Below are 55,955 nucleotides of genomic sequence, written 5' to 3'. Positions count from 1 at the left end.
CCGACGATGCCGAAGCCGAGCGCCTCGAGATCGTCGAGCAGGCCTGAGCGTCGCAAATAGCGCTCCGCGGTCGGCGATCCCGGCGCGAGCGAGGTCTTCACCCAGGCGGGAGGCATGAGCCCGAGCCGCCGCGCCTTGCGCGCGAGCAGACCGGCGGCGATCAGGAGCCTTGGGTCCGAGGTGTTGGTGCAGCTCGTGATCGCGGCGATCGCGATCGCGCCATTGACCGGCGGATCGGCCCGCTCCACGTCGGTGGTTGCAGCGGAACGTGCTAGCGACAGCGCCGCGGCGGTCTTGCCGGCTGCGATACGGTCCTGCGGGCGGCGAGGGCCGGCGAGGCTGACCTCGATCTCGTCGAGATCGATGCTGATCGTCTCGGTGTAGCGCGGCGAGGCTTCGGGATCGAACCAGAGTTTTTGGCGCCGCGCATAGGTTTCCACCAGCGTGACCTGCTCGCGCGACCGTCCGGTCTGTTCGAGATAGTCGAGCGTCCGGGCGTCGATCGGGAAGTAGCCGGAATTGGCGCCGAACTCCGGCGTCATGTTGGCGACGACAGCCCGATCGCCGGCGGAGAGCGCGGAGACACCTGGCCCAAAGAACTCGACGAACCGGTCCGCAAGGTCGATCTGTCGCAGGCGCTCGGTGACGGTTAGTGCAAGGTCGGTCGCGAGCACGCCTTCGCGCAGCCGCCCGGTCAGGCGGACGCCGACGACATCAGGCACACGCATCGTCACGGGCATGCCGAACATCACGCTTTCGGCTTCCAACCCACCGACGCCCCAGGCGAGCACGCCGATCCCGTTGATCATGGGCGTGTGGCTGTCCGTGCCGATCAGCGTATCGGGCGCGGCCCACGTTGCGCCGTCGCGGTGCAGCGTCGTCACGACGCTGGCGAGCCGCTCCAGGTTCAGCGTGTGCATGATTCCGGTGCCAGGCGGATGCACGCGCACGCCGTCGAGCGCCTGGCTGGCCCATTTCATGAAGCGGTAGCGCTCGCCGTTGCGCGTGAGCTCTTGCGCCATGTTCCGCGCCATCGCATCCGGCCGTGCGAACACATCGACGCCGAGCGAGTGGTCGGTCGAAACGTCGATCGGGAGGACCGGATTGAGGCGCTTTGGATCGCCACCTGCCTCCGCCAGCGAGGCGCGCAGCCCCGCAATGTCGACCAGCGCCGGACCGCAGGTCGTGTCGTGCATGAGAACGCGCGAGGGCTGGAACGCGATCTCGCTCTCGCTGCGTCCATCGGCGAGCCAATCGAGAATGGCGGCAACTGACGCATCTTGATCCGTACCGCCGATGCGCAGCACGTTTTCAAGCAGGATGCGGTGGATCACGGGCAGGCGAGGGAGGTCCTCACCTGCCACGGCCGCGATGTCGGCGATGCGATAGGCCTGCGATCCGCAGCGAAGCGTTCCGAAATCAGTCATCTCTCGATCCTGCCTATGCGATCAGGCGTGTTGCTCGGCAGCCTGCGTCTGCGCTTCGTCCGTGTTCTCCATTCGGGCGAACCAGGTCATCAGGAACGACACGAACAATAATCCGCTGAGGAACAGGAGCCCGCCATAGGTACTGCCGGTGGCGTCCTTGATGGTGCCGATCGCATAGGGTCCGGCGAAGCCGCCGAGATTGCCGATGGAGTTGATCGCCGCGATCGACACGGCTGCGGTCGAGCGCGTCAGGAACAGGCCGGGCAGCGACCAGAACGGCGACTTGAAGGCGTAGATGCCGGCAAGCGACAGCGAGATCAGCGTCATCGCGACGGCGGGTTGTGCGACGAGCCCGGTGAGCGCCAGCGCGACGGCGCCCCACAACAACGGAATGGCCGAATGCTTTTGCCGCTCGCCGGTGCGGTCGGAGTTGCGCGACCACAGCACCATCACGATCGTCGCAAAGGCATAGGGCAGCATGGCGACGAGGCCGATCTCGAAATTCGTCAGCGACGACGAGAGGCCCTTGATGATCTGCGGCATCCAGAGACCGATGCCGAGATTGCCGACCTGGTAGATGAAATAGATCACCGACAGGAATAGTACTTTTGGGTTGGTGATCGCGGCGACGATGCCGAGGTGCTGAACATTACGGCGGCCGGCTTGGTCCTTGCGCAGCTCCTCGGTGAGCCAGTCGCGTTCCTGCGGCGTGAGCCATTTGGCCTGCTCGGGGCGATCGGTCATGATGAAGTAGTTGACGATGCCGGCGACGATGGCGGGGCCGCCTTCGAGCAGCAGCATCCAGCGCCAGCCGCTGAGGCCGAAGCCTCCGACGTGGTCCATGATCCAGGTGCTTAGGGGTGCGCCGATCAGATAGGACACCGGAATCGCCGCGGTGAACAGCGCGATCGTGGTCGCCTGCTCCTTGGCGCGGAACCAGTAGGTCAGATAGATGATGATGCCAGGAAAGAAACCGGCCTCGGCGACGCCGAGCAGGAAGCGCAGGGTGTAGAGCTGCATCGCGCTCTGCACGAAGGCGCTCGCGGTCGCGACGATGCCCCAGCTGATGAGGATGCGCGAGATCCAGATCCGCGCGCCGTATTTGTTGAGCGCGATGTTGCTCGGCACCTCGAACAGGAAATAGCCGATGAAGAAGATGCCGGCGGCAAAGCCGAAGGCCTCGCTCGACAGCGCGAGCTCCTTGTTCATCTGAAGCGCCGCATAACCGATATTGGCGCGGTCGAGATAGGAGATGACGTAGAGGCCGAAGCAATAGGGCACGATGCGCCAGGACACCTTGCGCATGGTGGATTGCTCGATGGTCGCTGTGGCGGCGGACATTGATGGCGTTCCTTGCTGCGTTTCGTCGGGGGCTTGTCGGCAACGCCACAACCTTCCCCGCAGGCGGGCGCCTTGCGGACATGTATGCATTTTATAATATAAAATGCAATACGGTCGAAGTCAGACCTTCGGGACCTTAATCAGGCCGGCGCCCTCGATGTGCACACGAAGGAAGTCCGACGCCTCCTGACGCAGGCCTTTTTCGAGCAATGTCAGGATGTTGATGTGCTCACGGCACTGGATGGGAAGGCGGCTGCGGTCCACCGTGATGCGGTATTCCACCAGCCGGCGCAGCCGGTTCACGCGCTTCACCGCATCGAGAAAGAACGGATTGCCCGCGCAACCGACCAGCATCTCGTGGAACTCGGCGTTGGCGGCAAAGATCTCCGAACGCGAGGCGCGCTTGTAACCGCCGTCGAGCAGCCATTGCTGCTGCTCGCGTGCGGCCGCAAACGCCGCGCGATCGATCTCGAAGCTCGGCAGCAGCAGGGCCTGTGGCTCCAGCGCGACGCGCAGTTGATAGCCCTGCTGATAGCTCTCGCGCGAGGTGAGGAGCAGGCCGAACGCCCAGCCATTACCGGGCAGGCGCTCGATCCAGCCTTCATCGGCGATCTTGGTAAGGATTTTCAGGAGGCGCGTGCGGGAGAGACCATAGCGGCGCATCAGCTCGTTCTCGCTGACTTTGTCCGGAAGCTTTCCCGCCAGCCGGTCCTCGGCGATGGCGAAGTACCACTCGTCTTCGCGTTCCGGCTCGGCGTCCTCCACATCCGGCAGGTCGGGAAGCTCGGCGGCACTTTTGACCAGGAAGAAGCCGCGATTGGGCTCGGACCGGACCACCTTCATGTCTTCGAGGATTTGCAGTGCTGCGTTGATCGGCGCGCGCGACACCCGCAGTGCATCCGCCAGCGTCTGGCTCGGCAGATGCTGTTCGGCCTGCAAGCCGTTGGCGCGGATGTAGTCGAGGATCCGCGCGGTCATCTGGGTCGCGAGATTGGGGCGTGGCATGGGGCGACTCGGTTGATCCTCTCTCAAGAAGATGTCGCTTACCTGCGCGGACTGCACAAGCGGGACGCCAGAGCAGTTCTTGCGTCTCATAAAGAATTGTGTTTTAAAAAATAAAAAACAATATGGGAAAACGTGACGTCCAAGAATTCTGTCCCTGCTCCGCTCCGCGCTGACGGCGCCCCGCTGTCGCGGCGCTTGTTCGCGAGCCTCGTCGCCGCCGGTGCGGTGACCGCTGCATGGCCCGGTGCATCCGCGTTATCTCAGACACAGTCCCATCCGGAGGACAACATGCTCGAAGGCTCTCGCTCATTCGTTTATGTCGGTGCGCGCACCACCAAGGAACGCAACGCCCGCGGCGACGGCCTCAACGTCTATGCAATGGACAACGCGACCGGTGCCTGGCGCCATGTCCAGCTCCTCGGCGATCTCGTCAATCCGTCGTTTCTCGCCTTCGATCGCACGCGACGCTTCCTCTACACGGTGCATGGCGATCTCAGCGACATCACGGCGATGGCGATCGATCCTGCGAGCGGCAGGCTTGCCGTGATCAACCGGCAGAGCACGGAAGGAAAGAACCCCGTCCATCTCGCGATAGATCCCACCAACCGCTTCGTGGTGGTGGCCAACCACATCACGTCCACGCTGGCGCTGCTGCCACGGCAGGACGACGGTTCGCTCGGTGCTGTCATCGATCTCGTCAAGCTGGAGGGCAAGATCGGCCCGCATCGCGTCGAGCAGCCCTTCGCCAAGCCGCATCAGGTCGAGTTCGATCCGTCAGGCGCGTTCATCGTGGTGCCGGACAAGGGCCTCGACCTCGTCTTCACCTACAGGATCGATGCCGAGAGGGCAAAGCTCGTGCTGGCCGGCAAGCCCGTGCAGGCGCGTGAAGGTGCCGGCCCGCGCCACGTCGCGTTTCACCCCCAAGGACGGCTCGCCTACGTCGTCAACGAGCTTGACTCGACCGTCACGGCCTACCGCTTCGATCCCGCAACCGGTGCGCTCAACCCGTTCCAGATCGCCTCCGCGGTGCCCGATGCCTACACAGGCAACAGCCGCGCGGCCGAGATCGCGGTATCGTCCGATGGACGCTTCGTCTACGCCTCCAATCGCGGGGATGACAGCATCGCGACGTTTGCAATCGATCAGGTGACCGGCCGCCTCTCGTCCGTCGGCTGGACGCCGAGCGGCGGCAAGACACCGCGATTCTTCGCGCTGGCGTCGTCGGACACTTTGCTGTTCGCGGCGAATGAGGACACCGACACGGTCAAGCTTTTCAAGCGCGATACCACTAGCGGCCGCCTCATTGCGACCGACCAGGTGGTTCACATCGGCAGCCCGGTTTGCATCCTCTTCAAGACACTTTGATGCGCCAGGCGTGCGCTCGGGTTGGTGAGAAGGCTTGAGCACTGGGCGGCTGTAGTAGAACGGCGCCCATTGCTGCGGCGCGGCTTGCCGCAAATCTCGGCTTGCCTGCCAAATCGCCAAATGTCAGACTTATGACATGAATACAGCCAAACGACGCGAATCGAACCTTCGCGACGAATACGCCGAGATGACGCGGCAGCGCATCGTGGCAGCCTTTGTCGAGACTTTAGAGGACGAGGCGGCCGACGACATCTCGATGGCAGCGGTGGCCAAGCGCGCCAAAGTTGCCGAGCGGACCATCTATCGCCACTTCAAGACCCGCGCGGAGCTCTTTGCGGCTGCCGGAGAGTGGATCGAGAACAACGTCTTCAGTTACATTCCCTTCGCCTCGCCTGATGAGCTGCCCGATATTTTCCGCAAGCTCTGCAAGCGCTTCGATCGTCATCCGCATCTGGCGCGGGCCATTGCGATGACGCGGGCAGGTCGCCGAGTGCGCGCGGGCTTCCGGCGCCACCTGATCGAGCAGCATCGCAAGGCAATGGCGCCGCTGGTGCGGCATCTTCCTGCGAAGGAGGTCCGCCAGGCAGAGGCGCTCGCGTCCTATCTCAACAACGTGCTGGCCTGGAACGCGATGCGCGAAGACTTCGGCATGTCCAGCACTGATGTCGCCGATGCGATCGAGTGGGCGCTCACGACTCTTTTGAAAGATGTCCGTCAGCGCGATGCCGCCGCGGCGCGCAACGGCAAAGCCGGCAAATCGCCGCGAAAGCGAACCACGGCCGCGAAAGAGCCGGCGTAGAACGAGGCATGCCATGAATGCGATACCCGACGATCTCCTGATCAACGCGCCCGACGAGGTCCGCATTCGCCAGGACCTCGTGCTGACGGCGCTCGGCCGTCGCCCGGCTGATCGCAGTCTGCGGGTCGGAAGATTGCTCGACGTCCATAGCCGTACCTGGAGCGAGGATCAGGAGATCGTCTTTAGGGGACGGCGCATCGCGTGGGTGGGGCCGGCGGGAAGCTATCCAGGCGAGGTCCGCGAGCGGGTGCACCGGCCTGATCTCGCCGCCGTGCCCGGCTTCGGCGAGGTGCACAAGCATATCGAAAGTTCGCATCTGACGCCGGAATGGGAGGCCGCGTTGGTGCTGCCGCATGGCAATACCTGGACCTGCGAGGCGAGCCACGAATTCTCCAACGTCAACGGCGCGAAGAATCTCGAATTCTGGTTCGAGGCACGCCGCCGCGGCTCGCCGCTCAAAATCTTTCCGCAGCCCGGTTCGGCCGTGCCACCGACGGCTTACGAATGGGGTGGCGGCTGGTATGGGCGCGAGGAGCAAGCGCGCTTCATGGGCGAGAGCCTGATGGTCACCGGGCTTGACGAAGTCATGGACTGGCCGGCGGTGTGGAACCCTGACAACCCTTCCTACAAGAGGCTCTGGGGTATGATCGAGGCAACGTTCGCGGCGCGCGGCGTCGTCGAAGGCCATGCCTCGGGCCTGCGCGATCTGCCCTCCATCAATGCCTTTGCCGCGGCGGGGCTCGCCTCCGATCACGAGGTGCAGACGCCGGAAGAGACCTGGGACAAGCTCACGCGCGGCCTGTTCGTCGAGCTGCGTGTCTACGCGATGGACGAGATCGTCAAATGGCTGCTTGCCAAGGGCTTGCAGGATTGGTCGCAGATCGCGTTCACTACCGATGACCGCAGCGCCAGCCACACGCTCGAGCTGGGCGCCAGCGATCACAACGCGCGGGTCGCGATCGAAGCCGGCCTCCCACCGGAGATCGCAATCCAATGTCTCACCATCAACCCGGCGCGGCACATGCGCCTCACGCCGTTCGTCGGCAGCCTCGCCCCGGGGCGCTTCGGCGATGTCGTGTTGCTCTCGGACGTATCCAAGCTCACCATCGCTGAGGTGTGGGCCGATGGCGTGCAGGTCTCCAATGGCAAGCGCTACCTCGGTGATGTCCCCAGGATCGAATGGCCGAAATGGGCGACCAGGACGATCAATATCAAGCGCACGATCAAGCCGGAAGATTTCGCGCTGCCGGCCGACCCAGGCCGCACCACGATGAAGGCGGCCGTGATCCGCCCCTTCCACTGGCATCCCGAGTTCTACACGCTCGAATTGCCAGTGCGGGACGGCGCCGTGCAGCGCGACGAAAGCGAGGCCATCACCAAGTTCGCCATCGTCGACCGTTTCTCTGGCGAGGGACGGGTTGCAAAGATGTTCTGGCGCGGCTGCGGACCTCGGACGCCGGAGACGGCGCTGGCCTGCTCGGTCGCGCATGACAAGCATAACATCTGGGTGGTCGGCTCGTCTGACGCAGCGATGGCCAAGGCGGTGAACGCGCTGATCGAGCTTCAGGGCGGATGGGCACTGGTGCGCGAGGGCGAGCTCGTTGCGACCGTGCGCTTCGAGGTCGGTGGGCTGATGAGCTGCCGCTCGGCACAGGCGCTCGATGCCGAGATGCAGGCGCTCTACGCCGAGGGCCGCAAGGTCGACTGGATGTATGAGCCGACCTTCCGGCCGCGCTGGTATCCAGGATTCCCTGAACGACTGATGTTCGCAACGCTGACCTGCGCGCCCTGGAGCTGGGTGCTGGTAGCGCCGTGTGAGCAGGCGCCGCTCGGGTTCATCAATGTGCAGACCGGTGAAGCGCACCCGGTAGTTTGGTAGGGGAGTGACGGGGATGAACGAGATGACGCCACCGCAAGCCGCTTCCGCAGAACCGGCGCCGCGCGCCGCCGTGGGCCCGCTCGATCGCATCTTTGGCCTCACCGAGCGCGGCACCAGCGTCGGCCGCGAGGTGATGGCCGGCGCGACCACCTTCGCGGCGATGGCCTATATCGTCGCGGTGAATCCGGCAATCATGTCAAACGCCGGAATGGACCGCGCCGATCTCGTCAGCGCCACGGCACTCGCCGCGATCTTCGGCTCGGTGCTGATGGGCCTTTGGGCCAACCTGCCGCTCGCCGTTGCGCCGGCGATGGGCTCGAATGTCATCTTCACCTATGTCATCGTCAAGCAGATGGGCATGCCGTGGCAGGGCGCGCTTGCCATGGTCGCCTTCACGGGCGTGCTGTTCTTGATCCTCAGCCTGTCGAAGCTGCGCGAGAAGGTTGCGAAGGATGTGCCGGAAGCGCTGAAGATCGGCATCCAGGCTGCCGTCGGCACGCTCATCGTCTTTATCGCACTACGCGGCGCTGGCTTCGTTGTGCAGAACCCCTCGACCTACATCGCGATGGGATCGCTGCGCAGCCCGCCCGTGCTGCTGACGCTGTTCGGTCTCCTGCTGACGCCGGTGCTGGTGGCGCGCCGGGTGCCCGCGGCGCTGATCCTGTCGATCGCGGTGCTGACCCTGATCGGCTTTTTCGTTCCAGGTGGGAACGGCAAGATGGTGACGTCGGTGCCATCAGCGATCATGTCGTGGCCGCGCTGGCCGACCAGCACCTTCATGGCGCTCGACGTCGGCTATCTCTTCAGCCATTTCGTCGTGGCGCTGCCGCTGCTGTTCTACTTCCTGTGCGCCGAATTCTTCTCGACGCTGGGCACGCTGATCGGCGTCACGGGTGCTGCCAATCTACGCAGGGCAGACGGTTCGATCCCGAATGCTACTGCGGCGTTTGCAACCGACGCGACGGCATCCATCGTCGGCCCGCTGCTCGGTACCTCCGTTGTCACGGCCTACATCGAGTCCATCACGGGCGTGCAGGCCGGCGGGCGCACCGGCCTGACCTCGCTGACTGTTGCGGGGTTCTTCTTCCTCGCGTTGTTCTTCTGGCCGATCTTCGTCATCATCCCGCCGCAAGCCACAGCGCCCGCGTTGGTGCTCGTCGGCGTCTTGATGATGCAGGGTCTCGCGCGCATCGACATGACCGATCTCGTCAATGCGGTGCCAATTGTGCTCACCCTGCTGGTGACCGTGCTGACCAACAACCTCATCAACGGCATGGCGCTGGGGACGCTGAGCTACATTGCGCTGGAGGTGACCATGGGGCGCCGCGGGCAGATTCCCGCAATGGTCTGGGGGCTGGGTGTCGTGTTCATCGCCTACGCGATCGTGACCGCGCAGATATTCTGAAGACAGGGCTACGCCGCCAGATCCAGCAGCCGGCACGATCCGCGCACCAGCACCTTGCGGCCGGATGAAGTCATGACGGGCACGCCGTCGCTGATCGCGACGAGGCCGAGTTTGACGAGGTCTTCGACCGCATGGGCCTTCGAAAAACGATGGAGCGCCGGGCAGCGCAATGCTTTCAGCATTTCCCACTGGTCCGGAGAAAGATTGAAGTCGAAATCGTCGTTCATGTTGCCTCGAAATACCTGACCGTTCGTGCACCGATTAGCGGTGCAGCATGAAAACCATGCGACGACATTGAGTCGGGAATTCGATTGGCTGTTTAGAACATCCCTTCACAAATTGCCGCAGGTTATTGCGCCACAATAGTTAAGATCGCGAGCACGCGAGTATCGTCCCGATCTTCGATCACCTCTTGATGATCGATAGTTGATGCTGCATCGCCAACTACCGCAGTGCACGGGAATAAGAGCTGTCCCATTTCGCGTTGCGATGTGCACAGGAAAATGAGACAAGCCGTTCAAGACTCTGTTACGGTGATTCCTGGGGAATGGCTTCACGCAGCAGGAGTGGAGTGCATGAACAGGCTGGTGGAAATTCGCAGTCAGGAATCCTTTTGCCGGGAACGTGCGGCGCTGGATTCGAGACGCCGGGTTTTCTGGCTCGCACAGGCCGAAGAGTGGGAGCAGCGCGCGCTCGACGAGATCGCTTATCACTTTCGCGAGTGCAATCTGGCTCACGGGGATTTGCACGCACTCGCCAGCTAGCGGATTATCACCGGTTTACTGATAGCTCGCCACGATATCGGACACGGCGCGCTCGAGCTGTTGCGCGGTAGCGCATTGTCGCACCACGCTGCAAAATGTCGCGTAGCGCGGCATCTCGGAATCACCAAAGCCCCAGACCATGCGGCCCTCCGGATTGAGCCAGACCAGCCGCTTCGACCGCTCCGAGATGCGCCGCAGGATGTCGGCGCGCGGATCGAGATTGTTGCTGCGGGCGTCGCCCAGCACGATGACAGTGGTCTGCGGCGTTAGCGTGCTCATGAACTCATGCTCGAAGTCGTCGAGCGACGAGCCATAGTCGGATGAGCCGAAACCCACTTTGGACATGATCTCGGCCATTGCCGCCTCGGGCGAGTTCGATTCCAGAATGTCACTGACCTCGATCAGATGCGAGGAAAAGGCGAAGGAGCGGACGTCGTCGACCACCTCGTGCAGCGAGTGGATCAGCAGCAGGAAGAAATCGGAGACGCGGGCAACCGAACCTGAGACGTCGCACAATGCCACGATCTTCGGCCGATCGCGGTGCTTGCGCTTCCAGGCCGTAAGGAACGGCACGCTGCCCCAGGCGGCGTTGCGGCGCAGCGTGCGGCGGACGTCGAGATGGCCGCGCCGCTGGCGCTTGCGCGGCTTGGAGTAGCGCTCGCGCAGGCGGCGCGCGATCTTGCGGATCAGCGCGCGCATCTCCTCGACTTGGCGCGGCTCGATTCGGGCCAGCGGCGCATTGCGCAGGATGTCGTTGCGCAGGTTTTCGGCCTCCTCGCGCGCATAGAGCGCGAGCCCCTGCGAGACCGTATCGCGGACGGCTTCGCGCAAGCCATCGAGCGCCGCGCGCAGACGCTCGGCAAGCGACGGATTGGTCGCGGTCAGTTCGTCGAGATCGTCGCGCAGCCGCTGAAGGCCCATCGCGTCGAGGATGCGGCTGGAAAAGATCCCGCGCTGGGTGGAGTAGCGGATGTTGGACAGCGACGCCGCGCTGGCGGCGCCGGCGATCGCGGCGGCGATCGCGTTGCGGTCCTGCGACAAGAGCATTTGCGCCAGCGAGCCCAGGCCTTCGGTAGGTTGACCGCCTCCCGCGTCATTGGCCGCGTCGGGGGAGGGCGGCTGACTGCCCTCCGGAGGCGTATCGTTGTCGTTGGTCTCGGGTTGCTCCTGGCGCGGCTCCGGTTGGCTAAAAAACAGATCAAAGCAGTCGCCGAGCGCAAGCTTCTCGTCCTGCGACTTTGCCAGCGTCAGCAGCAGCGCGTCGCGCAAGATGTTGCGGTCGGAAAAGCCGACCTGCGCGACCGCGCGCATGGCGTCGATGCTTTCGGCGGGCGAGACGTGGACGCCGGCACCACGTGCCGCACGAAAGAAGCGATGGAGGTTCTCCCGCATCGGTATCAACCGAAGACGTTCGACCGCGCCGCCTTGGCAATGAACGTCGTGACGTGGGGCGCCGCCGCCTCGATGTCGGCCTCGTATTTCAGGAGCACGTTGAGCGTGTCCCTGACGGTCTCTGTATCGAGCTCGCCGGCCTGCAACAGCACCAGCACGCGCGCCCAGTCGATAGTCTCGCTGACCGAGGGCAGCTTTTTCAGGTCCAGCGTGCGGATCTCGTGGATGAAGCCGACCATCTGCCGGCGCAGCGTCTGCGAGATGCCGGGCACGCGGCTCTCGACGATGCGCTCCTCCAGCCGCTGCTCGGGGAAGCCGATGTGCAGATGCAGGCAGCGCCGCTTCAAGGCGTCGCCGAGATCGCGCTCGCTGTTGGAGGTGAGGATCACCGTCGGCGGCGTGATCGCCGAAACGGTGCCGAGCTCGGGAATGGTGACCTGGAAATCGGACAGGATCTCCAGCAGCAGCGATTCAAACTCGGCGTCGGACTTGTCGATTTCGTCGATCAGCAGCACGCAGCCGCCGGGCTGCTCGAGAGCCTGGAGCAGCGGGCGCGGTTCGACGAATTCCTTGGAGAAGAACACGTCGCCGAAATCATGCAACTGGTCGAGCGCGGCGTGCAGAGTCTGCGCTCCGCCGAGGACTTCGCCGAGCTTGTCCTTCAGGATCTGGGTGTAGAGAAGCTGCTTGGCGTATTTCCACTCATAGAGTGCCTTGGCCTCGTCGAGGCCTTCGTAGCATTGCAGGCGGATCATCTTCATGCCGCGCCAGGCGGCGATCGCCTTGGCAAGCTCGGTCTTGCCGACGCCGGCGGGACCCTCGACCAGGATCGGCTTCTCGATCTGTTGCGACAGATAGACTGCGGTCGCGATCTGCCGGCTCGCGATATAGCCTTGCGCGGCGAGGCCGCTCTCCACTGCCTCGATCGAGGTCGAGGGCTTCTGATCAGCCACGAATGGGCGCTCCCGATAGTCTACTTGAGGCTTGTTCTGCCCCCCTTCCGGACAAAGGACAAGCCTCGATTATCGGGGAACACGTTGCACTGACGGCATTTTTCCGCTCAGCGCAAATACCCGAGCGCAGGGCTCGGCGTCTTTATCAGTGACGCAGCAGCTCAGGTTTTTGAATGGTCTGCCGCAGTTCGCCGCCGCAATCGGCGCATTCGTAGACGAAGTCGATCTTGGCAAGGCTCCAATGCGGCTCAACCTCCCGCACATACATTGGCAGGAACCCCATGCAGCACGGGCAAATCACAGGCGCGATCTCGATGTCCTGATGATGCTGTACATAGGCTGGCATCTCGGCTCTCCTTCGCAGGCGACCATCAAACCCCGCGCAGAATCTACTGCCGGCGGCGTAAGCGCCGTCATCAACTCTTTCGAACAGAGGCGGAACGGCCGGCATTTGTCCACCGCTGTGACATTCTTGTAACGTCTCTGTACTGTAACGGGCGGACTAAATGCCTATTTCAGAGACCGATCAGCTTTCTTCCGACGAGCACTCCAACAATAAGGGAGCAAACACCCATGACCCATGCCATTCGTTTTCACAGAACCGGAGGTCCGGAAGTCCTGGTTTGGGAGCAGGTTGAGGTCGGCAAACCCGGTCCGGGCGAGGCGCGCATCCGTCACACCGCGGTCGGTCTCAATTTCGTCGACATCTATAACCGCTCGGGTCTCTATCCCGCGCAACTGCCGAGCGGGCTCGGCAGCGAGGCGGCCGGCGTGGTCGAGGAGGTCGGACCCGGTGTGACGGATTTGAAGCCGGGTGATCGCGTTGCCTACGGCGCCTCGCCGCTCGGCGCCTATTCCGAGGCGCGGCTGATCCCGGCCGACCGGTTGTTGAAGCTGCCCGATGGCGTCGACGACAAGACCGCGGCGGCGATGATGCTGAAAGGGCTCACGACGCAGTACCTGATCCGGCAGACCTATCGCGTGAAGGCGGGCGACACCATCCTGCTGCATGCGGCAGCGGGCGGGGTCGGCTTGATCCTGAGCCAGTGGGCGAAGCATCTCGGCGCAACAGTGATCGGCACGGTGAGCAACGACGAGAAGGCCAAGCTCGCGAAAGCTCATGGCTGCGACCACGTCATCATCTATACACGTGAGGATTTCGTGAAGCGCGTCGACGAGATCACCGGCGGCAAGAGGGTTCCGGTCGTCTATGATTCCGTCGGCAAGGATACTTTCCTGAAGTCACTGGACTGCCTGGCGCCGCTCGGTGTCGTCGCACTGTTCGGCCAATCCTCCGGCGCGGTCGAGCCGCTCAATCTCGGTCTGCTCGCACAGAAGGGCTCGCTCTTCGTTACCCGTCCGACGCTCTTCACTTACGCGGCGAAGCGCGAGAACCTGGTGGCGATGGCAGGCGAGCTGTTCGACGTCGTGAAGTCCGGTGCGGTGAAGATCGAAGTCCACCAGACCTATCCGCTAAAGGACGCGGCGAAGGCGCATGCCGATCTCGCGGCCCGCAAGACCACGGGATCGACCGTGCTGCTGGTGTGATACCGGGTCAGATGGTGATGCGGGCCGCTCGCGGCCTGCATCACGACCGTTCGTGCTTGCGCAGGTCCCGGGCGTGATCGAAGCGGGTCACCTGGAGGTCGACCTCGCCAGGCGCAATCTCAGGCGGCGCGGCCTGCGTGAGGATGTCCTCGGTCACGTCCTCGACCGCGGACCCGCTGATTTCGTGGATGAAGCAGATGTTTCCGTATTCACCGGAGGCGACGCGCGAAACGACCTCGCGCCGGGTGACTTCGGGATCGACAACCGCTTCGCGGCCGCGGCGACCATAATCGATCATCACGACGAAATACTGCATCAAAAATCCTTGCCCGCCTCGAGGCCACCTGCAGTATTTCTGAAAATAAGAACATAGTCAAGCCTCGATTTCCAAAAATCGGAAATCGAGGCTTTGCGGTCTCCGGCAGGCCACGTGTTACTTGCTCTTGCCCTTGCGCGCGCGGGCGGACTTGGCGCGCAGACGCTCGAGCTGGCCCTTGGGCATCGTGAGGCAGATCTCGCCGACCCACTCCAGCTTCACGCCGACGATCGGCTTGACGTTGAAGCTGGCGAGATTGACGACGGAGGGGGTCTTGCCGCGTTCGATGGTTTTCAAATAGCGCTCCCCCGTTTTCAGCCGGACCACGGCCTCCTCGCCATAGAAGCTCGATAGCGGGAAGCGCTGCTCCTTGTAGACCACGATCACGTCGCCGTTCTCGTACTTGGGCAGCATCGAATCGCCCATGACCTCGAACGCCACGGTCTCCTCCATGATCGGGAAGGGCAGCACGATGTCGCCAAGTCCTTCCGGCGGGACCTGCTCATACTCCGGCTCGATGACGGCGCCGGCGCCGACCCGGCCCATGATCGGCGAGAGATTGAGCTCAAGGTATTCCATGATCGGCAGGATTTCCGAGGCCTTGACCAGGCGCTCGCCGCCGAGGATTTCGGAGACAGCGCCGGGGCGGACGCCCATGGCCTGGGCCAGCCCGCCCTTGCTCTTGCCTGACCGCTTCAGGCCCCGTTCGATCATTGTCGCGTCCATCATGGTGATTTCCTCGCTTGTCGAGCTTTCGTGACTATCTTAACCCGAAATTCGGAATTATCTATTACGAATATCAGAATTCTGGCTTGACTTTGTTCTTCGGAATATCGGAATGTGTGGCTCGCCTCCGGAGTGTCGTTCGGACCAGATGAGGCGCATCACAGGGCAAGACACCGGGCAACTGGGCGTCGGAGCATTCCGACGGGCTGCGCGACTATTTTCTCAAGGGAATGTCTTTCGCGGAGATCGGGAAGGAGATTAACGCAAGATTTGGAACGAATTACAGCCGCAACGCGGTGATCGGGCGGGCCAAGCGGATGGGGCTTGCCGCGCCCAAGCAGATGCAGGCTCCGCCGATCGCGCCGCATCTGCCGAATGGACTGCAGTGCTGGCCGACCCCTGCGGGGAGAGGCGAGACGTCCAAGCCGCCCCTGGTGCCGGCCGAACCGGTCAAGCTGCGCTGCGTCGGGATACGGCCGCGGCTGGTCTCGCTGCTCGCGCTCGAACCCGGCGACTGCCGCTATCCGTATGACGGGGACAAGGACGGGGAGTCGATCGCCTTCTGCGGTCATCCCCGGCGCCCGGGCTCCAGTTATTGCACGCCGCATTTTCACCTGACCTCCGGTCCCGAGACGGCGCGAACGACCGGCCCGGTCGTCCTGCGGCTCGTCGCGGCTGCCTGAACCTGGCCGCCCCGTGCTGGGAATCCGATTTCCATCGTTTTGTGTCAAGGAGTATCCAAGTGGCACGTGCCAAACGCAGCAAAACCTTTAGCCTCGGAGGGATCTACGACCGCAGGTCACGCGACTTGGCGCTCCACGCCGAAGTGGCGGAAATCGAGGTCGACGATCCCTTGGGCCTTGATCCCGGCGAGAAAATCATCGCGTTGCGCTCAATTCGCAACGATCCGCTGGGCCGGCTCCACGCCCATCACCAGATCGACGAAGCGCAGTATCGCGGCGGCCGTGCGTTCCAGAACGACTGGGAGAAGGCGGAGCGGGGTCCGCAGGCGGTCGACCCCAGCCGGGAATATGTCGACGGCACCCTCGGCCGGGAGCCCGTCACCGAGAGCCAGCGCAAGGCGGTGCTGCGGCTGAACCGGGTCGAACGCGAGCTCGGCACGGACGGCGCTGCGCTCGTGCACGATGTCCTCGTGCTCGGACTGACGATGGAGCAGGTCGGCGAACGCCGCGCGGTACGCAGCCAGCGCTGGAACGACTATTTCTCCAAAAGGTTGCAGGAGTGCCTGGATCGGTTGGCACAGGTCTACGGCTTTGCAACCGACGGCGGCGCGACGAGCCCGCCCAGCTCCAAAGCGCGATGAGATCGTCGTCGCGCTTCAGGTTATTGTTCGAGCGTGATCACGCATGTCACGGATGCGGCATGATCTGGTACGGTGTCGTGTAGGGTTCGACGCGGAGCGAGGCGTTGGCCAGTAGTCCGATCTTGGCGGTCGGCGCCTGCTGCATCTCGCCGTTCTGGCCGCGGTGGACGTTGTATTGCCACACGGTGAGATCGCCCTTCTGCGCCAGCGCATGTGCCACGGCGCTGGCGTCGGTGCCGCCGAGCGCCTGGAGTTCTTCGGCGTTCAGTCCGATGACGATTTCATCCTTGACGGTAACGATCTTGAACAGGTTCACCTTGGCCTCCTGCGCCCATGCGCCGTGCGATGCGAAAGTGAAAAGCGCAACGGCCGCGCCTTTGATGAGATTGCCGCGAGAAAGCATGCCGTCTTCCTTTGCTGGACGCGCGCCCGAATCGTTAGTCCAGAAGTCAGCCATGGCGCCCGTGACGTGCGTGGCCGTATCGCACTGGGCTCTTGGTCGTCCGCTTGCGAATGGCGGTTCATGCCTTTGAAAAATATCGTAAGACGGTGAACCGCGATGGGGCGCGCCGTGTCCAAGTACGAGACTAAAAAGGGGACCTCAGATGAAATTCGCCGGCATCGTCTGCTTTCTCGCTTCTCTGGCTGGGGCCGGCGCCGCTCACGCAACCGACCCCTCCTACGTCGGAAGCTGGAAATTCACGAGCGCGGTGGTGGCGCCTTGGGCGGATCCGCAGCACAAACCCGACAGCACCGAGCAGGCGCGGTTGATGGGCAAGATAGTCGTCGTCGCGGCCAAGGAAATCTCCGGACCGCGCCCCTTTGCCTGCGCCAAGCCGCAGTACAAGCTCACCGACTACGGCGCCGACATGATCTTCCAGGGCGCCTTCGACGAGTTGCAGCACTCCAGCAAGAAGGCCGATCCGAAGGCGCTCGCCGCCTCTCTCGGCTTCACCGGCGCCAAGATCAAGACGCTCGAGACGGGGTGCGAGATCGATTTCCACTTCGTGGATGATGGGACCATGGAAGCGGGCCTCAATGATTACGTCTACACGCTGAAGAAGCAGTAGCCCGATCGCTGCTGCAGTAGCGGCTATCCTTCGAGACGCCCGCCTTTGTAAGGCCCCTCAGGATGAGGTCTGATTTCGTGGGGACGTATTAGATCCTCATGGCGAGGAGCCCGCAGAGCTGGCGTTTCGAACCGTGAGGCCCCCGGGCACGTTCATAGCTTTCCACCGGGGGCCACCCCTCAAATCGAATTAATATGTGAGTATCGTCCCCGCCCGTTCCAGGTTCATACTGGGAAACAAAATACGCCGGTTGTCGCATTGACGCAGATCAAGCCAAGGTGCAGCTATGACCTGCTGAATCCTGTCGCGGACGGGGGTGGACCGGGTCCGTTATCCGGAATTGCCGAGGTGCGATGACGACGAAGCAACCCTCTCCCAGCAGTTTGGCTTGCCGGAAGGGTTGTTCCTTGTCATAGTTGCAACCTCGTCGGGTTCGCCCGAGCCGTTGGGGTCATTCGGTTTGGCGGTCCGCCCGGGGTCGCCCGGCCGAAAGCCGTTCATGTCCGAGGTTGGTTCTCGAACGACGTCTGCCCTCTCACGAAGGCCGTTCCTTTCATAGGTGCGAGATGAAAAACCTCAATTTCGCGACTGAACTGCACCTGAAGCTGGGGGCGCCCGCGAGTCAAACCGTCGAGAGCCTGCGACTGCTGCGCGCATTTCTCAAGCTCGCGCCGCGCCAGCGTTTCGAGGTCATCAAGCTGGTGGAAGACCTCACCACCGAAGAGATTCCCGAACATCCGCTTTCGTGAGGGGGTGTCGCCGGACGAAGTCCCAACCAGAGCCGACCGCCCCAGGGATCCCTGACGCCAGCCGAGCCGCTGGAATGCGATCCGATAAGTGTGATAAATCAGTCAGGGACAAGGGGAGGACGGCGACATGATCGAACCGAAGCTCGAAGTTCCGGCCGAATTGCGCGACCTGGCCGAGAAGACCATTGATCAGGCGGAAAAAGCCTTCGGCCTGTTTTTCGATGCTGCCACCAAGTCGATGTCATCAGTGCCTGGAACCGGTACAGAGGTTTCCAAGCAAGCGCTTGTTTTCACCGAACAAAACATGAAGGCGGCGTTCGAGCACGCGCGCAAGCTGGTTCACGCAACCGATCTCCAGGAAGCAATGCGCATCCAGTCCGAATTCCTGAGAAGTCAATTCACCAACGCCGGTGAGCATATGCGACAGATCACCGGCAACCTGATGCAGCCCGGCAAAGGCAAGTCCTGAACCACGGGCGGCGCGCGTGCTCACGAATTGATCTTGCGTGAGAGCGTCGCGCGGAATTCAATTGCAGGGCAGGTCCATGATGGCCCACCGGATGAGCATATCATCCGCCGTCCGTCATCCTTTCTGCTGATCCCTGTCGGCTCAACCGGCAGGGATTTGCCTTTGAGGAGCGGGTGGTTGTTTGAGCGTGCTCTCCGCACAAACGCGTTCCGCGGTTGTCGCGAGGGAAAGCCGCTTCGCACCTTGCGCGAACGCGACCCTCCGGGTCTGGATCATGCTCTCGCCCGCTACTGGCGTAGCGAGCCGATATAGGCGGCAATGTCGCCGGCCTCGATTCGGCTCAATGGAAAGTTTGGCATCTTCGGATGCGGATCGAGCAGGAAGAAGGCCAGCTTCTCCGGCGTGAAGTCGGGCCTGCGCGCGATGGCGGCAAAGGCGGGGACGTCGGCGCTTGCCTGTTTCTGTTCACTCGTCACGACGTGGCAGCTCGCGCACCAGCGCTTGGCAAGGTCGGCGCCGTGATCGGCATCGGCGGCGAAAGCCGTCGATCCGGACAGGCCGCTTGCGATGATCAGAGTGGAAAGCCGTCTGACAGGCGCGCGCATGAGGCGTCCTTGAACTATTTGTCCGGTGTTCGTGCTCAACCGCAGCACGATCCGGGGAATTGCGAGAGATCGATGCGGACGATGATCGACCGGATCAGCCTGCGGGTGGAGCGGAAGAGGCGGCGAAGGAAGGCCGGCGCAGCCGCCGCGGGCAGCCTTAGACTTTCTGTGGAGTGCGACATCTGGGCTTCCTCGACGCTCAAGGTTCGCCTTGTCGCGTATTCGGGGGCGTACCGCCTTGATCTGCCGCAAGCCGGCTTGGCCGGGGTGTGGCCGTCGACTGACGAGCGGGCCTAGTAGTCGCCGGGGTTCATGATCATCGGGCTCGTCGTATCGGCCGGCGCGAGCTCGCTGCTGGAACTGCTGCGCAGGAACTGATCCAGCGTAGCCTGGATCTTCTCCTTCACCGAATCCGGGCCGCGGTCGCTCAGCTCGGTATGCTGCGCGCCGGTATTGATGATGTCGATGCCGCGCAATTTCGCCTGCTCGGGCGTTGGCAGAACGCCGGGATCGGTGACGAACTTCGGGTCCTTGGAGCGGAATGACAGGATCTTGAGGTGATCGTTGAGCACGAAGGGCACCCGCAGATTGTCGAGCGTGATCACCTTGGACACCAGCTCAGGATGCTGATGGGCGACATACATGGAGACGTCGCCGCCGTTGGAATGACCGACGAGCGTGATGTGATCGTATTCCGCGTTCTCCTGCTGCTTCTTCAGTTCGTTCAGGACGAACAGGATGTTGGCCTCGCAGCGCATGTAAACGCCCTTTCGACCGACATAGGGCTGACCGACCTTGGTCATCAGGGGCGGATCGGTCGGCAGATCCTGCTGGATGCTGGCCACGAGATATCCGCGCGCAGCGAGCACGTTGGCGAGGAACGAGTACTCGGTCGCCTTGACCGTGTTGCCGTTGCTGATGACTGCGAGTGGAAGCTTCCAGAGGCCGAGATTGGCCTTGGTCTCGTAGTCGCGACGCACGGCGACGTCGACCGAGACCGGCCGCTGGCGCGCGGCGTCGAACAGATTGAGCGTCTCGTGGCGGATCGCGAGCTTGCTCACGGCGAAATACTCGCCCGCAGCAAGAACCCAAAGGAACGCCAGAATCGCAAAAGCCCTTTTCATCGTTTCATCCCGATCACTTTTCGCAGAGGTAGTGATGGGGAACTCACGGATCGATCGATTGTGAGGGCGGGACGGGATTAAATTTAGGCAAGCTTGACCGCACGCAAACGAAGGCGGGGAACTATAGGCAGTTTGCCTTGCCCCGCTCCGGGCAGAGTCTGAAGGCGTTCGATAGCGTGAACAGGAACCGCGCGTTCCGCCGCTCATTGTCGGGCGCGCGGTAGCTGAGCGGAACAGCGACGGCAAGATCAGCCCGCAAATCCTCCGACAGGAACAGACGTATGCCGGCGCCGGCGGATGTCAGCGACAGCCCCTCGCTCGGCTGATAGCCGTCGTTCCACACCACGCCGGCATCGGCAAAGCCATAGATCTGGTAGCCGGTCCAGTAGCGGAAGTTGACCGTCTGGTCGAAGCGGAGCTCGAACGATCCGGCAAGCCCGTTGTCGCCGCTGATTTCGGCGGCGCCATAGCCACGGCCGAAGGCGGCGCCGCCGAGATAGAATTGCTGCGACGTGAACAGCGGCCGGGATGCGGTCTGGCTCGCGCCTGAAAGCTTGATTGACCACGCGTCGGTGAGAGTCTGATAGCGCGTGAACCAGGCGTTCAACACCGAGAAGTTCGCCGCGGCGCCGTCGCGCGACAGCAGGTCATCGCTCCAGTGCGAGGCGCCGAAGATGTCGAGCCCCTGGCGATAGGTCAGCGTCAGATAGTTGGTGCCGCCGAAGCGGTCCTGCAGCCGGTAATCCGAGGTCAGGCTCGCGGTCCTGATATGGTCATTGTACCACGGCCCAAACATATCGTGTTCCGATACGTTGCTGAAGGTAAAGGCCGAGGTGAGGGTGAGCGAAGATGCCTGCGACTGAAGCGGGACGACGCTTGCCCGTAGTTCGAAGGCTTCCGTCGTCGTGATGTCGCGGTCGAGGCGACGGGCATCGCCCGGCCGCACCGCGCTGTACAGGATAGAGGCGCCGAGCCGCACGCCGTCGACACCAACCGGCGCGTCATAGGACAATCGCCCGAAGCCAAGTTGACGCGGATCGTTTGCGATCGTCGACAGGTTGACCGCCAACGTGTCGCCGGGCGCGAGGTAAGAGTTGAAGGCTCCGGTCGCATAGGTCTGCCACGGTCCGACCGATGCCGATCCAAGATTGTCCAGGCCGAACGATGTGAAGATGTGCCAGGTCTTCAGGAAGACGGTGAGGCGGAAACGGCCGCTCGCGGTACCGATCTCCTCGAGCGCAGTATCGGCGATCCGCACGCCCGGCCATCCGTTGATCAGATAAAGCTGGCGTTCAAGCGTGGCGAGGCGCGAAGGATGTTCGGCGAGGACCGGATCCAGCATCGGACGGACGCCGAACTGCTCGGCGCCATCGCCTTTCAAGTCGGTCTCGACGATGGAGCCTTCGATCACCTGAATCCGGACGCGTCCATCCTGGATGTCCTGCGGTGGGATGATAGCCCGGCTCAGATGGAAACCGTTGGAGCGATAGAGATCGCTGATCGCGCCAGCGATCGCCGCGAGGTCCGCCTGCGAGATCTGCTTTCCAAGATACGGTTGCCAGGTGCTGGCGATGCGGTCACGCTGAATGCTGTCCTCGCCAACGATGCTGACGCCGCGAAGCACGAATTGCGGCCGGGCATCGGCGCCGAGGTCGGGTCGGCCGAGACTCGGTAGTCTTACGGGGGTGCGGCCGCGGGAGTCCTGATCGGATTGTCTGTCGAAATATTTTTCGGTCTGTCGAGGATCGAAGCCCGGCTGGTTCGCCTGCTGCGCGAGAGCTTGCGGAATTGCCGCAAAAGTCGGCACAAGCAGGCCCATTGCGGTAACAAAATGTCTCCACCGGCCTCTCCATCGGGACCGATCTCCGTAGTTCAACTGAGTCGTTCCCCGGGCATGGTAAGAGATCGTTAGGCGCATGATTTTTCATAGTTTTTTATGGTCAACGATTGGTTAACGGGGCCATGGATCTTGCCGCGACTCCGGCTAATCCTATCTTGAGACATCTCCGATAAACCTCAGGCCGGCTCTTCGGCGGACTGAGGACTCATATGCTCGGCAAAGATGGAATGCGGCGCACCCTCCTGGCTGCGTTCGTACTGGGATTTGCTTCCAACGCCTTTGCCGCGGATGGCGGTGTCTGGTCGGTCAGCAAGGCGTCGGGCGAGGTCTGGATCGCGACCGACGGCGTCCAGCAGGTCTCGCTCAAGCAGGAAGAGACGCTGAAGCCTGGCGATACCATTCGGACCGGGCGTAATGGTCGCGTGCTTCTGGTGCGCGGCGAAGAGACAATCCTGATCTCACCGAATTCCGTCGTCGGTCTGCCGACGGAGCAGAAGGACGGACTTTCGACCACCATCGTGCAGCAGGCGGGCTCGATCCTGCTCGAAGTCGAAAAGCGCAACGTCAAGCATTTCGAAGTCGAGACGCCCTATCTCGCCGCCGTGGTCAAGGGCACGCAGTTCAGCGTCACGGTGAACGCCGACAGCACCAAGGTCGGCGTCGTCCGCGGGCAGGTCGAGGTCTCCGATTTCCGCACCGGTCAAATCGCCCGGGTGATGCCAGGCCAGGCTGCGACGGCCTTCGAGCATGACAAGCCTGGCCTCAACCTGAGCGGCTCCGGCACCTTCAATCCGATCGAGCAGGGCAAGCCGCGCGCTTCGACCATCGAGCGAGTGCCGGTGCCGAAATCGGGCCTGCCGGCCCCGCGCAACGCCGCGAACGGCCACACCTTCCACGCTCTCGCGCACATCGAGAGGGGCAAGGCAGCCGGAGCGGCTTCCAAACCCCAGAATTCGGCGAGCGGGTCTTATGTCAAGTCGGGCGTGGTCCGCATCTCAGGCGCGCTTGGCGAGGTGAAGCTGAATTTCAGCAAGGTGACGCACGGGCTCGCGCGCGGATCGGTTACAACTGCCGCCGTCAGAAGTGCGTCAAGCTCCAGCACCGACACCGTCTGGAGTGACAGCAGGACGAGCACGACGACGGTCTCCAACAGCGCCGGCCAGACGGCGGTGACGACAAGCAGCAGCGGCGCGAGCAGCAGCACGAGCTCCTCGAGCACGACCACGACCACGACGACGACCGCGACAACCGCAGGTTCGTCGAGTGATAACTCCAGCAGTGGAAACTCCGGTAACGGGAACGGAAATTCCGGCAACGGCAATTCCGGCAATGGTAACGGAAACAGCGGTGCCACCGGAAACGGTAAAGGCAACAACGGCAACGGCAACGGGAATGGCGGGGGCAACGGCAGTAACGGCAATGCCAACGGCCACAAGCACTGAGGCCATTCCGTAGGGGATCAAGGGGGCGCATCCGGATCGAGCCGGATGCGGGGGACTAAGTGAAACGCTATCGACCGCATATTCTGGTTGTGGCTGCGCTTGCCGTCGTGCTGTCCACGGGATGGCACGGCGCGCTGCGCAGTGCGCTCACCGATTTGCGCTTCGCCTGGCAATCGCGCGCGGCGAGCGGCGATATTGTGGTGGTTGCGATCGATGCCGCATCGATCGACCGGATCGGCGTCTGGCCGTGGCCGCGGCAGCTACATGCCGAACTCCTGCGCAAGCTCGAAAGCGCCGGTGTTCGCGACGTCGCCTTCGACGTCGATTTCAGCACACCGTCCGATCCTGCATCCGACCAAGCTTTCGTCGAGGCGCTGAAGGACGTCGGCGGTTCGACGATCCTGCCGTCCTTCAAGCAGCCGGCACCGAACAGCGGCAGCAGTGGGATCCACATCAACCGTCCTCTGACGCCATTCGGCGAACAGTCGTGGCCGGCCGTCGTCAATGTTACCGTGGAGCCCGACGGGCTGGTTCGACGCTATCCTTTCGGCGAGAGGCTCGGCGAAGAGTTCGTGCCTTCGATGGCGGCGGTGTTGGCGGGGCAATATGCCAACCGGAGCTCGCCGTTCCTGATCGATTTCTCGATCCGTGCGGCATCAATTCCGCGCGTCTCCTTTGCCGACGTGCTGCGCGGCGACGCCACGACGCTTGTCAAGCTGAGGGACAAGAAGGTGCTCGTCGGGGCCACCGCCCTCGAGCTTGGCGACCGCTTCAGCGTACCCAACGGCAATGTCGCATCCGGTCCCGTGCTACAGGCGCTGGCGGCGGAATCGATCCTTCAGCATCGCACGCTGCGCTCGACCTCCGATACCGGCATGATCCTGGGCCTCGGTGCCCTGGCCTTGCTCATGATGTTCTCCTGGCGCCGGCTTGGTCCGGGCGTTCGGGTCGTGATCCTCGTTGCGGCGGCGGCGGCAGTCGAGCTCGTCGCTGCCCTCGTGCAGCTGAAATGGCCGCTCGTCATCGACACGTCGCTGTTCCACATCGCGACCATCGCCTATCTCACGGCGATCGCGCTCGACGAGATCGATTTCCGCAGCCTGCTCGGTCGCATCGCCGAGAGCCGCTTCCACCGCATCGCGATGTCGCTTGGCGACGGCCTGATCTGCACCGACGAAAATCACATGATCACGGTGTGGAACCCCGGCGCGAGCGCGATCTTCGGCTACATGCCAGCGGAAATGATCGGCCGCCCCTTCGAGGCGCTCTGCGCAGCGTCGATCGACGGAGCGGGCAAGCGTTTCTCGATGCGAGACGCTGCACGTCAGGCTTTGCTGGTCCCGGGCGGGGCCGTCGTCGTCGAGTTTGAGGGACGGCGCAGGAACGGCGAGGTATTTCCGGTCGAGGCCAGCTTCTCGGGCTGGCAAGGCACAGACGGTTTCCAATATGGCGCGATCCTGCGCGATATCTCGGTCCGCAAGCGCGAGGCCGAACGTGTGAAATATCTCGCCGAGTACGACTCGCTCACCGGCCTTGGCAACCGCAACACCTTGCATGCGGCGCTCGTCGACCTGGTCGCGACGGCGAAACGGCAGTCGCACGAGATCGCGCTCCTGGTGCTGGGGCTCGACGGCTTCCAGCAGATCAACGATGTGTTCGGTCATGCGGCCGGTGATCTCGTGCTCAAGGCAGTCGCCGCGCGGCTGCGGACCGAGGCCGGAGACAATGCGATGGTCGCGCGGCTCAGCGGCGACGAGTTCGCGATCGCGATCGACTGTGTCGAGGCCAATGAGCCGATCGCGGTGTTCACCGAGCGCGTGACACGCGCATTCGAGCTGCCGCTCGTGGCCGGCGCGCGCCAGCACCGCGTCAGGATCAGCGTCGGGGTCGCGGTCTATCCGGACGGCGGGCAGAACGCCGACGACCTCCTGAGCAACGGCCATCTCGCACTCTACCGGGCGAAGACGACCCACCGCGGCGGCTGCGTGATCTTCGAGAGCACCATCAGAGAGGAGCTCGAGAGCAGGCTGACGCTGGAGAGCGAGCTCGCGCAGGCCGCGGACCGCAACGAATTCGAGCTGTTCTACCAGCCTCAGGTTCGTCTGGTCGACGGCGCGCTCCTCGGCGCGGAAGCGCTGATCCGGTGGCGTCATCCGTCGCGCGGCTACGTCTCGCCGGCGGAATTCATGCCTGTCGTCAATACGTCGGCGCTCTCGGAACGGATCGCCAGCTGGGTGATGGAGACGGCCTGCAAACAGGCGCGGGCGTGGGAGCTCGCCGGCAACAACGTCCGTGTCGCGATCAATCTGTCGCCGTCGCAGCTTCATTCCGGCGATCTCGCGCATTCGGTTGGCGAATTGCTCGCCGCCACCGGCCTCTCGCCTTCGCTGCTCGAGCTCGAGGTGACCGAGGATATCCTTCTCCTCGACGAGGCGCGGGTGCTCGACATGTTCAAGCGGATCCAGGAGCTCGGTGTCCGCGTTTTGTTCGACGATTTCGGCACGGGTTACGCGAGCTTGAGCTATCTGAAGAAGTTTCCGCTCGACGGGCTCAAGATCGACCGCTCCTTCGTGCTCGATCTGCTCGCCGATTCCGACGACGCGGCGATCGTCAGCTCGACCGTCGGACTGAGCAAGCAGCTTGGCCTCTCCGTGATCGCCGAAGGCATCGAGAACCGCGCCACGGCCGACTTCCTGGTCAGCATGGGATGCGAGGAAGGGCAGGGCTATTTCTTCGGCCGCCCGATGCCGGCCGAAGCATTTGGGCGTCAGTTTCTGACGGCGCAGCCGATCCAGGAAGCCGTCGGCGCCGCCTGAGTGCGACGCGCGGCGGTACAGACAATCCCGGCAGAATCAGTATCATCAGTCTCGTGCGACATGCCCGTCGTTTCGAGGCTCATCGAGATCGTGACGGATTATCAGCCGGAGCTGGCCAAGGGAGCACTTCTGCACAGACAGAAGGGCCACCGCGATCTGCGATTGGACGTCTGCCGCGGATTGGCGCTGTGGTTCATCTTCATCGATCACATCCCGGACAATTCGCTGGCATGGTTGACGCTGCGCAATTACGGCTTCAGCGACACCACCGAGGTGTTCGTCTTCGTCTCCGGTTACACCTGCATGCTGGCCTATGGCGGCGGCCTGCCGGAGCAGGGGTGGCTCACGGTGATCGTCCGGGCGCTGCGGCGCAGTTTCGAGATCTACTGCGCGTTCCTGCTGCTGTTTGGGGCCTATGTCGCACTGGTGTGGCTCGTCGGCGGTGGCGAGCGCTACGTCGATGAAACCAACACGGGCTTCTTCTTCAAGGACCCCGGCGCGGCGCTCGTGCATGCGGCGATGCTGCAATATACGCCCGTCAATACCGACATCCTGCCGACCTTCGTGCTGCTGCACCTCGCATTTCCGCTACTGCTGTGGCTCCTCATCCGCATCCCCACGACAACGCTGGCCGCTTCGTTCCTCGTGTACCTGATGGTCCAGCTCCGGAGCTGGCACGTGCCGGCCTGGCCGACGGGTGAGCTCTACTTCAATCCGTTCGCATTCCAGCTCCTGTTCGTGTTCGGCGCCTGGTATGCGGGCGGCGGCGGTAACATGATCAGACCGCTGGTGCAGTCGCCGGTAACTCTGGTGCTCGCGCTGTTCTATCTGCTGTTCAGCCTGGTCATCGCCTTGAGCTGGCAGTTCGATGTGCTGACACGACTGATCCCGGACGACGTCTCGGAATGGATCTATCCGATCTACAAGAGCCACCTGGCGCCGGTGCGCCTGTTGCACTTCCTCGCGCTGGCCGTCGTGGTTTCGCGGTTCACGTTGCGGAAGGAACGCCGACCGGTGCCGCCGCTTGCGATCGCGATGATCCGCTGTGGCGAGAACTCGCTTTCGATGTATTGCCTGGGAGTCCTGCTGTCCTTTGTCGGTCAGGTCTTCCTCAGCGATGTTTCCGGCGGTTTGGTCGCGCAACTCTGGGTCAGCGTTGCCGGAATCGCGGTGATGATCGTCGCCGCCACACTGGCGACATGGGAGGCGCAGCTCGATCGGCGCGGACCGAAACTGTTCTGACGTTAGCGCCGGCGCGCAATCGCGACGCCGAACAGGAACGCGACGAAAAGGCTCGCCAGCGGAGCCTCGCGGGTGATCGCGGCAACCGTCGAAAGCGGCTTGCCGGGCCTTCGCGCCTCTTGGATGGCCGCGGTGAGGCGATCGACTGCGGCATGCAGGCCGCCGGCGACCTCGCCGATCGTGCGGGAGACGTCGGTTGCGGCATCGACGGCGCGCTCGGCTAGGCCTGGCTGCGAAACTGGTTCCGGTATGTCCACGCTCAAGGCTTGAGGCCTCCACAGCCGCGAAATGACAGGGACCGGCACCTTTGGCTATCCTCGCGAGCGCTCGTTTTGAACAGCGGGTCCGAAGACCTTTGGCTATCCGCGACTGGCGCCGTCTTGACGGCGGGTGCCGGCCTGCACTGGAAATGCGGTGGGCGAGGTTTGGTTCCAGCGGTGTCGGCCCGCGACAGCATCAGCCCCGGGAAACGACGGACGCGAATCTCTGTTAGGCTGACGCCTCAGCGCAGACCTGATCAGGGAGATGGTCGTGACCGATCGCACAACATCGGATCGAACCAGGCGCATTGCGCTGCTCGGCGCTCCCATCGACATGGGGGCTTCGCAGCGCGGGACGCTGATGGGTCCTGCGGCCTTGCGGACCGCCGGCCTTGCGACCTTGCTGGAAAATCTCGACTTCGAGGTCGTCGATCATGGCGACCTTTCGGTCGCCGGCATTCCCGATTCCAGCGACGAGCCGCCCCAGAATGCCAATCACTACCGCGAGATCCAGCGCTGGACACGGGTCGTGAGCCATCGCGCCTACGAGGTCGCGAAGACCGGCGCGATCCCGATCTTTCTCGGCGGCGATCACACGCTGTCGATGGGCTCGGTCAATGCCATGGCGCGTCACTGGCAAGAGCGGGGGCGCAAACTGTTCGTGCTCTGGCTCGACGCGCATGCCGACTACAACACCCCGGCGACGACGATCACGGCGAATATGCATGGCATGTCCGCAGCGTTCTTGTGCGGCGAGCCCGGTCTCAATGGGCTGCTCGGCAAGGAGTCGCGGGCCTCGATCGATCCCGGCCAGCTCGAGCTGTTCGGCACGCGCTCGATCGACAAGCTCGAGAAGGAGTTGATGCGCACGCGGCGCATCCGCGTCGCCGACATGCGCCAGATCGACGAGTTCGGGGTCGCCGTCCTGATCCGGCGCTTCATCGAGCGGGTGAAGGAGAGCGACGGCGTGCTGCACGTCAGCTTCGACGTCGATTTTCTCGACCCCTGCGTGGCCCCTGGCGTCGGTACCACGGTGCCGGGAGGGGCGACCTATCGCGAGGCGCATCTCATCATGGAGCTGCTGCACGATTCCGGCCTGGTCCGGTCGGTCGACATCGTCGAGCTCAATCCGTTCCTGGACGAGCGCGGGCGCACCGCGCGGACGGCGGTCGAGCTTATCGGGAGCCTGTTCGGTCAGCAGATCGCGGACCGCCCGACGCCGAGCAACGCGATCTCGCCGGGTGAGTAGAGCCGATCAGATCGTTCATGCGCTGCGGCACCGGGAAGGAACTCCTCCGCTCGAGTGTGGATTTAGATCAGCCGTCGCGACGATCGCCTGATTTTGAAACGCACGCGAATTGCCAAGGCGCTCGGAAGGCGATTTCATGCGGTTGACCACGAGGGCCCGCAATGACCAAGACACAAACGACTGCCGGCATCGACGCGGCCACGCGCCGTCGTTTCCTCAGGTCTGGCGGCGCGGCACTCAGTGGAGTCGTTCTCGGCAGCGGGGCCGCCAAAGCGGACAATCTGCCGCCCGACATTCCCGAATGGATGAAGGTGCCAGGCGAGCCGATGGGCAGTCAGCCCTATGGGACGCCGTCGCCGTTCGAGAAGAACGTCGTCAAGAACATCTCGAAAAGCCTCAAACAGTATTTATCCGCGTCGAGCCGGACGCCGCTGCAGGAGCTCGACGGCATCATCACGCCGAGCGGGCTATTCTACGAGCGCCATCATGGCGGCGTGCCGACGATCGATCCGGCGCAGCATCGCTTGATGCTTCATGGCCTGGTGGAACGTCCCCTGATCTTCACCATGGACGACCTGCGGCGCTTTCCGTCGCAATCGCGCATCCACTTCCTGGAATGCTCGGGCAATCCCGGCTTCACGAAGCCTTACGGCAAGACCGCCTCTGACCTCGTAGGCCTGGTGAGTTGTGCCGAGTGGACCGGCGTGAACCTGAAACTGGTGCTCGAGGAAGCCGGCCTCAAGCCCGAAGCCAAATGGGTCGTGGCCGAAGGCGCCGACGCCGCCGCGCTGACGCGCAGCATCCCGATCGAGAAATGCCTCGACGACGCCATGCTGGTCTACAGCCAGAACGGCGAGCGGCTGCGGCCGCAGCAAGGCTATCCGCTGCGGCTCTTCCTGCCCGGTTTCGAGGGCAACATGAGCGTGAAATGGCTGCGGCGCCTGCACGTGACGTCGGAGCCCACCTATTCGCGCGAGGAGACCTCGAAATACACCGACCTGCTGCCTGACGGCACCGCGCGCGAGTTCTCCTTCTACATGGAGGCCAAGTCGATCATCACGCGCCCCTCCGGCGGACAGCGCCTCGACGCGCCCGGCTTTCACGAGATCACCGGCATTGCCTGGAGCGGGCATGGCAAGATCGCCCGCGTCGAGGTGTCCGCCGATGACGGCAAGAGCTGGCAGTCAGCGCAATTGCAGGAGCCGGTCCTGACGCGCGCGTTGACGCGCTTCCGCTTTCCCTGGCGGTGGGAAGGCAAGGCCGCCGTGATCCAGAGCCGCGCCATCGACGAGACCGGCTACGTCCAGCCGACGCTTGCCGAGCTGCTGGCCGTGCGCGGCGAAAACTATTTCTACCACAACAACGCGATCTGGCCCTGGCGCATCGCAGAGAGCGGCGAGGTGACCAATGCGCTGGCGTGAAGCTTACGGCATCGCCGTCGCGGTCATGCTGTGGGCGTGGACGAGCGGCGTCTTTGCGCAAAGTCCTTACGGCATCGGACGGCCGGCATCGCCCGCGGAGATCGCAGGCTGGAACATCGACATCGGACGCGACGGCAGCAATCTGCCGGAGGGGCGCGGCACGGTCAGTCGGGGAGGCGAGGTGTTCGCTCAGCAATGCGCGTCCTGCCATGGCGACAAAGGCGAGGGCGGTTTGGGCGATCGGCTGGTCGGCGGGCAGGGGACGATCGGCACGGCGAGGCCGATCCGCACCGTCGGCAGCTACTGGCCTTACGCAACGACGCTGTTCGACTACATCCGCCGCGCCATGCCGCAGAACGCACCGCAATCTCTCAGCACTGACGACGTCTATGCGGTGTCGGCCTACATCCTCAGCCTGAATGGACTGGTGGCCGCGGATGCGACGCTCGACGCCAAGGCGCTCACCGCGATCAAGATGCCGAACCGCGACAAGTTCGTCGGTGACGCGCGTCCCGACGTGAAGTGAGCTTCCGCGACAATCGCTGGGTTCCGAAGGAACCGCGCCGTTTGAGACGGAACCACGCGCGACCTCATTGAATTAACCCATGAGAGGAAACAGCCCAGAGTGTTCGATGGCAACAAGCTTCACGAACTCCCTTGCTATTGCGCTTCGCCATCCCGGCGTGATCGCGCTGATCGTCGCCGGCGTTACCATTGCCGCGATGCTGCTTGTCGACCATGGCCCGTGGAGCCGGGCCAAGACGCAGTCGGCGCAGGTCGCGATGTATCACACCACGGGTGAAGCCGCGCGTGCCGCGGGCGCCATGGTGCTGCCGACCGATCCGAAATCTCCGATCGAGCCGGTGCGTCCGGGGCCGAAGGCATCCCCGGCCGTCAACCCCATAACGCCGTAGTCCTTCAGCTCTTGCGGCCGTAGCTGAGCAGCCCGCCGTGGGTCTTCGGCGGGTGCGCGGCAAGCGCCTCCTCGTTCGGCTCGGTGCCCCAGCCCGGGCGGTTCGGAATGACGAGATGGCCGTTCGCGATCTCCGGCTCATGCGTGAAGAGCTCGCGGTCCCACGCCAGGCGGTCGATGTCGATCTCCATGATGCGCAGGTTCGGCATGGCGGCGCAGAAATGCGCGTTCATCATCGAGCAGAGATGGCCGTAGAAATTATGCGGCGCGACGTTGACCTCGAAGGCTTCGGCGACTGAAGCGATCTTCATCGACTGCCAGACGCCGTTCCAGGGCGTGTCGACGATCGCGACGTCCATGGCCTGCTCGCGGAAATAGGGCAAAAATTCGCGCAGCCCCAGGAGCGTTTCGCAGGACGAGATCGGGTGCGGGCTCTGCCTGCGGATATAGCCGAGCGCTTCCGGATTGAAGCTGTCGATCTCGACCCAGAACATGTCGATGTCCGCGATCGCGCGCAGGATCTTCAAATAACCTTCGGTCTTGGCGTTGAAGTTGCAGTCGAGCAGGATCTCGACGTCAGGACCGGCGCCGTCGCGGATCGCCTCCAGATGCATGTGCAGGTCGCGCAGGATTTTGCGATCGACATTGATCTCGGGCAGGAACGGCGAGCCGAAGCCGGGGCGCCAGCCGGTCGGCTTGCCCTCGTCATAGGAGAAGATGTTGGTCTTGAGCGCGGTGAATTTCTTCTCGCGCACCTCGCGGCCCATCGCCTTGACGCCGTCGAGGCTTTCGATCGGCGGCTTGTACCAGGAGGGATGATTGATCCGCCACGTCGCGCAATGCGACCAGTACACGCGGACGCGATCGCGGATCTTGCCGCCGAGGAGCTCGTAGCAGGGCACGCCGAGACATTTGGCCTTGGCGTCGAGCAGCGCGTTCTCGATCGCACCCAGCGCCTGCGCCACGACGCCGCCGGCGGCCGGCCGCGTCGCTGCGAACAGCTCGGCATGGATGCGCTCGTGCTGGAAGACGTTTTGCCCGATGACGCGGCTCGACAGGCGCTGGATCGCGGCGCCCACACCGGGCGAGCCAAAGCCTTCGTCGAACTCGCTCCAGCCGACGATGCCGTCTTCCGTCGTCAGCTTGACGAAATGGTAGTTTCGCCAGCCGGCATCGCAGGCGAGGATTTCGATGGCAGTGGCTTTGGATGATGTCGTCATGTCGCTCCCCGGCGGCTGCTTGATGAGCCTTGTTGATCTCCGCGCAAACGCTTCGCGTTTGTCGCGCTTGATTTGGCGATGCGGCGACCCGGCTTTCGCACGACGCCCGCAGAACCTGTTCGTCTTACCGCGTCATAAGACCCTCATGGTGAGGAGCGCGGAGCGCGTCTCGAACCATGAAGGCCCGGATCTCGCCCGCGGCCATCCTTCGAGACGCGCGTCCCGCGCTCCTCAGGATGACGAAAGCAGTGTTTGTCACGCAATAGAATTAGGCTAAGGCGCGAGCCCCGAGAAGCGATGGAGGCGCGCAGGGCTTATGCAGCAGCGTTGTTTTGCAGCGCGAAATGGCTGCCGGAAAGGCTGGGGATAGCCATGATCTTTCCGGAGATCGCCGCGAAATCGCGCCGGCTTCTTTCCGTTTTGGCCACAATCGCACCCCCACCATCAGCCCCATGCAAGCCTTGGCCGTTATCTCGATTCTGGCGCTGCTCACCTTGGGCGGGGCAGCCATTTCCGACCAGATTCTCACGGCCGATCAGCAAATCGTGCAGAGGGTTCAGTAAAGCGTTTTCCAGCGAAGTGGCGACCGGTTCGCGAAAGAAAACGCGTCAAAACTAGAATCTAGAGCTCAGTTCCGATTCAATCGGAACGGAGCTCTAGGGCGCACGGCTAGGGAAGGCGCATTGTCTTGGGGGACGACGCGATGCTTTCGGTAGACCAGTTTCTGAGATTGATCAGCGTGCCGGCAGTGTTCGTGGCCTTCATCATCGCGTCGCAGGTTTCGGCGGCCCTCACCTCGAACTGAGCCGCACGCCCAGAGCGCGATGAGATCAGGGGGAATCGTCATCGCGCTTCAGGTTGTCATTTCAGCATGATCTTTTCGGAAAACCGCTTCACACTTTTCCGGATCACGCTCAACCGACGACGGACGAGCCGAGCAGGGCGACGACCGCGAGCGCCATCAGCGCCGTGCCGAGCCAGCCGAGCGCGATCAGCCATGTCCGCGCCCTGAACTGGCCCATGACGCCGGCGTTCGAGACGATCAGCATCATCATCACCATGATGGGGACGGCGACGATGCCGTTGAGCACGGCGCTCCACACCAGCATGTGGATGGAATCGATGCCGGTGAAGCCGAGCGAGAAGCCGATGACGGTCGCGGCCGCGATGATCGTGTAGAAGCCGACGGCTTCATCCGGCTTCGCCTCCAGCGTGGCGCGCCAGCCGAAGATTTCCGCAACGCCATAGGCCGCCGAGCCCGCCAGCACCGGGATCGCCAGCAGGCCCGTGCCGATGATGCCGAGCGCGAACAGCAGGAAGGTGAAATCGCCGGCGAGCGGCCGCAGCGCTTCGGCGGCCTCCGTCGCCGAATTGATTTTGGTCACGCCATTGGCGTGCAGCACGGACGCTGTGGTCAGGATGATGAAGAAGGCGATGCCGTTCGAGAGCAGCATGCCGAGCGTGGTGTCGGCCCTGATGCGCGTCAGCTCGGGATCGCCCGCGCGCGGCGCCTTCGCCAGCGGCTGGCGGTTTTTGTGGTTCATCTCCTCGACCTCCTGAGAGGCCTGCCAGAAGAAGAGATAGGGGCTGATGGTGGTGCCGAGCACGGCGACCACCATCAGGAAATAATCGGCGCTGACATTGGCCTGCGGCCAGACCGCCGCCAGCAGCGCCGTGCTCCAGGGGATGTTCACGGTGAAGGCGGTCGCGACATAGGCGAACAGCGACAGCGTCAGGAATTTCAGCACCGGCGTGTAGCGGCGATAGGGCACGAAGATCTGCAGCAGGGTCGAGGACGCCGCGAAGATCAGCGCGTGCTCGTGGTTCAGCCCGCCGATGACCAGCGAGAGCGCCTCCGCCATCGCGGCGATGTCGGCGGCGATGTTGAACGTGTTCGCGGCAACCAGCATGGCGACCAGCGCCAGCACCAGCCAGCGCGGCACGATCTTCATGACGTTGGCCGCCAGCCCCTTGCCGGTGACCCGGCCGATCCGCGCGCTGACGAGCTGGATCGCGATCATGAACGGCAGGGTGAGAAACACCGTCCAGAGCAGGCCATAGCCGAACTGCGCGCCGGCCTGCGAATAGGTGGCGATGCCCGACGGATCGTCGTCGGCCGCCCCCGTGATCAGACCGGGCCCCAGCCGCTTTAGCACCATCCGGAAGGATTTTGGCGGTGCGGGAAGGATGGGGGCGGTCATGAACAGCGGGGTCTCGCGTCGGCTGGCTTTTTCCCAATTCTCCCGGCTAACTCGGGGCAAGGATCAAAAGTTCCCGCGGGTCAGTTCGACCCGCGTTTCGGATTGTCCGCATTTGCGGTTGACACGTCGGGCAAATCACCTGTAAACAGGCATCATCGCAGAAATCGTCGGAGCTCGCGCCGTTCACCGGTCGCGGGCTTTGTTGTTGAGGCGAGGGCGGAGATTGCGGACTAGCGGACGCTGACGAACATTCCCCAGGCGGCCGCGAGACCTGCTCCGGTGAGAACGTAGATCGGATTGTCACAGAACGCGCTGCCATAGGTACACATGGTGGCGCCGAACGAGCCGATCTCGTGATGGCTCGCGGAATAGAACAGGCCCGACAAGCCAAGCAGTGCAGCGGCGACGTAGTACATCGATCTCCTCCTCGATGGATTTCAAACGTCGGGCCGCCGCTCAACGCTTGATCCTTCAGTCACTCGACAAGATTGGAGGCGATAGTGGCGTGAAGAAGTTTCATTCCGCCAAATTCGGTTTCGTGCATTTTAGATAAAGTTTGATAGGTCTGTGATAGGCTTCTGATTAAGCGAAGTTGCACTTGACGCGTCGGGCAAATCACCTCTATAGTGGCATCATCGAAAGAGTTTGCATCAACCCGCGCGGAGAATTCCGCTGCGGGTTTTTTCGTCATGATGCCGCTCACGTCAGACGAGATAGCTCAGAGGGGGAGAGCATCGTTTCGGACACGGCCGACAACAGGATATCTGCGAATAACTTCATCAGGACGGGCTACCGGCTTTATGAGCCGGAGGTGCCTTGGGGTGGCGCAATACGCTTTACTGGCGAAAATGGCTGAACGGGGTTTAGGGGCCATCATGCTTCCGTGAAGCGGAATGCGCCGCGCAAAGCACGGACGGCAGGCCATCGTTCGCTACGTTGAAACGGCCCGGCAGCTTGACGCTGCCGGGCCGTTTTTGCGTTTTGAGAGACGCCGGCGATCCGCGGCATCATTGCTTTATGATCGCAAGCGGGCAGGGGACTTGCCCGTGCCGTGAGGCGGGCTTTAAAGTTGCTATTCGGCGGGCACAAGCCGATGTAGGGAGCGAGCGCGCATGATCGATCAGCCGCAACTGCCGGAGCGTCCACCGCGCGCCGGGAACGGACCTACGGCACTTGGCGGACTGCTGGTCATCGATTTCACGCGCGTGGTCGCGGGGCCCGCCTGTACGCAGACGCTTGGCGATTTCGGCGCCACCATCATCAAGATCGAGAATCCCGACGGCGGCGACGATACGCGGGCCTATGAGCACGCCGAGATCGGAGGCGAGAGCGCCGCCTTCCTCAGCCTCAATCGCAACAAGCGTGGCATCGCGCTGGATCTTGCGGTGCCGGCCGCGCGCGACGTGGCGCGCGAGCTGATCCGCAAGGCGGACGTGGTCGTCGAGAATTTCTCGGGCGGCGTCATGAAGAAGTTCGGCCTCGATTATGTATCGGTCGCGCCGACCAACCCGCGGCTGGTTTATTGCTCGATCTCTGCCTATGGCCGCACCGGGCCGTTTGCTTCGCGGCCCGGCTTTGATCCTATCACCCAGGCCGAGAGCGGCTTCATGTCGCTGAACGGCTTCCCTGATGGCCCGCCGGTTCGGACTGGTCCGCCGATCGTCGACATGGCGACAGGGATGGCCGCCGGCAACGCTATCCTCCTTGCGCTGCTGGCCCGGGAGAAGCTGGGCCGCGGGCAGCACGTTGAAGTCGCGCTGTTTGATATTGCGATGGCCATGACCGGCTTCTATGGCATGGCTTATCTCATCAACGGCCACAATCCCGGACGATTCGGCAATTCGCCGAGCGGTTCTCCCACCGTCGGAGTCTACGAGGCGTCTGACGGACCGCTCTATATGGCTTGCGCCAATGACAGGCTTTACCGGCGTCTTGTCGTCGAGGTGCTTGATCGACCTGAGCTGATCACCGATCCCCGCTTTACCACGCGGAAAGCACGCTCCGAAAACAAGGAGAGGCTGCGCGCCGCCATTGCCGAGGTGTTTGCAGGCGATCGCCTCGAGAACTGGATGATGAAGATGAAACAGGCCAATATCCCGGTTGGCTATCTTCGCACTGTCGAGGAAGGCTTCAATGCACCCGAGGCGCGAGAGCGGCAACGGCTGAATAAGATCCCGCACCCCACGGCGGGCTGGGTGCCTAACATCGAATCTCCGGTGTCCATGAATCTCACGCCCGCCGTTGAGCCCGTCGCGGCGCCGCTGTTGGGTGAGCACACCAGGGACGTCTTGCGCGAGACGCTTGGCTATGACGAGCGATGGCTCGCCGAGCTTGCGGAGAGCGGAGCCTTCGGAGCCGGCCGGCGACCGGGGGTACCCGTTCCCTGAACCTTGCCTAGGGCCGGAAGCGTTGGCGAATGGAAGGGAGTGACGATGAACATCGAACTCTACGGTTTCTGGCGATCGATCGCGTCCTTTCGCGTGCGGGTGGCGCTGAAGCTCAAGGCTTTGCCGTTCAGGGAAATCCCCATCGACATCATGTCGGGCGAGCAGTTCACGCCTGACTATGATGCCGTGAACACGGAGCGTGTCGTGCCGACTTTGGTGCACGACGGATACCGGGTGTTTCAATCGCTCGCGATCATCGAGTATCTCGACGATGTCAGTCACGGGCCGAGGTTGTTGCCAACCGATCCGGCCGATCGCGCATATGCGCGGTCGCTGGCTCTGGTGACGGTCGCGGACGCCCATCCGCTGGTGACGCCGCGTGTGCGCAATCACCTCGTAAAGGCATTCGGGGCAGATGGTGACGCGGTCACAGGATGGGCCGAGCATTGGGCGCGCGAGGCGTTGGCGACCTATGAGCGGCTCCTGGCAAGACGATCGCCGGCTCCGTTCGCCTTAGGCGCCATGCCCGGGATAGCTGATATCTGCATTGCGGGGCAGGTTGTGGGAGCCCATTTCCTCAAATTGAATATGGCGCCGTTTCCGACCGTGACCCGGCTCGCGGAGCGCTGTTTCGCGTTGCCGGCGTTTGCAATATCTCATCCGTTCGAGCAACCCGGGTACAAAACCGAATCCGGTCGCTGACATTGCATCGTCTTGATTTGGCGGGCTTCCGGCCGCATAACAGTTGCGGAAACGAAGGATACGAATGGTGGCCGGCAATCCCATCTCAGGTGCGGCCCAGCCGGAGGCTGAGACCGGTGAGCGTGCCTATGCCGCGATGATCGCGCGCGCGAGGGCGCTCGTTCCACAATTGCGCCAGCGCGCGGCGCGGACGGAGGAGCTTCGACGCCTTCCGCCCGAGACCGAACAGGACCTTCATGACGCCGGCCTATTCAGGATTCTTCAGCCCAGGCGTTTCGGCGGATCGGAGCTCGATTACGTTGCGCTGATCGATTGTGCCGACCTGTTGGGGCAGGCAGACGCTTCAGTGGCCTGGAATTTTGCCAATCTGGCGAGCCACCATTGGATGCTCGGCATGTTCGAAGAGAAGGCCCAGACTTTGGTCTGGGGCCGCGATGCCAATACCCTGATCGCTTCGTCGTTCATTTTCCCGGCCGGTCGTGCCCGGAAGACCGATGGCGGTTATCGGTTGCACGGAAGCTGGCCATTCTCGTCGGGCGTGGCGTCCTGCGAATGGAACATGCTTGCGAGCGTGGTCTACTCCGATGATGAGGCCGATGGCATCGAATATCGCATCTTCTTGCTTCCCAGGCAGGACTACAAGATCCTCGACACGTGGAACGCGGCGGGACTGCGGGGCACCGGTTCGAGTGACGTGGAAGTCAGGGATGCCTTTGTTCCCGACTACATGACGGTCGCCGTCGGCAATCTGGCCGGAGGTCCGACGCCCGGGAGCGCGGTCAATCCCAATCAGCTCTATGCGCTTCCGGTATTTTCCTTGTTTCCGTACGTTCTGTCCGGCGTCGCGCTCGGAAATGCTCAGGCGTGCCTGGACGACTACGTCGAGGTCGTTCGCCACCGCATATCGACCTACAACCGCGCCAAGCTGAGCGATTTCCAGAGCACGCAGATCAAGATTGCCGATGCCTCGGCGAAGGTCGACGCCGCGCGCTTGATCATGCGCTCTGCCTGTGCGCTTGCCATGGAAGATGCGCGGCGTTGCCACGTTCCGAGCATGGCAGCCAAGACCAAGTACCGACGCGACGGCGCATTCTCGGTCAATCTGTGTACCGAGGCGGTGTCGATGCTGTTTGCCGCCAGCGGTGCGCGGGGATTGTTCACGAGCGGCGTCTTGCAGCGGCAATTCCGCGATGCTCATGCCATCAACTCGCACCTTGCGTTCAATTTCGATGCAGCCGGGACCAACTACGGCCGTGTCGCGCTCGGCCTGCCGTCCGAGAACTTGACGCTGTGAGGCCGGCTGATGACTGATTTGCCCAAGCAGCCGCCGGCCGCAGACCCAGCGAACGAACTGGCGAGCGACAACTCGCCGATCGATCCGCGCGATTTTCGCACTGCCCTTGGCACCTATGCGACGGGGGTGACCATCATTACCGCCGCGGGTCCGGACGGCAAACCCTACGGTCTGACGTGCAATTCATTCGCTTCGGTATCTCTCAATCCGCCGCTCGTGCTCTGGAGTCTCGTGGTCTATTCGTCGAGCCTGACCGTGTTTCAGAATGCCAGCCATTTCGCAGTCAACGTGCTCGGCGCCTCACAGCAGGCACTTGCGAACACGTTCGCAAAATCCTCGGACGACAAGTTCACCGGCGTTGACTGGAGTCCCGGGCTCGGGAATGCGCCGGTGCTTGCCGAAGGTGTTGCCAACTTTCAATGCCGATCGGTCAATCGATATTATGGCGGCGACCACGTGATCTTTCTTGGAGCCGTCGAGGCCTATTCCTACAATCGAAACGAGCCGCTGCTTTTTGCGCGCGGGAGCTACGGGCATTTTTTGGCGGACGATGATCGCCAGAAGCCGTCGTAAGACGGACCGGTTCGGCGTTTCCGCGTTCAAGCCGATTCAGCCTTTCGGTGCGGAGAGCTGGTAGATCTCCAGCGCATCGGCATCCGCCCCGCGGCTCGCGCTGGCAAGTCTGAACAGCTGCCCCGCGAGCGAAGCCATCGGAACGGGCGTCGAGGTGGCGTGGGCGACATCGGCGACGGTGTCGAGATCCTTCAGCATAGTCGCGATGTGGCCGAGCGGCGGGGAATGAATGCCCCGAACCATCCGTGGGACGAAGAGCTGGAGGGGAATGGAATCGGCAAAGCCTCCGGCGAGCGCTTCCGGAAGTCGTCCTGCGTCGATCCCTGCATTCACCGCAAGACGCGTTGCTTCGGCAAGGACGGCCATCGCGCAGCCAACGATCACCTGGTTGCAGAGCTTGGTCGTCTGGCCGGCGCCGATCGGGCCCATGTGTGTGAGTCTGCGCGCCATTGCAAGGACGTACGGCCGCACCCTCTCGACGTCGGCGGGATCTCCGCCAGCCATGACCGCTAGCGTGCCTTCCTCTGCTCCTTTTGTGCCGCCCGAGACCGGCGCGTCAATCCAGCCCGTGCCGTTTGCCGCCTTGAGCCGCGCGGCAATGTCGCGCGCGGCATCCGGATGGATGGATGAGAAGTCGACGACGAGCTTTCCCGCGCCTGGAACCGTGAAAAGTCCTTCAGGGCCGAAGATCACTTCCTCGACTGCCGCGGCATCCGTCAGGCACATGAAAACGACGCTGGCACTGGTCAAAACGTCGCGGGGGCTGGTTGAGCGCTTCGCGCCGGCTTCGACGAGGGCCGCCGCCTTCGCGGCCGAACGGTTCCAAATCGCTACCTCGTAACCAGCCGCGAGCAGTCGCCGGGTCATGGGGGCACCCATCAATCCGAGGCCCAGATAGCCGAGCTTCTCGGCGGTGTGCGGCGTCGCGCCGGGGGATTCGGCCATGGGTCGCTTCCTTCTGAGCAATGCTGGTTGAATGTGGCCCTAGCATACACGGGAGCCGATCGGGAAATCGCGTCGGTGCGCATGGCTTGCCTGACTGTTTGAACCATGAAACATTTGGCTCCTGGTCGGGTTGGGTGGCGCCGGTCGGCGTCGAAGCAGCGGAGCGGCATGATGCGGACGGTTTCAAAGTGGGTCCTGGCATTTGGGACGGTGGCGGCGATCGCCGCGAGCACGGGCTCATCGCGGGCGCAGCAGACGATCCGCGTCGGCTGGACCATTCCGGCTGAGGAATCCAAATATTGGATGATGCGGCGGCCGGCGGAATTTCCCGATCTCGGCAAGACCTATAATATCGAGTGGACGCAATTCCAGGGCACCGCGCCCATGACGCAGGCACTGGCCGCCGGCGCGCTCGACTGCGCCACGCAGGCGCCCTTGTCCCTGTCCAACGGCGTGGTCGGCGGCAATCTCAAGGCCTACATCGTCGCTCAGCACGTGTTCGAGAAGCCGGGCGGATTTTCGGTCTATTGGGCGGTGATGGACGACTCGCCGATCAAGACGATCGCCGATCTCAAGGGCAAGACGGTCGGCATTTCGGTGATCGGCGGTGGCACGCAGGGACCGTTCAACATGCTGCTCAAGCAGAATGGCATCGATCCCGCAAAGGACATCAAGCTCGTCGAGGTCGGCTTTGCGGTCTCCGAAGACGCATTGCGGCAGGGCCGGGTCGACGCCGTCAACATGAACCAGCCATTTGCCGCGCGTGCGGAAGCAAAGGGTGGCACGCGCAAGCTGTTTTCGCTGTCGCAGGCCATGCCGAACATCGTGCATATCCTTGAAGCCTGCCGCGCCGATTTCGTCGACAAGAACCCGGAACTGGTGAAGGCCTATGTGCGCGACATCACCTCCGGCATGAAGAAAGCGCTGGCGAACCGCGAAGAAACGCTGAAGGTGGTATCTGAAGTACTCAAGGCGCCGATCCCGGTTCTCGACACCTACTTGTTGAAGGACAATGATTTCGGGCGAGATCCGGGCGCTGCACCGAACTTCCCGGCGATCCAGAAGATGCTGGATATCTACGCCGAAACCGGAATGCTGCCGAAACTGGATGTCGCGCAGTTCAAGCATCCGACCATCGTTGCGCCATTGCAATAAGCAGCTCGGCGAATAGCCGGAACGATTTGCGGCGTCCCAATATTGGGTGGGACGTCGAATGTAGATGATACCGACATGAACAAGCTGCGCTCCCGGATAACGACTGACGGCCTCGACCGCGCGCCGCATCGCGCATTCATGCGCGCGATGGGGCTGGACGACGCGGCTCTCGCCAAGCCGATGGTCGGCGTCGTCAGCATGAAGGGTGAGCAGACGCCCTGCAACATGACGCATGATTTCCAGGTCGAGGCGGCCAAAGCGGGCATCGAGGAAGCCGGCGGAACACCTCGCGAGTTCACGACGATCTCGGTGTCCGACGGCATCAGCATGAATCACGAGGGAATGAAGTTCTCGCTGTTTTCGCGCGAGCTGATCGCCGACTCCATCGAAGCCGTCGTTCACGGCCTTGCCTACGACGCATTGATCGGCTTCGGCGGCTGCGACAAGACGCTTCCCGGCGTGATGATGGGCATGATCCGCTGCAATGTGCCGTCGATCTTCATCTACGGCGGCAGTGCATTGCCGGGCCGACTGGAAGGACGAACGCTGACCGTCCTCGATTCCTATGAGGCGGTCGGCGGCTTCATGACCGGCGAGATCGATGGTCCAACACTCGAAAAGATCGAGCGAAGCTGCTTGCCGACCATCGGCGCGTGCGCCGGACAATTCACCGCAAACACCATGGCGATGGTTTCGGAGGCGATGGGCCTCACCATCCCCAATTGTTCGATGATTCCCGGTGTCTATCCGGAACGCGCGCAGGTCTCGCGCCGTGCGGGCCGGCTCGTCATGGAAATGCTCGAGCGCGGCGGGCCATTGCCGCGTGATATCGTGACACGGAAGGCGCTGGAAAATGGTGCCGCAATTGTCGCGGCCACCGGTGGCTCGACGAATGCGGCCTTGCACCTGCCGGCAATAGCGAACGAGGCCGGGATTTCCTTCACCATCGATGACGTTGGCGAGGTTTTTGCCCGTACCCCGCTGATTGGAAATCTGCGTCCCGGCGGCAAGTACACCGCCAAGGATGTTTACGATATCGGCGGAGCCGCCGTGGTGATCCGTGAACTCGTTCAGAGCGGGCATATCGATGGAAGCGCCCTGATGATTACCGGTCGTACACTCGCCGAGGACTATGGCAGCGCCAACGCGCCGGATGGCGAAGTAATTTATTCGGCCGGCACACCCATTATGAGCGATGGAGGCGTTGCAGTGCTGAAGGGCAGTCTCTGCCCGGATGGTGCCGTGATCAAGGTTGCTGGACTGAAGAGCCTGTCCTTTGAAGGGCCCGCACGTGTCTTCGAAGACGAAGAGGCATGTGTCGAAGCCGTGCGTAACCGCAACTACACCTCGGGTGAGGTCCTGGTGATCCGCAATGAAGGACCAGTTGGCGGCCCCGGCATGCGCGAGATGCTCGGCGTCACGGCGCTGATCTATGGCCAGGGTATGGGCGAGAAGGTCGCCCTGATCACCGATGGGCGTTTTTCCGGCGCGACACGTGGCATGTGTATCGGCTACGTTTCTCCTGAAGCCTTCATCGGAGGCCCGTTGGCGCTCGTGCGCGACGGCGATAGAATTCGGATCGACGCCGGCGGCCGTCGCATGGACCTTTTGGTCGACGAACAGGAGCTCGCAACGCGCCGGCGCAACTGGAAACCGCGGCCACCGCGCCACCGCGCCGGCGCCCTTGCGAAATATGCGCGTCTGGTTGGGCAGGCTCCGGGCGGAGCGGTCACACACGAAGGACCGGCGGAATGGCCGTGGTTCAAGTGATCGACTCGCGCGCTAGGGCGGCATTCGTCTGGCAAGTTTCTTGCTAAGCTGATGCCAATCGTGAAGGGAATTCAGCAGGTCGTTCGCATACGGATCAGCGTACGCATGAGGCAAGAGACGGCATGAAGGTGTTGCCTTCAAGATCGAGCGAGATGGCGGTTCAAGTGCCGGCACGACAGCCGTCGACCGCCATGATCGAGATCGACCGCGTTTCGCAGATCTTTCAAACGTCCGCGCGCAAGGATCATCTTGCGCTTTCGGAAATTTCGCTGACGATCGAAGCAGGCGCTTTCGTCTCCATCCTCGGGCCGTCCGGCTGCGGCAAGTCGACGCTTCTCTACATCGTCGGCGGTTTCGTCAGTCCGACCAGCGGCTCCGCGAAAGTGAAGGGCAAGACGATCACGGCACCGGGGCCCGATCGCGGGCCGGTATTTCAGGAGTTCGCGCTCTTTCCCTGGAAGACCGTCCTCGGCAACGTCATGTACGGACCGCGTCAGCAAGGCGTCCGTGCGACTGAAGCGGAAGCACAAAGCCGCGCGCTGATCGAGATGGTCGGCCTCAAGGGCTACGAGAATTTCTTTCCCAAGGAGCTGTCAGGCGGAATGAAGCAGCGCGTCGCGCTTGCTCGTACGCTCGCTTACCATCCCGAAGTCTTGCTGATGGATGAGCCCTTCGGAGCGCTCGATGCTCATACTCGTACACGGCTTCAGAACGACCTCTTGAACATCTGGGAACGAGATCGGAAGACGGTTCTGTTCGTGACGCACTCCGTCGATGAGGCGGTGTTTCTTTCGGACAAGGTCGTGATGATGTCGCGATCCCCCGGCCGTATCCGGCAGGTGGTCGATATCGATCTGCCTCGGCCGCGCCGGCGCACCGAGCTGCTGCTCGACCCGCGCTATCAGAAATACGTCGTCGATATCGAACGCATGTTCGATGATGGCGACGAGACGGGTGTGAAGGCATGACTTTGCCCGCTGCCATCGGTAGGCGCGTTGCTCCCGTGCTCGCCTGCGTCGGGCTGCTCGCGGTGTGGCAGGTTGCGGCGCTTGCTCTGAAGAACGACAGTTTCCCGACCGCGCTCGAAGCCATGCGTGCGGTTCCTGCCATCCTTGGCGACAAGGAGTCCCTGATTAATATCCTGGCGTCGCTGCGTCGCATGACGATCGGATTTGCCGCAGCCGTCGCCGTTTCGATCCCCCTTGGGCTCCTGATGGGCCGAAGCCGGGCCGTGGCGGCGTTCTTCAATCCGCTTCTGATGGTGATCTATCCCGTGCCAAAGGCGGCGTTGATGCCGATCATCATGCTTTGGCTGGGCGTCGGCGATATCGCCAAGACGCTTGTCATCTTCCTAGGTGTCAGCCTGCCGGTAATTTATCACAGCTTTGAAGGTGCCAAGGCGGTCGAGGAGAAGATGCTATGGTCCGGGGCGGCCATGGGCCTGTCATCCGTACAACGCCTGGTCCGCATCGTGCTGCCAGCGGCGTTGCCGGAGATCCTGACTGGTTGTCGTACAGGGCTCGTGCTGGCGCTGATCACCATGATCACCAGCGAGATGATCGCCCGTCAGTCCGGCGCAGGCAATATCCTGTTCAATGCGCTGGACATGGGCCAGTACGACACCGTCTTCGCTATGATCATTATCGTCGGTGCCATGGGAATAGGCCTTGATGCTGCCTTCGAGAAGGTCCGGGCACGCCTGGTGCGGTGGTCGGAGCCTCAGTTCGACATGCCCCTGAGCTTTTCATGAAGTCGCGCGCGCTCTCTACGGACGTATTCCTCGGGCTTCTGCCGATCGCCTTGCTCATTGCATCGTGGCAGGGCTTGGTATCGTTTGGAGTTGCACCAGTCGCGTTGCTACCTCCACCGGGATTCGTATTTACGCGGTTGCTGCAACAGCTTGCCACCGTCGGTTTTCAGCAGGAGATCATCGCGACGCTGTTCCGGCTATTCGCGGGTTTCCTGATTGCGGTCGCGCTGGGCGTCAGCATCGGTATGGTGGCGGCCGCGAGTCCTGCGATCAACGCCATCGTGCGGCCGCTCGTACGGGTTCTCGCGCCGTTGCCAAAAGTCGCGCTTTATCCTGCGCTGCTGCTGCTACTCGGCTTCAGTCATGAATCGAAGATCGCGCTGGTCGCCGCGGATGCGCTGTTCCCGATCCTTTTGTCCACCTATTATGGTGCCTCCACCGTGGAGCAGAAGCTGATCTGGTCGGCGATGGCGGCCGGTACGCCGCGGCGGGAGATCTTGCTCAAGGTCGTGCTGCCGGCTGCGATGCCGTCGATCCTGACGGGCTGCCGCATCGGGCTCGTCATTTCGTGCATCGTGGTGTTCCTGGCCGAGATGATCACGTCGACCGACGGCCTCGGCCACGTGCTCATCACTGCGGCCCGCACGTTCCAGGCCGTTGACATGTTCGTGCCGTTGATCACGATCTCTCTGCTGGGATTGATACTGAACGCGCTGTTGCAAGCTGCGCGGTCGTACCTGCTGCGGGGATTTCCCGAGGCGTGATCTGAGCGAACAAGAGAATAAGAAAGTCGGGGAGCGAACCATGCTGGCGGATCGGATCGAGGCGAAATGGATCGACGCGTTCTGCGAGATTTTTGAGCGGTGTGCCGTCAAGGCTGGCGATACGGCCGCCATCCTTTCGGAAACCCAGTCGCGTGCGCTCAACGTGCATCTGGCGGAGCTCGCTCTGCTGCGTATAGGCGCACGACCGTTCCATGTCGTTATGCCCACGCCGAGGAACCGCCATATCGTGCCCGTCCGTTCTACCGGGGCGAGCGAGGCGATCCAGCGGATGGCGCCCGTCATCAGTGCCCTGCAGCAGGCCGGTTTCGTGGTCGATTGCACCATTGAAGGCCTGATGCACGCCGTGGAGACGCCGGAAATCCTGAAGGCCGGTGCCCGAATTCTGGTGATCTCCAATGAGCATCCGGAAGCGCTCGAGCGCATGGTGCCGGATCCAGCGCTCGAAAAGCGGGTTCGCGCGGCAGCGAAGATGCTGCGCGGAACGAAGCGGATGCGCGTCACCTCGAAGGCAGGCACGGCTCTCGATGTCGACATGGTCGGGGCTTCGACGGTCGGGGTCTGGGGGTGGACCGACAAGCCGGGGACGCTGGCGCATTGGCCGGGCGGCATCGTCGTCAGCTTTCCAAAGAGCGGGACCATCAACGGGACTGTTATCATGGCGCCGGGTGACATCAATCTCACCTTCAAGCGTTACCTGACATCTCCCGTGACAATGACGCTGAAAGACGACTATGTCGTCGAACTCGAAGGAGAGGGCACCGACGCTGCCATGATGCGCGCCTACCTCGCGGCATGGGGCGACCGGGAGGCCTATGCGGTGTCGCATGTGGGGTTCGGCATGAACCCGGGCGCCCGCTATGAGGCCTTGTCGATGTACGATCAGCGCGACACCAACGGCACCGAACTGCGCGCGGTCTCCGGCAACTTCCTGTTCTCGACCGGCGCGAACGAATTTGCCGGCCGCTACACGGCGGGACATTTCGACCTGCCGATGATGGGAACCACGATCGAGCTGGACGGCGTTGCGGTGGTGCGTGACGGCGTGCTGCAAAACGTGTTCAGCTAGTCGTCGTCGAGCGCGGGCGGTCGCGCGAGGCCAAAATGCCGGAGCAGGTCGACCATCGCCTTGAGCCGTGCCTCGCGATAGGCGTCGATATCGAGCCCCGAATAATCGAGGAAACCTGCGCCGGTACGAAGTCCGATCCGGCCTTCCTGCATGTTTTGGGAAATGACTTCGGGCGCCCGATAGCGCTCGCTACCGAGGGCGCCTTCGAGATAGCGGCTGGCGTAGAAGAGAATATCGCCGCCGCCCCAATCGATGAACTCCAGGAGGCCCAGGACCGCATAGCGGAAGCCGAACCCGTAGCGGATCGCCTTGTCGATCTCCTCGGCGCTGGCAACGCCTTCCTCGACCATGCGCGCAGCCTCGTTCATGGCGAGCGCCTGGATGCGCGGGACGATGAAGCCGGGCGTTGCGGCGCAGACCACCGGCACCTTGCCGATGCCTTCGAGCAGCGCCTTGACTTGAGCCACAACGGCCGGATCGGTGGCGGCGCCTGGCGAGACTTCGACCAGAGGGATCAGATAGGCCGGATTGAGCCAGTGCACGTTGAGGAAGCGGCCTGGATGTTCGATCGCACAGGAGAGATCGTCGACGAGGATCGTCGATGTCGTGGAAGCAATGATGGTGTCGCGTCCGACCTGCCTTGATGCGGCGGCGAGCACGTCGCGCTTGAGCGCAACGACTTCGGGGACCCCTTCGAAGACCAGGCCAGCGCTGGACAGGGCTTCATCGCTTTCACTGGCCGGTACCACCGAGACCCGCCTGATGAGCATGTCAGCTTGCACATCGGTGAGCAGTCCAAGGCGCGTCAGACTCGCGAATGTCTTCCGGGCCTCATTCAACGCGTCGGCCTCGAGTCTTGCGAAGTCTTCCGCAGAGCGCGCCTTGACGTCGATCATCGTGACAGCATGCCCGGCATAAGCAAAGGCGACCGCAATCCCGCGGCCCATGCGGCCAGCGCCGAGACAGGCGATGTGGGCGCGGGCGGTCATCGGTCAAAGCCCTCGCGTAGCAATGTCTGCAATTCGGCTTGGCTGAGTTGGCCGAGACCCAAGCTTGCGAGCGTGCGACCACTTTGTGCAAAATCCTCGCCGCAGATTGCGCCGCCGATGGAGAGGAAGGCCCGCGCGAGCGGCGTTGCAACGCCGGTTAGCTCGGCGACCGAGACGAGGAACGAGAGCCCGAGCCGCAGATCTTCCCGCATGTAGCGATGGTCCCTCAGCACGATCCGCTCGCGCCAATCGCCGGAATCGGTCAGCCGATCATGCGAGCCGCGGCCATACATCCAGATCTCGCCTTCCTTTGCGTAATGGTGGGCAAGTGGGAAGTGCGGAGCTTCGTAGCCGAGCTCTTCGCGCACCGCGATGCGCTCGGCGTCAAGCGCATCCGTTACCCGTCGGATCGCGGCTTGCGTGCCTTCCTTATGGATGTCCCAGCGTTCAAAATGCTCGATCGGACCGGCGTTCATGACGATCAGCGGCGGATGGATGATAGGCCCTGCATTCATCAAGGCGCCGGACAGAGCGTCTCCGCACGGTTCAATCGCATCAGGAAACGCGCGGCCGATCACATCGAGCGCGTGTGGCGCCCGGCTGAGCGGGAATACGCCGACCGGCAATCGCTTAGCGCGGATCGTGATCGCGACCTCGAACGGTCCATGCTTGCGCGTCAGCCAGGGCAGCGTACCGGTTTCGGCAAAGCTCGCCTTTGCGCGGTTGCCGCAGTCGCGCAGAGCCAGAGCGAAGATCATCGAGCCGAAGGTTGCCGGCGGCAGAAAAACGACCTGCCCGTCTCGCAGGTGCGGTGCAAGCAGGCGAGCGATATCCTGCTGGGCAAAGGCCGGTGCGGGGCACAGGATCAGCTCGGTGTTGCTGATCGCCTCGGCAATGTCGGTCGTGACCAGCTCAAGCCAGACCTCGTGCCGGCCGCGGTGGTCCTTGACGAGGACGCGCGAACCGGCTGCGCGGTGCGCCGCCACTTGATCTCCGTCGCGCCGCCAGAGCCGAATCTCGTGCCCGGACAGCCCAAAATCACCGGCGGCCGCGAAGGAACCGTTGCCGCCGCCCAGCACGGCAATCTTCAAGAGACTTCTCCCTGTGCGCACGACTGCGCGTCGAGCTTCTTCAGCAGGAAATGCTGCACCTTGCCCAGCGCCGTGCGCGGCAGGTCGGTGACAAAGACGAACTCGCGCGGAACCTTGTAGCGTGCAAGCTGCGCCTGCAAATGCGCTTTCAACTGGTCGGCGTCGGGCCGACGGCCCGACCGCGGGATCACATAAGCGACCGGCACTTCGTCCCAGCGCGGATCAGGCCTGCCGATCACGGCGCACTCGCTGACATCCGGATGATCCATCAGGACGCGCTCGACCTCGGCTGGATAGACGTTTTCGCCGCCGGAAATGATCATGTTCTTCTTGCGATCCCGGACCCAGAAATACCCGTCGTCATCGCGCAGGCCAATGTCACCGGTGCGATACCAGCCGTCATGCAGCGCATCGCGCGTGGCGTCCTCGTTGCCCCAATACTCGAAGAATACGTTGGGGCCGCGCACTGCGATCTCGCCAGGCGTTCCAGGCGGCACCTCGGTGCCGTCAGTGCCAATCACCTTGGCCTCGCAGAAGAGGCCGGGCAGGCCAGTCGAGCCCGCGCGCGATATATCTCCGCCGAGCCGGGTGTAAACGGCGATCGGGCAGGTCTCGGTCGAGCCGTAGACTTGCAAGACCGGAACACCGCGCGCGACGAAGCGCTCGATCAGGTGCGGTGGCACGATGGTCGATCCCGTGGCGATGGCCTTCAAGGACGAAACATCGGCCGCAGCCCAGCCGGGATGATCGCTTACCGCCTGGATGATCGCCGGTACCAATACCGTCAGCGTTGGGCGGTCGCGCTCGAAGCTGGCAAGCGCCGCCTCCGGCGTGAAGCGGGAATGAATCGTAACGCTCGCACCTGCGTGCAGAGCCGGCGTGGTCTGGATATTGAGTCCGCCGACATGAAAGAACGGCAGCACCGTCAGCACGTGATCGTCCGACGTCAGATTGTGCATGTGCTGGCTCATGACGCCGTTCCAGAACAGCGCTTCCTGACGCAGCACCGCGCCCTTCGGCCGCCCGGTCGTGCCCGACGTGTAGACGATGAGAAGCGGGCAGGCGAGATCGGCATGCGGATTGCGCCCATCATGGTCGCCGCATTCCAGCAGTGAGGCAAAGGTGCTGCCATCCGGTGGAGCGAAGTCGAGACCCAGAAGGCTGATGCCCGGCAGGCTTCGCTCCAGCTCCGGAATAACGCCGGCGAAAGCCTCTTCGAGTGCCAGCACCTTGGCGCCGGCGTCCGTGAGAATGAAAAGCTGCTCGGCCACCGCGAGCCGCCAGTTTAGCGGGACGAGTATCGCGCCGAGACGTGCGCACGCGTAGAGCAGGACGAGGTAGTCAGGCCGGTTCAAACTCAGGATCGCGACGCGATCGCCGCGGCCGACGCCGAACTGGGCCTTCAACGCGCTGGCGGTTCGCTCGATGCGCGCGGCAAAGGCCGCATAGCTCAAGCTTTCCCCTTCGAAATGGATCGCCGGCTTGTCCGGCGCGAACGCCGCGTTGCGATCGATCAGGTGACAGAGGTCCACCGTCAGTCGTCCGATTCGCCGGGCTCGTAGAGCGCTTCGCGCCCGATGCGATCGAGGCAGAGCTCGGCCGTCCAGGGCAGCATCAGCGAGCCACAGCGGCTGTCGCGATAGATCCGCTCCAGCGGCAGCGATCTGAGCATGGCCTGGCCACCACAAGTGCGGATCGCCAGCGCTGCGAGCTCGTTGGCACCTTCCATGACCGAATATTGTGCGGCGTAGGCCCGCAACACCTGCTCCTTGCTCGGATTGGCGCAAGCCTCGGTGACCGCCTGAAACCAGATCGCCTTGACCTGCTCGAGCTTGATCTGCATTTGCGCGACCGCGATCTGCTTGGTCGGATACATCCTGCGCTTGACCGGCGGCATGCCGGGAACCTCGCCGCGCAAATAGCGCACGGTGAAATCATACGCCGCCTGCGCAAGGCCCATATAGGTCGGCGACAACGTCAGGAACATGTGCGGCCAGCGCATTGCCGCCTGGAAATAGACGCCGCGCGGCATCAGGGCGGCATCTTCCGGCACGAACACGTCCTTGAACAGGAGCGTGCGCGAGACTGTTCCTCGCATCCCAAGCGGATCCCAATCCCCGACGACAGACACGCCTTCCGTCTTGGCGGGAATGGCGAGGTAGAGCGTGTTGCGCCGTGAGGCCTTTTCGCCTTCCTCGACTTCGGTGCAGAGCACGCCGTAGTAATCGGCATGGCCCGAGAGTGAAGCAAAGATCTTCTTGCCGTTGATGATCCAGCCGCCGCCAACGGGTTTCGCTTCGGTGCCGAAAGCAACGCCGCCAGCGGCCGCTGCGCCGCCTTCCGAGAACGGCTGCGAGTAGATCGCGCCATCCTCGACGATGCGCTTGTAGTGGACTGCGCGACGGCGCTCGTGCTCCGCACGCATGGCGTCATCCATGTCGAGGTCGTCGGCCAGCGGACCCGACCACAGGGTCGAACAGACATGCATGTTCCAGGTCAGCGCGGTCGCGCCGCAATAACGACCGATCTCAGCTGCAGCGAGCGCATAGGTCTGGTAGCCGGCCCCCAGTCCGCCATGCTTCTTCGGGACGGCGATGCCGAGCAGGCCGACGCGGTGCAGATCCCGGTAATTCTCGGTGGGGAACACCGCGTCGCGATCATAGCCTGCGGCGCGGCCGGCGAATACGCTCTGACCGATCTCCCGCGCCCGCGCGATGATGGAAGTCTGCTCGGCGTCCAGACGGAATGCGACGGGATCGAAAATCGGCGCGTCGAGCGCGAGCTTGTCGGCTGTGCTGCTCTTGCTGACTTGCATGGTCATTGTCCGGTCACCTGTGTTTTGGTCACGCTCGATTCCAGAAAATCGCCGATTGCTGCGTCGAACTCTTGGGGACGTTCGAGATTGGCGAGATGGCCGACGCCGGCGAGCTCCACGTAACGAGCGGTCGGAATATAGCCCGCCATTTTCGCCATCATCGGGGCAGGCGCATTGTTGTCTCTGGCTCCGGACAGGAGCAGCGTCGGAACGGCGATGCCCTTGAGCGCGCTCCGTCTGTCGAAGCCGATCAAGGCGAGCATCATCGCGCGATAGCTCGCCTCCGGCACGCTGGCCATGCAGTCACGCGCGACATCCACACCCTCCCTGTCCGGATCCTCGCCGACCAGCTCCTTGACGAGGGACGGGGCGAGCGAGCTCATGGTCTCGCCGCGATCGAGCGGGCCAAGCCGCGCCGCAATGAACGATTTCTGCCAGTCACCATCGGCCTTGCCGAAGGCCGGGCTGGTCTGCGCCAATACCACGGCGCGTGCAGCCTGAGGATATTGCGTCAGCCATTGCTGCACGATCATCCCGCCAATGGAATGGCCAACCAGGACGGGCCTGTCGGCTTCGACCTGTTGCAGGAACTCCTGCAAGGCCTCCGCCAGTGCGGCGATGCTAACGTTGCGGAGCGGTTTCGACCCGCCATAGCCAGGCATATCCCACGCAATCGTGCGAAAACGACTGCCGAACGTGGCAAGCTGGTGGCGCCAGGCGCGCGCTGCGCCGCCAATGCCGTGCAAAAAAACCAAAGGCACCGCATCCGGATCGCCAGCGGCCTCATAGGCGAAGCGTCCGTCCCTGGTGATCGTCGGCGTCGGTTGCTGCACGCGGCTTCCTCTTGCTCGGCCCGCCGATGCTAACAGGCCTGTTGGGGATGGGAAGAGATAACTTTATACTTAAAGCAATTTTCGGACCGGCGCCTCGCGAGGCTTAAAAGGGCCATCCATTGCAATAATTTGAAGCTTAAAATATATTCGAAAAGCTCGATCCACCGGTGCCTTCAGGGAGGCTGCGCATGTCGGGACTGCCGCGTTCTTCGCATGCGCTCGTGACAGGCGGTGGCCGCGGCATCGGCCGCGCGATCGCAGCAGCTTTGACAGGAGCCGGCGCCACGGTCACCATACTCGGCCGCAACGCAGCGACGCTCGAAGAGGCCGTCAAGGCAGGTGCCGCGCATTTTACTGCCGTTGCCGATGTCTCGGATGAGGCGGCGCTGAGGGCTGCAATCGCCAAGGCGGCCGAGCGGCAGCCCATCGACATCCTGGTCGCAAACGCTGGGAGCGCCGAGTCCGCGCCGTTCGCGAAGTCGGACGCCGCGCTGTTTGCCCGGATGATGGATGTGAATTTCATGGGCGTGGTGCACGCCGTCCGGGCCGTGTTGCCCGGGATGAAGGATCGGCCTTACGGCCGCGTCGTCGCGATCGCATCGACTGCGGGACTGAAAGGCTATGCATACGTCAGTGCTTATGTCGCCGCCAAACACGCCGTGGTTGGGCTCGTGCGTTCGCTGGCACTGGAAATGGCCGGTAGCAATATCACCGTGAATGCTGTCTGCCCGGGCTTTACGGATACGGACCTCGTTGCCGATAGCATCGAGACCATCATGAAGAAGACAGGGCGGAGCCGCGAGCAGGCGATCGCCGATCTCGCGCGGCACAACCCGCAAGGTCGGCTCGTCACGCCGCAGGAGGTGGCAGACGCTGTGCTCTGGCTTTGCGGTGAAGGCGCCGGCGCAATCACGGGCCAGGCGATCGCCGTAGCCGGTGGTGAAATATAGCCCGCAAAGTAGCGGTGGAACGAGAACGACAGGGAGTCCTCATGAGCAGACCAGCCAATCCCGTTACCGTGCCGTTGGCGGATTATTCGTCTCAGCATTTCCTGCTTGCAGTGGTTGACCATGTGGCCACGGTCACGCTGAATCGCCCGGACCGGAAAAATCCCCTGACGTTCGAGAGCTATCGCGAGCTCACCGACTTCTTTCGCGCCTGCGCGTTCGACGATGCGGTGAAGGCCATCGTCGTCACGGGCGCCGGCGGCAATTTCTCCTCGGGCGGCGACGTGTTCGAGATCATCGGCCCCCTCGTCAAGATGGACACCAAGGGGCTTACCGCCTTTACGCGCATGACCGGCGATCTCGTGAAGGCGATGCGGGCCTGCCCACAGCCGATCGTCGCCGCGGTTGAAGGCATCTGTGCCGGTGCCGGCGCGATCGTCGCCATGGCATCGGATATGCGGCTGGCGGCAAGTGGTGCGAAGGTGGCGTTTCTGTTCAACAAGGTTGGGCTCGCTGGCTGCGATATGGGCGCCTGCGCCATCCTGCCGCGGATCATTGGTCAATCGCGCGCCTCGGAGCTGCTTTACACTGGTCGTTTCATGACCGCGGAGGAGGGCGAGCGCTGGGGTTTCTTCAGCCGCATCGTCACGTCAGATCAGGTCCTGCCGCAGGCGCAACTGCTGGCGAAACAGGTCGCGGAAGGCCCGAGCTTCGCCAACACCATGACCAAGCGGATGCTGGCGATGGAATGGGCCATGTCGGTGGAAGAGGCGATCGAGGCGGAAGCCGTGGCGCAGGCGCTCTGCATGACGACGGCCGATTTCGAACGCGCTTTCGAGGCCTTCGCCAACAAGGTCAAGCCGGTGTTCAGGGGGGATTAGCCGCTCCGCAGCAAGAATATGCGAAGGCGGGAATTTCGAGGAGTTGTTAATTAAGGCTAAGCCCAGGAGCCGGGCGACGCGGAGGGTGAGGGCGACAAAGCCGCTTGCGGCGGAGTGACCGCCCATGCGACGTTAACCCCGTTGCCTGGCATGTATCGAGTGGAGTTTGGGCGATGAAGGCGATTATCGTCGGCGGCGGTATCGGAGGTCTCACGACGGCGTTGATGCTGCGGGCGCGCGGCATTGCTTGTGAGATTTTCGAACAGGCCGATACCATTCGCGAGCTCGGCGTCGGCATCAACACCCTGCCGCATGCCATGCGCGAGCTTGCCGGGCTCGGTCTGTTGCCGAAGCTCGACGAGGCCGCCATCCGCACCGACCAGCTCTATTATCTCAATCGTCACGGTCAGGAAGTCTGGCGCGAGGCGCGCGGCATCGACGCAGGCCATGACGTGCCGCAATTCTCGATTCATCGTGGCCGCCTGCAGGGCGTCATCCATCGCGCGGTCGAGGAGCGGCTCGGGCCCGAGGTCATTCACACCGGTTGTCGCCTGGGCGCCTTCACCCAGGACGAAGGCGGCGTCACCGCCTATTTCTTTGATCGCTCCGGCGCACACGTCCACTCGGCGCGTAGCGACATCCTGATTGGCGCTGACGGCATCCACTCGCGCGTGCGCGAGACGCTGTTTCCCAATGAGGGACCGCCTTGCTGGAACGGCCTGATGCTGTGGCGCGGCGCGCGCGACTGGCCGGTATTCCTCACCGGCAAGTCGATGATCGTCGCCGGTGGCCTGAACGCCAAGGTCGTGGTCTATCCGATTGCGGAGGGCTCGAGCCCCGCGAGCCGACTCACGAACTGGGCGGTGCTGGTGAAGATCGGCGAGGGCAATGCACCGCCGCCGCGCAAGGAGGACTGGTCACGGCCGGGCCGGCGTGAAGAATTGATGCCGCACGTTGCACGCTTCTCTGTGCCTTATGTCGACGTCAAGAGCCTGATCTCGGCAACCCCTGAGTTCTATGAATATCCCACCTGTGACCGCGATCCCTTGCCCTATTGGTCGTCGGGGCGGGTCACCCTGCTGGGCGATGCCGCACATCCAATGTATC

At 63.1% G+C, this 55,955-nt stretch carries 57 protein-coding genes (1 of these 57 running past the window's edge); 33 read left to right on the top strand and 24 right to left on the bottom strand.

The window, feature by feature from the left end; translation table 11 throughout:
* The 3 genes from acnA to SO139_RS26885 all read right to left on the bottom strand — a co-directional run.
* Positions 1-1,427: part of an aconitate hydratase AcnA coding region (acnA, locus tag SO139_RS26895; protein WP_498540950.1), annotated on the bottom strand (this coding region is incomplete at its 3' end). The annotated region extends 411 nt beyond the left edge of the window; the window shows 1,427 of its 1,838 annotated nt.
* 21 nt (positions 1,428-1,448) lie between these two features.
* The gene (locus SO139_RS26890) at positions 1,449-2,768 is read right to left on the bottom strand and encodes an MFS transporter (RefSeq protein WP_449382052.1); all 1,320 of its coding nucleotides are present in this window, start codon (positions 2,766-2,768) and stop codon (positions 1,449-1,451) included.
* 120 nt (positions 2,769-2,888) lie between these two features.
* Positions 2,889-3,773, bottom strand: a complete 885-nt coding sequence (locus SO139_RS26885) for a GntR family transcriptional regulator (RefSeq protein WP_498540949.1) — start codon at positions 3,771-3,773, stop codon at positions 2,889-2,891.
* A 288-nt stretch (positions 3,774-4,061) separates the two neighbouring features.
* Between SO139_RS26885 and SO139_RS26880 the strand changes: the two genes are divergently transcribed.
* The 4 genes from SO139_RS26880 (at position 4,062) to SO139_RS26865 (ending at position 9,221) form a co-directional block, all read left to right on the top strand.
* Positions 4,062-5,138: a lactonase family protein gene (locus SO139_RS26880; RefSeq protein ID WP_449382054.1), complete on the top strand. Its 1,077-nt coding sequence runs from the start codon at positions 4,062-4,064 to the stop codon at positions 5,136-5,138.
* Between the two features lie 136 nt (positions 5,139-5,274).
* Positions 5,275-5,937: a TetR/AcrR family transcriptional regulator gene (locus tag SO139_RS26875; RefSeq protein ID WP_498540948.1), complete on the top strand. Its 663-nt coding sequence runs from the start codon at positions 5,275-5,277 to the stop codon at positions 5,935-5,937.
* Between the two features lie 13 nt (positions 5,938-5,950).
* On the top strand, positions 5,951-7,816 hold the full coding sequence (locus SO139_RS26870; protein WP_449382056.1) for an adenine deaminase: 1,866 nt from the start codon (positions 5,951-5,953) through the stop codon (positions 7,814-7,816).
* 13 nt (positions 7,817-7,829) lie between these two features.
* The gene (locus SO139_RS26865) at positions 7,830-9,221 is read left to right on the top strand and encodes an NCS2 family permease (RefSeq protein WP_449382057.1); all 1,392 of its coding nucleotides are present in this window, start codon (positions 7,830-7,832) and stop codon (positions 9,219-9,221) included.
* Positions 9,222-9,229: 8 nt separating this feature from the next.
* Here the strand turns inward: SO139_RS26865 and SO139_RS26860 are convergent, their stop codons facing one another.
* Positions 9,230-9,448 carry a hypothetical protein gene (locus SO139_RS26860; protein ID WP_449382058.1) on the bottom strand — a complete coding sequence of 73 codons (219 nt, stop codon included), beginning with the start codon at positions 9,446-9,448 and terminating at the stop codon, positions 9,230-9,232.
* Between the two features lie 348 nt (positions 9,449-9,796).
* Here SO139_RS26860 and SO139_RS26855 point away from each other — a divergent pair, with 348 nt between their 5' ends.
* Entirely contained in the window at positions 9,797-9,985 is a 189-nt protein-coding gene (locus SO139_RS26855) for a hypothetical protein (RefSeq protein WP_449382059.1), read from the top strand.
* Positions 9,986-10,000: 15 nt separating this feature from the next.
* On the opposite strand, the gene SO139_RS26850 is transcribed toward SO139_RS26855, so the two are convergent.
* From SO139_RS26850 to SO139_RS26840, 3 genes are all read right to left on the bottom strand, one after another.
* Complete coding sequence (locus SO139_RS26850) at positions 10,001-11,377, bottom strand: vWA domain-containing protein (RefSeq protein WP_498540947.1); 1,377 nt, start codon at positions 11,375-11,377, stop codon at positions 10,001-10,003.
* Between the two features lie 5 nt (positions 11,378-11,382).
* The gene (locus SO139_RS26845) at positions 11,383-12,330 is read right to left on the bottom strand and encodes an AAA family ATPase (RefSeq protein WP_498540946.1); all 948 of its coding nucleotides are present in this window, start codon (positions 12,328-12,330) and stop codon (positions 11,383-11,385) included.
* Between the two features lie 145 nt (positions 12,331-12,475).
* The gene (locus SO139_RS26840; RefSeq protein ID WP_449382062.1) at positions 12,476-12,676 is read right to left on the bottom strand and encodes a hypothetical protein; all 201 of its coding nucleotides are present in this window, start codon (positions 12,674-12,676) and stop codon (positions 12,476-12,478) included.
* A 227-nt stretch (positions 12,677-12,903) separates the two neighbouring features.
* Between SO139_RS26840 and SO139_RS26835 the strand changes: the two genes are divergently transcribed.
* The gene (locus SO139_RS26835) at positions 12,904-13,878 is read left to right on the top strand and encodes a quinone oxidoreductase family protein (protein WP_449382063.1); all 975 of its coding nucleotides are present in this window, start codon (positions 12,904-12,906) and stop codon (positions 13,876-13,878) included.
* A gap of 40 nt (positions 13,879-13,918) precedes the next feature.
* Here SO139_RS26835 and SO139_RS26830 read toward each other — a convergent pair whose 3' ends face one another.
* A complete protein-coding gene (locus SO139_RS26830) occupies positions 13,919-14,194 on the bottom strand; it encodes a hypothetical protein (RefSeq protein WP_449382064.1) in 276 nt (91 codons plus the stop codon).
* Between the two features lie 117 nt (positions 14,195-14,311).
* Positions 14,312-14,923 carry a S24 family peptidase gene (locus SO139_RS26825; protein WP_449382065.1) on the bottom strand — a complete coding sequence of 204 codons (612 nt, stop codon included), beginning with the start codon at positions 14,921-14,923 and terminating at the stop codon, positions 14,312-14,314.
* Between the two features lie 227 nt (positions 14,924-15,150).
* Here SO139_RS26825 and SO139_RS26820 point away from each other — a divergent pair, with 227 nt between their 5' ends.
* Positions 15,151-15,603 (top strand): GcrA family cell cycle regulator, encoded by a 453-nt coding sequence (locus SO139_RS26820; RefSeq protein WP_498540945.1) that lies wholly within the window; start codon positions 15,151-15,153, stop codon positions 15,601-15,603.
* Between the two features lie 59 nt (positions 15,604-15,662).
* Positions 15,663-16,244: a hypothetical protein gene (locus SO139_RS26815; protein WP_498540944.1), complete on the top strand. Its 582-nt coding sequence runs from the start codon at positions 15,663-15,665 to the stop codon at positions 16,242-16,244.
* 46 nt (positions 16,245-16,290) lie between these two features.
* Here the strand turns inward: SO139_RS26815 and SO139_RS26810 are convergent, their stop codons facing one another.
* A complete protein-coding gene (locus SO139_RS26810) occupies positions 16,291-16,647 on the bottom strand; it encodes a hypothetical protein (protein ID WP_498540943.1) in 357 nt (118 codons plus the stop codon).
* A gap of 202 nt (positions 16,648-16,849) precedes the next feature.
* On the opposite strand from SO139_RS26810, the gene SO139_RS26805 reads away from it, so the two are divergent.
* The 3 genes from SO139_RS26805 (at position 16,850) to SO139_RS26795 (ending at position 18,532) form a co-directional block, all read left to right on the top strand.
* Entirely contained in the window at positions 16,850-17,314 is a 465-nt protein-coding gene (locus SO139_RS26805; RefSeq protein WP_449382068.1) for a hypothetical protein, read from the top strand.
* A gap of 566 nt (positions 17,315-17,880) precedes the next feature.
* A complete protein-coding gene (locus SO139_RS26800) occupies positions 17,881-18,063 on the top strand; it encodes a hypothetical protein (protein WP_027528419.1) in 183 nt (60 codons plus the stop codon).
* A gap of 127 nt (positions 18,064-18,190) precedes the next feature.
* Positions 18,191-18,532 carry a phasin gene (locus SO139_RS26795; RefSeq protein ID WP_449382069.1) on the top strand — a complete coding sequence of 114 codons (342 nt, stop codon included), beginning with the start codon at positions 18,191-18,193 and terminating at the stop codon, positions 18,530-18,532.
* 287 nt (positions 18,533-18,819) lie between these two features.
* Here SO139_RS26795 and SO139_RS26790 read toward each other — a convergent pair whose 3' ends face one another.
* A complete protein-coding gene (locus SO139_RS26790) occupies positions 18,820-19,137 on the bottom strand; it encodes a c-type cytochrome (RefSeq protein WP_449382070.1) in 318 nt (105 codons plus the stop codon).
* Between the two features lie 72 nt (positions 19,138-19,209).
* Here SO139_RS26790 and SO139_RS26785 point away from each other — a divergent pair, with 72 nt between their 5' ends.
* On the top strand, positions 19,210-19,434 hold the full coding sequence (locus tag SO139_RS26785) for a hypothetical protein (protein ID WP_449382071.1): 225 nt from the start codon (positions 19,210-19,212) through the stop codon (positions 19,432-19,434).
* Here the strand turns inward: SO139_RS26785 and SO139_RS26780 are convergent.
* Positions 19,431-20,261: an alpha/beta fold hydrolase gene (locus SO139_RS26780; protein WP_498540942.1), complete on the bottom strand. Its 831-nt coding sequence runs from the start codon at positions 20,259-20,261 to the stop codon at positions 19,431-19,433. The two genes, SO139_RS26785 and SO139_RS26780, sit on opposite strands and share 4 nt — an antisense overlap.
* Positions 20,262-20,382: 121 nt before the next feature.
* Entirely contained in the window at positions 20,383-22,179 is a 1,797-nt protein-coding gene (locus SO139_RS26775; RefSeq protein WP_498540941.1) for a ShlB/FhaC/HecB family hemolysin secretion/activation protein, read from the bottom strand.
* 131 nt (positions 22,180-22,310) lie between these two features.
* Between SO139_RS26775 and SO139_RS26770 the strand changes: the two genes are divergently transcribed.
* From SO139_RS26770 to SO139_RS26760, 3 genes are read left to right on the top strand one after another with little or no spacing between them, the layout of a single operon-like run.
* Positions 22,311-23,543: a FecR family protein gene (locus SO139_RS26770; protein WP_498540940.1), complete on the top strand. Its 1,233-nt coding sequence runs from the start codon at positions 22,311-22,313 to the stop codon at positions 23,541-23,543.
* 59 nt (positions 23,544-23,602) lie between these two features.
* Positions 23,603-26,359, top strand: a complete 2,757-nt coding sequence (locus SO139_RS26765; RefSeq protein WP_498540939.1) for an EAL domain-containing protein — start codon at positions 23,603-23,605, stop codon at positions 26,357-26,359.
* Between the two features lie 60 nt (positions 26,360-26,419).
* Entirely contained in the window at positions 26,420-27,601 is a 1,182-nt protein-coding gene (locus SO139_RS26760) for an OpgC domain-containing protein (RefSeq protein ID WP_449382076.1), read from the top strand.
* 2 nt (positions 27,602-27,603) lie between these two features.
* On the opposite strand, the gene SO139_RS26755 is transcribed toward SO139_RS26760, so the two are convergent.
* On the bottom strand, positions 27,604-27,864 hold the full coding sequence (locus SO139_RS26755) for a hypothetical protein (RefSeq protein ID WP_449382077.1): 261 nt from the start codon (positions 27,862-27,864) through the stop codon (positions 27,604-27,606).
* A gap of 268 nt (positions 27,865-28,132) precedes the next feature.
* On the opposite strand from SO139_RS26755, the gene rocF reads away from it, so the two are divergent.
* The 4 genes from rocF (at position 28,133) to SO139_RS26735 (ending at position 31,445) form a co-directional block, all read left to right on the top strand.
* On the top strand, positions 28,133-29,110 hold the full coding sequence (gene rocF / locus SO139_RS26750; protein ID WP_498540938.1) for an arginase: 978 nt from the start codon (positions 28,133-28,135) through the stop codon (positions 29,108-29,110).
* Between the two features lie 161 nt (positions 29,111-29,271).
* Complete coding sequence (soxC, locus tag SO139_RS26745; RefSeq protein ID WP_498540937.1) at positions 29,272-30,531, top strand: sulfite dehydrogenase; 1,260 nt, start codon at positions 29,272-29,274, stop codon at positions 30,529-30,531.
* Positions 30,518-31,057 carry a c-type cytochrome gene (locus SO139_RS26740; protein WP_498540936.1) on the top strand — a complete coding sequence of 180 codons (540 nt, stop codon included), beginning with the start codon at positions 30,518-30,520 and terminating at the stop codon, positions 31,055-31,057. The genes soxC and SO139_RS26740 overlap by 14 nt, the downstream gene beginning before the upstream one ends.
* Before the next feature lie 106 nt (positions 31,058-31,163).
* Positions 31,164-31,445, top strand: a complete 282-nt coding sequence (locus SO139_RS26735; RefSeq protein ID WP_449382081.1) for a hypothetical protein — start codon at positions 31,164-31,166, stop codon at positions 31,443-31,445.
* Between the two features lie 4 nt (positions 31,446-31,449).
* On the opposite strand, the gene SO139_RS26730 is transcribed toward SO139_RS26735, so the two are convergent.
* The gene (locus SO139_RS26730; RefSeq protein ID WP_498540935.1) at positions 31,450-32,664 is read right to left on the bottom strand and encodes a mandelate racemase/muconate lactonizing enzyme family protein; all 1,215 of its coding nucleotides are present in this window, start codon (positions 32,662-32,664) and stop codon (positions 31,450-31,452) included.
* 344 nt (positions 32,665-33,008) lie between these two features.
* Between SO139_RS26730 and SO139_RS26725 the strand changes: the two genes are divergently transcribed.
* Complete coding sequence (locus tag SO139_RS26725; protein WP_498540934.1) at positions 33,009-33,227, top strand: hypothetical protein; 219 nt, start codon at positions 33,009-33,011, stop codon at positions 33,225-33,227.
* A gap of 351 nt (positions 33,228-33,578) precedes the next feature.
* Here the strand turns inward: SO139_RS26725 and SO139_RS26720 are convergent, their stop codons facing one another.
* The 3 genes from SO139_RS26720 to SO139_RS26710 form a co-directional block, all read right to left on the bottom strand.
* Entirely contained in the window at positions 33,579-34,865 is a 1,287-nt protein-coding gene (locus tag SO139_RS26720; protein ID WP_498540933.1) for an NRAMP family divalent metal transporter, read from the bottom strand.
* A 230-nt stretch (positions 34,866-35,095) separates the two neighbouring features.
* Positions 35,096-35,281, bottom strand: coding sequence for a hypothetical protein (locus tag SO139_RS26715; protein WP_449382085.1), 186 nt, complete (start codon positions 35,279-35,281; stop codon positions 35,096-35,098).
* Between the two features lie 59 nt (positions 35,282-35,340).
* A complete protein-coding gene (locus SO139_RS26710; protein ID WP_498540932.1) occupies positions 35,341-35,556 on the bottom strand; it encodes a hypothetical protein in 216 nt (71 codons plus the stop codon).
* A 421-nt stretch (positions 35,557-35,977) separates the two neighbouring features.
* Here SO139_RS26710 and SO139_RS26705 point away from each other — a divergent pair, with 421 nt between their 5' ends.
* The 4 genes from SO139_RS26705 to SO139_RS26690 all read left to right on the top strand — a co-directional run bounded on the left by SO139_RS26705 (position 35,978) and on the right by SO139_RS26690 (position 39,821).
* The gene (locus SO139_RS26705) at positions 35,978-37,252 is read left to right on the top strand and encodes a CaiB/BaiF CoA transferase family protein (RefSeq protein WP_498540931.1); all 1,275 of its coding nucleotides are present in this window, start codon (positions 35,978-35,980) and stop codon (positions 37,250-37,252) included.
* Between the two features lie 45 nt (positions 37,253-37,297).
* The gene (gene maiA / locus SO139_RS26700) at positions 37,298-37,954 is read left to right on the top strand and encodes a maleylacetoacetate isomerase (protein WP_498540930.1); all 657 of its coding nucleotides are present in this window, start codon (positions 37,298-37,300) and stop codon (positions 37,952-37,954) included.
* A 64-nt stretch (positions 37,955-38,018) separates the two neighbouring features.
* A complete protein-coding gene (locus SO139_RS26695) occupies positions 38,019-39,248 on the top strand; it encodes an acyl-CoA dehydrogenase family protein (RefSeq protein WP_498540929.1) in 1,230 nt (409 codons plus the stop codon).
* A 9-nt stretch (positions 39,249-39,257) separates the two neighbouring features.
* The gene (locus SO139_RS26690; RefSeq protein WP_498540928.1) at positions 39,258-39,821 is read left to right on the top strand and encodes a flavin reductase family protein; all 564 of its coding nucleotides are present in this window, start codon (positions 39,258-39,260) and stop codon (positions 39,819-39,821) included.
* Positions 39,822-39,857: 36 nt separating this feature from the next.
* Here SO139_RS26690 and SO139_RS26685 read toward each other — a convergent pair whose 3' ends face one another.
* Positions 39,858-40,766, bottom strand: coding sequence for an NAD(P)-dependent oxidoreductase (locus tag SO139_RS26685; RefSeq protein WP_449382090.1), 909 nt, complete (start codon positions 40,764-40,766; stop codon positions 39,858-39,860).
* Between the two features lie 171 nt (positions 40,767-40,937).
* On the opposite strand from SO139_RS26685, the gene SO139_RS26680 reads away from it, so the two are divergent.
* The 6 genes from SO139_RS26680 to SO139_RS26655 all read left to right on the top strand — a co-directional run bounded on the left by SO139_RS26680 (position 40,938) and on the right by SO139_RS26655 (position 47,292).
* Positions 40,938-41,921 carry an ABC transporter substrate-binding protein gene (locus SO139_RS26680; RefSeq protein ID WP_449382091.1) on the top strand — a complete coding sequence of 328 codons (984 nt, stop codon included), beginning with the start codon at positions 40,938-40,940 and terminating at the stop codon, positions 41,919-41,921.
* 75 nt (positions 41,922-41,996) lie between these two features.
* Positions 41,997-43,691 (top strand): dihydroxy-acid dehydratase, encoded by a 1,695-nt coding sequence (ilvD, locus tag SO139_RS26675; protein WP_498540927.1) that lies wholly within the window; start codon positions 41,997-41,999, stop codon positions 43,689-43,691.
* A 122-nt stretch (positions 43,692-43,813) separates the two neighbouring features.
* On the top strand, positions 43,814-44,659 hold the full coding sequence (locus tag SO139_RS26670; protein ID WP_474799004.1) for an ABC transporter ATP-binding protein: 846 nt from the start codon (positions 43,814-43,816) through the stop codon (positions 44,657-44,659).
* Positions 44,656-45,441: an ABC transporter permease gene (locus SO139_RS26665; protein ID WP_449380091.1), complete on the top strand. Its 786-nt coding sequence runs from the start codon at positions 44,656-44,658 to the stop codon at positions 45,439-45,441. The genes SO139_RS26670 and SO139_RS26665 overlap by 4 nt, the downstream gene beginning before the upstream one ends.
* Positions 45,438-46,205 (top strand): ABC transporter permease, encoded by a 768-nt coding sequence (locus SO139_RS26660; RefSeq protein WP_449380092.1) that lies wholly within the window; start codon positions 45,438-45,440, stop codon positions 46,203-46,205. The genes SO139_RS26665 and SO139_RS26660 overlap by 4 nt, the downstream gene beginning before the upstream one ends.
* 40 nt (positions 46,206-46,245) lie before the next feature.
* On the top strand, positions 46,246-47,292 hold the full coding sequence (locus SO139_RS26655) for a 2,5-dihydroxypyridine 5,6-dioxygenase NicX family protein (protein ID WP_498540926.1): 1,047 nt from the start codon (positions 46,246-46,248) through the stop codon (positions 47,290-47,292).
* On the opposite strand, the gene SO139_RS26650 is transcribed toward SO139_RS26655, so the two are convergent.
* The 5 genes from SO139_RS26650 to SO139_RS26630 are packed head-to-tail and all read right to left on the bottom strand — an operon-like array spanning position 47,289 to position 53,020.
* Positions 47,289-48,281, bottom strand: a complete 993-nt coding sequence (locus SO139_RS26650; RefSeq protein WP_449380094.1) for a 3-hydroxybutyryl-CoA dehydrogenase — start codon at positions 48,279-48,281, stop codon at positions 47,289-47,291. The genes SO139_RS26655 and SO139_RS26650 overlap by 4 nt on opposite strands.
* The gene (locus SO139_RS26645) at positions 48,278-49,372 is read right to left on the bottom strand and encodes an NAD/NADP octopine/nopaline dehydrogenase family protein (protein ID WP_449380095.1); all 1,095 of its coding nucleotides are present in this window, start codon (positions 49,370-49,372) and stop codon (positions 48,278-48,280) included. Before SO139_RS26645 ends, SO139_RS26650 begins: the two co-directional genes overlap by 4 nt.
* Positions 49,369-50,904, bottom strand: coding sequence for a class I adenylate-forming enzyme family protein (locus SO139_RS26640; protein ID WP_449380096.1), 1,536 nt, complete (start codon positions 50,902-50,904; stop codon positions 49,369-49,371). The genes SO139_RS26645 and SO139_RS26640 overlap by 4 nt, the downstream gene beginning before the upstream one ends.
* Positions 50,905-50,906: 2 nt before the next feature.
* A complete protein-coding gene (locus tag SO139_RS26635) occupies positions 50,907-52,193 on the bottom strand; it encodes an acyl-CoA dehydrogenase family protein (RefSeq protein ID WP_449380097.1) in 1,287 nt (428 codons plus the stop codon).
* On the bottom strand, positions 52,190-53,020 hold the full coding sequence (locus tag SO139_RS26630; protein ID WP_449380098.1) for an alpha/beta fold hydrolase: 831 nt from the start codon (positions 53,018-53,020) through the stop codon (positions 52,190-52,192). Before SO139_RS26630 ends, SO139_RS26635 begins: the two co-directional genes overlap by 4 nt.
* 188 nt (positions 53,021-53,208) lie before the next feature.
* On the opposite strand from SO139_RS26630, the gene SO139_RS26625 reads away from it, so the two are divergent.
* The 3 genes from SO139_RS26625 to SO139_RS26615 form a co-directional block, all read left to right on the top strand.
* Entirely contained in the window at positions 53,209-53,970 is a 762-nt protein-coding gene (locus tag SO139_RS26625) for an SDR family NAD(P)-dependent oxidoreductase (protein ID WP_449380099.1), read from the top strand.
* Between the two features lie 41 nt (positions 53,971-54,011).
* Positions 54,012-54,848 (top strand): enoyl-CoA hydratase family protein, encoded by an 837-nt coding sequence (locus tag SO139_RS26620; RefSeq protein WP_449380100.1) that lies wholly within the window; start codon positions 54,012-54,014, stop codon positions 54,846-54,848.
* Between the two features lie 173 nt (positions 54,849-55,021).
* A partial coding sequence (locus SO139_RS26615) for an FAD-dependent monooxygenase (RefSeq protein ID WP_498540925.1) occupies positions 55,022-55,955 on the top strand: 934 nt, incomplete at its 3' end.

Source organism: Bradyrhizobium sp. UFLA05-89 (genome assembly GCF_059803475.1).
Note: the sequence above shows the minus strand (reverse complement) of the source record. Positions and strands in the feature narration are given on the sequence as shown.

Coding starts and splice junctions, on each gene's coding strand:
- SO139_RS26890 (WP_449382052.1), bottom strand. CDS start 2,768: ATGTCCGCCGCCACAGCGACCATCGAGCAATCCACCATGCGCAAGGTG.
- SO139_RS26885 (WP_498540949.1), bottom strand. CDS start 3,773: ATGCCACGCCCCAATCTCGCGACCCAGATGACCGCGCGGATCCTCGAC.
- SO139_RS26880 (WP_449382054.1), top strand. CDS start 4,062: ATGCTCGAAGGCTCTCGCTCATTCGTTTATGTCGGTGCGCGCACCACC.
- SO139_RS26875 (WP_498540948.1), top strand. CDS start 5,275: ATGAATACAGCCAAACGACGCGAATCGAACCTTCGCGACGAATACGCC.
- SO139_RS26870 (WP_449382056.1), top strand. CDS start 5,951: ATGAATGCGATACCCGACGATCTCCTGATCAACGCGCCCGACGAGGTC.
- SO139_RS26865 (WP_449382057.1), top strand. CDS start 7,830: ATGAACGAGATGACGCCACCGCAAGCCGCTTCCGCAGAACCGGCGCCG.
- SO139_RS26860 (WP_449382058.1), bottom strand. CDS start 9,448: ATGAACGACGATTTCGACTTCAATCTTTCTCCGGACCAGTGGGAAATG.
- SO139_RS26855 (WP_449382059.1), top strand. CDS start 9,797: ATGAACAGGCTGGTGGAAATTCGCAGTCAGGAATCCTTTTGCCGGGAA.
- SO139_RS26850 (WP_498540947.1), bottom strand. CDS start 11,377: ATGCGGGAGAACCTCCATCGCTTCTTTCGTGCGGCACGTGGTGCCGGC.
- SO139_RS26840 (WP_449382062.1), bottom strand. CDS start 12,676: ATGCCAGCCTATGTACAGCATCATCAGGACATCGAGATCGCGCCTGTG.
- SO139_RS26835 (WP_449382063.1), top strand. CDS start 12,904: ATGACCCATGCCATTCGTTTTCACAGAACCGGAGGTCCGGAAGTCCTG.
- SO139_RS26830 (WP_449382064.1), bottom strand. CDS start 14,194: ATGCAGTATTTCGTCGTGATGATCGATTATGGTCGCCGCGGCCGCGAA.
- SO139_RS26825 (WP_449382065.1), bottom strand. CDS start 14,923: ATGATGGACGCGACAATGATCGAACGGGGCCTGAAGCGGTCAGGCAAG.
- SO139_RS26820 (WP_498540945.1), top strand. CDS start 15,151: ATGTCTTTCGCGGAGATCGGGAAGGAGATTAACGCAAGATTTGGAACG.
- SO139_RS26810 (WP_498540943.1), bottom strand. CDS start 16,647: ATGCTTTCTCGCGGCAATCTCATCAAAGGCGCGGCCGTTGCGCTTTTC.
- SO139_RS26805 (WP_449382068.1), top strand. CDS start 16,850: ATGAAATTCGCCGGCATCGTCTGCTTTCTCGCTTCTCTGGCTGGGGCC.
- SO139_RS26800 (WP_027528419.1), top strand. CDS start 17,881: ATGAAAAACCTCAATTTCGCGACTGAACTGCACCTGAAGCTGGGGGCG.
- SO139_RS26795 (WP_449382069.1), top strand. CDS start 18,191: ATGATCGAACCGAAGCTCGAAGTTCCGGCCGAATTGCGCGACCTGGCC.
- SO139_RS26790 (WP_449382070.1), bottom strand. CDS start 19,137: ATGCGCGCGCCTGTCAGACGGCTTTCCACTCTGATCATCGCAAGCGGC.
- SO139_RS26785 (WP_449382071.1), top strand. CDS start 19,210: ATGCGGACGATGATCGACCGGATCAGCCTGCGGGTGGAGCGGAAGAGG.
- SO139_RS26780 (WP_498540942.1), bottom strand. CDS start 20,261: ATGAAAAGGGCTTTTGCGATTCTGGCGTTCCTTTGGGTTCTTGCTGCG.
- SO139_RS26775 (WP_498540941.1), bottom strand. CDS start 22,179: ATGCGCCTAACGATCTCTTACCATGCCCGGGGAACGACTCAGTTGAAC.
- SO139_RS26770 (WP_498540940.1), top strand. CDS start 22,311: ATGCTCGGCAAAGATGGAATGCGGCGCACCCTCCTGGCTGCGTTCGTA.
- SO139_RS26760 (WP_449382076.1), top strand. CDS start 26,420: ATGCCCGTCGTTTCGAGGCTCATCGAGATCGTGACGGATTATCAGCCG.
- soxC (WP_498540937.1), top strand. CDS start 29,272: ATGACCAAGACACAAACGACTGCCGGCATCGACGCGGCCACGCGCCGT.
- SO139_RS26740 (WP_498540936.1), top strand. CDS start 30,518: ATGCGCTGGCGTGAAGCTTACGGCATCGCCGTCGCGGTCATGCTGTGG.
- SO139_RS26735 (WP_449382081.1), top strand. CDS start 31,164: ATGGCAACAAGCTTCACGAACTCCCTTGCTATTGCGCTTCGCCATCCC.
- SO139_RS26730 (WP_498540935.1), bottom strand. CDS start 32,664: ATGACGACATCATCCAAAGCCACTGCCATCGAAATCCTCGCCTGCGAT.
- SO139_RS26725 (WP_498540934.1), top strand. CDS start 33,009: ATGGCTGCCGGAAAGGCTGGGGATAGCCATGATCTTTCCGGAGATCGC.
- SO139_RS26720 (WP_498540933.1), bottom strand. CDS start 34,865: ATGACCGCCCCCATCCTTCCCGCACCGCCAAAATCCTTCCGGATGGTG.
- SO139_RS26715 (WP_449382085.1), bottom strand. CDS start 35,281: ATGTACTACGTCGCCGCTGCACTGCTTGGCTTGTCGGGCCTGTTCTAT.
- SO139_RS26710 (WP_498540932.1), bottom strand. CDS start 35,556: ATGACGAAAAAACCCGCAGCGGAATTCTCCGCGCGGGTTGATGCAAAC.
- SO139_RS26705 (WP_498540931.1), top strand. CDS start 35,978: ATGATCGATCAGCCGCAACTGCCGGAGCGTCCACCGCGCGCCGGGAAC.
- maiA (WP_498540930.1), top strand. CDS start 37,298: ATGAACATCGAACTCTACGGTTTCTGGCGATCGATCGCGTCCTTTCGC.
- SO139_RS26695 (WP_498540929.1), top strand. CDS start 38,019: ATGGTGGCCGGCAATCCCATCTCAGGTGCGGCCCAGCCGGAGGCTGAG.
- SO139_RS26690 (WP_498540928.1), top strand. CDS start 39,258: ATGACTGATTTGCCCAAGCAGCCGCCGGCCGCAGACCCAGCGAACGAA.
- SO139_RS26685 (WP_449382090.1), bottom strand. CDS start 40,766: ATGGCCGAATCCCCCGGCGCGACGCCGCACACCGCCGAGAAGCTCGGC.
- SO139_RS26680 (WP_449382091.1), top strand. CDS start 40,938: ATGCGGACGGTTTCAAAGTGGGTCCTGGCATTTGGGACGGTGGCGGCG.
- ilvD (WP_498540927.1), top strand. CDS start 41,997: ATGAACAAGCTGCGCTCCCGGATAACGACTGACGGCCTCGACCGCGCG.
- SO139_RS26670 (WP_474799004.1), top strand. CDS start 43,814: ATGAAGGTGTTGCCTTCAAGATCGAGCGAGATGGCGGTTCAAGTGCCG.
- SO139_RS26665 (WP_449380091.1), top strand. CDS start 44,656: ATGACTTTGCCCGCTGCCATCGGTAGGCGCGTTGCTCCCGTGCTCGCC.
- SO139_RS26660 (WP_449380092.1), top strand. CDS start 45,438: ATGAAGTCGCGCGCGCTCTCTACGGACGTATTCCTCGGGCTTCTGCCG.
- SO139_RS26655 (WP_498540926.1), top strand. CDS start 46,246: ATGCTGGCGGATCGGATCGAGGCGAAATGGATCGACGCGTTCTGCGAG.
- SO139_RS26650 (WP_449380094.1), bottom strand. CDS start 48,281: ATGACCGCCCGCGCCCACATCGCCTGTCTCGGCGCTGGCCGCATGGGC.
- SO139_RS26635 (WP_449380097.1), bottom strand. CDS start 52,193: ATGACCATGCAAGTCAGCAAGAGCAGCACAGCCGACAAGCTCGCGCTC.
- SO139_RS26625 (WP_449380099.1), top strand. CDS start 53,209: ATGTCGGGACTGCCGCGTTCTTCGCATGCGCTCGTGACAGGCGGTGGC.
- SO139_RS26620 (WP_449380100.1), top strand. CDS start 54,012: ATGAGCAGACCAGCCAATCCCGTTACCGTGCCGTTGGCGGATTATTCG.